Here is a 54,610-nt window from a genome sequence, read left to right as displayed (position 1 = left end):
GTAATAGGTCACTGGTGATTAGCAAAAACCAAAGATTTTTTCCCGGAGAAATGATCCATCAAAATCTGCGAGCAAACATCAAAGGCATTTTTAGCTTGTAATCTGCACGAAGTAATAAGAGACATGGTTCTGGCTACAAAGTCAGAGCCATAATCAGATCGCGTACCAAAATAATTTTTTCGCCAAATCACCGCTGGCCGTAAGCATTGCTCTGCATGATTATTGGTTGGCTCTATATTTTCGTTAAAAATAAAAGTCCATAAGGCATCAAAATGGGTCAATAGATTTGAGCAAAACCGCACGATTCTTAATTTGGGGTCTGTATAAGTCCCTTGCTCCAAAAGTTCCCCTACCTTATGTCGAATGCACTGAGTTTTTCGTATTAACTCCCAACGCGAGAAGGATCCCAGTTTGTGTTGGTGCCACAGCTCAAATAAATCAGCTTGGCAATTTAATAACTCACTGCCTATGCGAGTAATTGGTTTGTCCTGTTTCTCTGAAAGTTTAGTGAAGTCGCGTTTTAAATGAGCCCAACAGATTTGACGCTTATCACTGGGGAAATAGTTATATCCGGCATAGCGGTCGGACACAAGAATGCCATCAAAATCTCCCATTAAGGAGTCAATCACTTTCTTGCCTCGAGAGGTTTCGACAGAGAAAAAAGCGGCTGATTTCGACATCACGCCCCAAAGCCATTGATTAACCCCGTCGCGGCGATGTCCTGTTTCATCCATATGAGCGCTGTGGCTTATTTTCACTTGGTTTAACAAATCGGCTACAGGCTCTTTTAACGCATCGCTCACGAGGCGTTGTTTTTTGTAAATACATCCCATACTTAGAGGAAATGAGAGCTGTTCACTTAAAAATGATTGAAGCCCTCGACGAGACAACTTGTATTTTGAGAGCATGTGAGCCATAAAGCTTGTTAATCGGGGACCGGTTATACCCCACGTAATGCCGTTTGGTAAGGTAGCCAGACGTTTCTTGCCACAACAAACACACGTTCCTTTTTCTAACTGATATTCAGTGATGTTGAGTTTTATTGGGGGTAATTCATAGACTTGGTGTCTTAACACGTCTTGGCTTTTTATTCTCTTTTCACCGCAAATACAGCGCTTTGGTAATTTACAGGATACAACCGCATCCACTTCGTCTACTGGCAACAACTCTCGAAAATGTCCTTGATGTCCTTTAACTCCCCCTCCCTTATTCGAGTTGGCCTTCTTCTTAGTCTTTTTCTTTTTAAAGTCCTGTGAGGGCGGTTTCGATGAGTTCGATGAATTATTATCCAAACGCTCTTTAAGCGCTTTATTTTCTTGTTCTAACTTTTCAACCCGTAAAACTAATGCATCAGTGATCTCAACAAGTCGTTTTATCAACTCATGACAGTCCGCTATCGTCTCGGGTAATTGTACTTTCATTAGAGAATATTTAAGTAGCTGAATAATCCACTATTTTATGTTTTTTAAAACAGAAATCTATAAGATATTTCTCAATCTTATTTGATCTTTTGGCGGTAGCTTTGGTTAGAATATAAAGAGGATCAGTTCTCCTAATAAACTTCTTTAAAGTTTATTAGGGGTGACCTATTACCTAAAGGATAGTGAAAAACTCTATAGATATTTTTAAGAGTATTGGTTAAAGCAATTTTTTTAGTTTTCGTGTACACCTGTTTAAATCGCAGTATACACGAAAGACTATAAGTGGAGAAATGCTCCTGGAAATTTAAAAAATCTCACTACCATTATCGGCAACAACACGAGTATGTTTACCATAAATGACTAGAATTTTTTGTTTATTTTTGAGCTTTAGATCTTCTGATTGCACTACAGAGATGATTCCTCCGGAGTTTAACTTAATAACATACTCAACGCCACGCGTTTGACTATAGCCGCTATCAACAAGATTATTGTTTGTATTATTGTTATTCATATTAGCCATATTCCGTAAATGGACAGGGCGTTTAGAAATAATGGTCCCTGGAATGACTTTTTTTACTTTGCCGACTTCATTTGTATCGTATTCGCCAGGAGGCAGAGTGTTATTACAACTTGATAAAATGAGACCAAAAAGCATAACGAGAACTGATTTAGAAAATAATTTTTTTCTTTGCATAGATTAAACTCCAGTTGAAAAGTGAACTAGAATAACTTTATATTCCTTATCTAACTTAATGACCCTATCCTGATCAGTTATCAATAGTCACGACTGTTAATTATGTTTCGAACGTAGGAAGTATAACTGAGATTTAATTAGTTTTTAACAGTTCACCTAACAAACTACTAGCTCCAATACGAAACCAATTTTTATTAATTGGTTTGTCAATCATTAACTCTGCAAGTACCGCATAATAAAAGGCTTGTTGAGGTTTTTTTATGCCCCCGGAGATCTTAATACCACAAGATGTGTTTGTATCTTTAATTGCACTTAAAATGGCTAGTGCTGCAGATAAAGAAGCCCCTTGAGCGATTTTTCCCGTAGATGTTTTAATGAAATCGCATTCTAGCTCAATTAACTCTCTGCTAATCGTATAAATGGCTTGAAGGTTAGGAAATGCGCCACTTTCTAAAATTATTTTTAAAACAAGTTTATGTTGTTTGCATAATTGAGCAATTGTAAGGCACTGATGAAGTGCCTTTTGTGTTTGGCCTCCAAGATACATGGAGTAGGGAAGAACATAGTCAATTTCAGTGGCCCCTAAGAGAGCCGCTTTTTCTACTGATGCCAGTGAAACATCAAGTGCTTCTATTCCTTGCGGAAAATTAATTACTGTTGCTGTGTTAATGCTGTCTTGCGGCATAATTTCAGGTAAATGTTGCATATAAATGCAGAGGGCTGCAACCTGATTCTGTTGGGCATCCTGCTTTAATTGAGATAATGCTTCAGTAGTCGCATGCTCATCAAGTAGAGTAAGGTCTATAGAATGAATCAGTTGCTCAACCGTAATGAATTGCCTCGGAAAGTGGTCAAGTAGTTTTTCCATGACCTCATTTAAATGATTTTCTACCGTCACTTTAAACCTGCAATATACTGTTTTATAATAAAATTAAGCTTCGCTGCAGCACTTTCTGCCATTGCAACAACTGACTCATGACTATGCGCTGTTTTGGATAGACCTGTAGCATAGTTTGTAATCATCGCAATTACTGCAACATGCATTCCACAATGGTTCGCAACTAATACTTCTGGGACAGTAGACATTCCTACAGCATCAGCTCCCCAAATTTTAAATGCTCTAATTTCTGCTGCAGTTTCATAGTGTGGCCCTAAGACGGAAATATAAACGCCCTCAGTCAGTTTGATTGAGTTTTCTGCGGCAATGGCTAGCAACTTCGAGCGCATAGTTTGATCGTAGGCATTATCTAAAGGGTAGAATCTTGGGCCAAACTCATCATCATTAGGACCAATAAGAGGATTACTTGGTTGTAAATTAATATGGTCTGAAATAAGCATTAATTCACCTGGACCAACATCCTCTCTGAGTGAGCCAGAAGCATTAGTTGCAATAAAATGAGTACACCCTAAGAGCTTCATAGTGCGGACATAGGTTTTTACTGTTTCATAATTTTCTAAGCCTTCATAGGTATGTGCTCTTCCTTGCAAACAAATAACACCTACACCATTCCAGTAGCCAAGAATTAAATTACCACCATGCCCTTGTACCGTTATTTTGGGAAAACCAGGAAGATCCTCATAACTGATGCGTACTGTATCTTGCAATTCATCAGCAAATTTTCCTAATCCTGATCCTAACACTATAGCCACGGTTGGTTTAAATGAAGGGTATAAATTTTTTATATAGTTTGCTGCTAAAAGAGCATAATTCTGCTTTGTGGCAGTATTTATCATACAAATATTCCTATTAATTAAGGGTTAAAATCAAAAGCAAGGGGCAGAAGTTCGCTCATTTTTATGCTACGTAATATTGAATCTTTACTGCAAAGATGAACGATGGTGTCTGTGGTGGAAAATTCATAAATTCTTTGTCTGCATGCACCGCATGGAGGACACAATAAATTGGTCCCAGCAAGAACAACGATACTTTTAATATTTTTTTCTCCCGCAGAGATCATGGCAGAAATAGCCGAAGCCTCAGCACATGTTGATAATCCATAAGAGCTATTTTCGACATTGACACCTGTATATAAAGTATCTTTATCAGTACAAATACAACTAGCGACACTAAATTTGGAGTAGGGCGAGTAAGAATGAGTAAGTGCTTTATAAGCATTAGAAATCATTTTCGTAATTGTAGGATCCATATAAATCTCGATCAAATCTTAAGATTTTTTTATTATAAAGAAGAAGTATGGATTTGCAAATCATACTCATTTCCACTTTTTTCATGACTATTGATGGTGATTAGTTCGATTTCAGATATTTTATCTTCGGGCTTATTAAAAATACTCTTAGTAAATCTAGGCTCTAGAGAATTAGATTGCTCAAGAGAAGTGGTTGGGCCTAATGAATCGTTCATTTGCTTATAACTACCCTTAATGGATTGCGGATTTTCTGCACTTTTACTGTGTAACCAATATTCAAATGCTAGTGCTCCTAAACCTGTATAGAGAAGAAGTGAAAAAATAGTAATTGGTATCGCTAAAGGAGGAAAGACAACAATGAGGGTAGCTGAAATTGCTGCGACTAAACTTATTGCACATGATGTTATTGCATAATATAAATAATTTTTTTGTTGGGTATAAGAAATATCTTGATTATTTTGTGGTGGATTTTTTAATTTATGGTATTCACCAATAGCCCAAAGCACATTACCAATAAGAAAAAGCCAAGCTGCTGGTGGAAACAGAACAGGTACAAAAACAGCAGCTGTACTCAGTACAGTAGCTATTAATCCTATAAATGATGAAAAAAGGAATTGCTCTTTAATCTGTGCAAAACCATACCATTTATGGTGATGCTCTTTGTGATCTGGATGAAGAAGACACGCAATGGACCAAGAGCTATAAGCTAGAGAATAGATACCTAACGAAAGAAACCTAAAAATAGCTGATACTAATGGAAAAGGAAGATATTGAAGTTTTGAAAGCAGAAAACCTAAGAAAAAAAATATACCGCTTGTTTTTTCTAATTTCTGAGCTACAGTCATAATACAGAAGTTCCAGTATTTCTTTAAGCTGTCACATTGTAACTTAATTAGACAGAAAAAAACAGTTTAATTCTTGAGGTGATTTTTTATTTTTTCTAAGAAAAAATGCAGAGTTAGCCGCAGTGTTCCTGCTTTATCTTATAATTAGCTTTCTTGATTACAAGAACCAAGTATAATCCGTACTAATAAACCGCCGTCGGGATTATTTGAGGCTATAATTTCACCGTGATGGAGTTGAATTGCACGAGCAGCTATAGCTAATCCTAAACCGTAGCCACCTGTTTTTTTGGTTCTTGAAGTATCTACCCGATAAAATGGATTAAATATTCGATTAAGTTGATCTTCTGGGACTCCAGGTCCTTTATCACTAATATCAATGTATATATACTCTTGTGTTTCATTATGCTTTAAGGAAACAGTAACTTGTTCAGTTGTGGGAGAGTAATGTAGGGCATTACGAACTACATTTTCTATTGCTCTATGAATTAAACGTTCATCAATAAGTATGTGACATGATTCAATAATTCCTGCTTTGACACGAGGTAACTCGTTGCCAAATTCAAAATTTGCATCATTTATTATATTCAATAAAAGAGTAGAAAGTTCCACTTTATTAAAATCAAGATCGGTTGTTGATCTTTTCAGGCGAGCAAAATCTAATATTTCAGTAATTAAGGCATTTAATCTCGAGCACTCAAGTTCCATACGATTAAATTCGCCATCAGCCAAATGGTTTGTTTTTTTGCGTCCAAGCTCAATCGCAATTTGTAATCGCGCAAGGGGTGAGCGTAATTCATGGGAAATGTCTTGTAATAATCTTTCTTTCGATTTAACTAATGTTTCTACTTGCTCAGCCATACGATCAAATTCCGCACTAAGCTGAGCAATTTCATCTTTATTATGCCCTTTTAAATGTCCAACACGAGTATTTAGCTTACCTTTTGCTATTGATTTAGCCGCCATGCCTAGTGAGCGCAGTGGTTGTGTTAAGTAACGTGATAATAAATAACAAATAAGACCACTAATAAATATTGCTAAAATAAGACGAATGGTGAGTCCAGCCCAGGGAACACCAACAAAATGATAAATAGGTTTTTCACTGACTGCTGCAAGTCGGTAAAATTTTCCAGATGTTGATAAAATTTCATGGCTTACAATAAGTTTACCTGATTTTAAAATACCCTCACTTAATTGATCTTGAAGTAAATTTTCTGCAACCTTTTTAACATTTTCTGGAGCCACATGAGTTCCAATGATTTCACCAGTACTGGTGAGCAAATAAATAGACATGTGGCGGGAAATACCAATTTTATTAAGCCATTTTAATAGAGCAGATTGCTGGCCTGATTCATAAGTTGCAACCGCTGCATTGGCATAACTATCCATAAACAATTGTTCTTGGGCGGGTAATGATGATTTATGTACGATATGACTAATAATCCAAGCTGTGGTAAAAATGATAAGGATAGTCGCTAGCCAAAATGAAATAAAAATCTTCCAATATAAACTACGCATTAAACATATATCCAAATCCACGTACTGTTTTAACTATGGGCTCACCTTGAGGATTATCACCTAATTTATTTCTTAAGTTACTAATGTGGACATCGATACTCCGATCATATGCAGTATATTTTCTTCCGAGTGCATATTCAGTCAGCTCTTCCTTTGAAAAAGCTTGGCCTGGTGATTTGATCAACATTTCCAGAATATTAAATTCGGCATTAGTGAGCTCAAGATAATGGCCTGCCATAGTCACATGGCGTTTGGAACAGTCAACAATTATATTATGTTGTTCGATAATGGGTTTTGAGGTTGGAATTTTTTGTGTACGTCTTAAAATGGCTCTTAGGCGAGCCACTAGCTCTCGTGGATTACAAGGTTTGGGCAAGTAATCATCTGCACCAATTTCGAGGCCAACAATCCGATCAATATCGTCCCCCCGGGCCGTTAACATTAAGACAGGAGTTTCTAAATGTTCCCGAATGGATTTTAATACTTCAAAACCATTTAACTTCGGGAGCATAACGTCGAGAATAACTGCATCGAAAGGTTGATTTAAGGCTTTTTTTACACCATTTTCACCATCATGAACACAAACAGCATGATAGCCTTCTGGTTCAAGATACTGGGACAATAAATCGGTTAGCTCTGTATCATCGTCTATTATGAGAATATTACCATTCATATTCATTATGCCTTGCGTTTATCAATACATTCCATCAATTTAATACGTCTGGAATCTGCATTAATAATTTTAAATTCAAAAGAATCAATAGTAATTGTTTCACCTCGTGTAGGCAAATGGCCCAAACTATTCATTACTATCCCACCGATAGTATCATAAAATTCATCGCTAAAGTGCGCATTAAGTTGCTCATTAAATTCCTCAATAGGCATGTGTGCTTTGACAATGTAATGATTGTCTTCATGTACTTTAAGATAGGCATCTTCATCAATATCAAACTCATCCTCAATATCACCAATTATTTGTTCAATAATGTCTTCAATTGTCACAAAGCCTGAAACTTCTCCATACTCATCGACTACTATAGCCATATGATTTTTATTACGGCGAAATTCACTGAGAAGGCTGTCTAATCGCCTGCTTTCAGGAACAAAAGTGGCTTGGCGACAAATATCAAGCAAATTAAAAGAGTCCAGTTCAGATGATTGATAGGGTAATAGATCCTTGGCGTGCAATATTCCGATAATTTCATCAGAGTTTTCATCAAGGACAGGAAATCTTGAGTGACCCGTTTGTGTCACAGTTTTTATAATATCTTGAAACGGATCATCTTGCTTTATGCAAACCATCTGATTTTTTGGCAGCATAATATCTCGTACTCGCATTTTGGAGAATGAAATAGCGCCTTCTATCATTGCCAATGTTTCAGAACTAATAAGAGAACGAATATGTGCATCTCTTAATAAACTAACGAGTTCTTCTTGATTCTGTGGTTCGCCCTGTAAAAACTGTTTAAACCGAGAAAACCACGAACTACTGTCTTCCTCTTTATTCAAGTTGATTATCCTCTGCGTCATAAGGATTAGCAAAGCCAAGCTCAGTTAATAATTTAATTTCAATAGATTGCATAATGGCTGCATCATCATCCTTAATATGATCATAGCCTAATAAATGTAGTATTCCATGAATTACGATTAAAGCCCAATGTGATTCTAAAGTTTTATTAAGTTGCTTACATTCGTCAGATAATACTTGCGGGCAAATAATAACATCCCCTAAAAGGGAGTATTCTAATTGTACTTCTGGAGGTAAAGTACAGGGGAATGCTAATACATTAGTCGTTTTATTCTGTTTTCTGTAGGTATGATTTAACTGGATCATTTCTTCTGAAGTAACCAGCCGAATTGTAAGCTCTGCTTCTTTTTTGTAATCTCTTAAAGCCAGTAATGCCAAGTGAGTTAATTGATCTTCACTGATAGGAAGAGATTCAGCAGTTGCATTTTGTATATCGATATAATAATTCATTTAGTTTTTCCGGATGATACATGGTCATAGCAATCAATAATTTTAGAGACTAACGGATGTCGGACAACCTCACGGCTTGTGAAAGTATGAATACTGATTTCAGGTATTTTTTTGAATAATCCTACTGCATGAGCAAGTCCGGAATCAATACCTTTGGGTAAATCTACTTGTGTCATATCTCCGGTTATGACTGCTTTTGAACCAAAACCTATGCGAGTTAAAAACATTTTCATTTGCATGATAGTAGTATTTTGTGCTTCATCAAGAATAATAAATGATTCGTTAAGAGTACGCCCACGCATGAATGCTAAGGGTAAAACTTCAATGGTATCAGTTTGAATTAGTTTCTGGGTTTCTTTAAAACCAATCATTTCATATAAGGCGTCATAAATAGGTCTTAAATAAGGGAGCACTTTTTCTACTAAATCTCCTGGAAGAAAACCTAATTTTTCACCTGCCTCTACTGCAGGTCTTACAAAAATCAACCGTTGTACCTCACCTTTTTCAAAACATTGTATCGCTTTAGAAACAGCTAAGTAAGTTTTTCCAGTGCCTGCAGGACCAACTGCAAATGTTACTGCAAAACGATCAATTGCATCAAGAAAATTAGCTTGTTTGTCATTTCGTGCGGCAATTGATTTACGGCATAACTTAACATGATGGACATTATGAATCATTATTTTTGGGTTTTCCTCAATCAGTAACTTATATATTATCAGTATAGTATTTTTTATACCTTCTCACTTAAATGGTTAGTGCTAAATTTAGCGAAAGATTCCTTAAAATGATAGTATTGTGCCAAAATTTAGAGATCGCTCACTAGGTAGAATAATGGATATCTCATTACTTTCATTTTATTCTATTTTCGATAAGGTGAAGTATAGGCACACAAGAATAGTGCAGAACACTCATCTTCTGCAAGATTTATGATACAATCATTTTTTTGTTAGATAACATACATTCATGATCGATCTTCATTGTCATAGCAATTTTTCTGATGGAGCCTTAACTCCAAAAGCATTGATACAAAAAGCGCAAAATCGAAAGCTTCGATGTTTGTCGCTTACTGATCATGACACAGTAGCGGGTTATCAAGAGTTATTGCAGGCGGCCAAAAATACCTCAATTAAGATAATTAATGGTATAGAAATCAGCACACGTTGGAAAAAACATGAACTTCATATTTTAGGTTATCAAATTCACCATACGACAAATCTACTAGAGCTTATTCGGCGTCAAAATCAAAGCCGAGTGGATCGTGCGCAGCAAATAGGCGCAGCATTAAACTCGTTAGGTATCACCGATGCTTATTTCAAAGCTTGTGAATTAGCCGGACATACTCGTGTAGGTCGGCCTCATTTTGCTCAACTTTTAGTTAATGAAGGTAAAGCCCGAGATATCGCTTCAGCATTTAAGCAATATTTAGGAAGAGGTAAAAAGGCCTATGTACCCACATTGTGGTTGACTGTTCAAGAGGCAGTAGAGGGAATTAAAGAAGCAGGTGGGCAAGCAGTGATTGCCCATCCGCTTAAATACGGATTGACGCGATCTAAATTGCATGAGTTAATTAACGAATTTAAAGAGGCTGGTGGTGCTGGTATAGAAGTGGTATCGGGGGAAATGACACCTAATGAAGTTAATGAAATGGCTGCTACCAGTTTGCGGTTTCATTTATTAGCTTCTTCTGGATCAGACTATCATAGTGATCGCCATTCGCGTGTAAATCTCGGTGGTCAGAAACCGCTACCAGCCAATTGTACGCCTATTTGGCATGAATGGAACATTGAACAGGGGACTTTATGAGTCAGTTTTTTGCATTACATCCTGATAATCCTCAAGCACGCTTGTTGCGAAAGGCCGTAAATATAATTGAAGACGGTGGTATTATTGTTTACCCTACCGACTCTGGTTATGCATTGGGTTGTGGTTTAGGCAATAAGTCAGCACTTGAGCGTATACGAAGATTGCGACAATTGGATAAGAATCACAATATGACTCTTGTTTGTCGTGATCTTTCTCAACTTGGTCTTTATGCCCGGGTATCGAATCCTATATTTAGATTATTAAAAGCGTTTACTCCTGGCGCCTATACTTTTATTCTTAATGCTACGCATGAAGTGCCTCGGCTGATGCTTCACCCTAAAAGAAGAACGTTGGGTTTACGTGTACCAGATAATGTAATTACACTTGCATTATTGGAGTGTCTGGAAGCGCCACTGATGAGTACCACTTTGATTCTTCCGGGTGCTAAAGCACCATTAAGTGAACCCGAGGCAATTCGAGATCTTTTAGGAAATCAAATTGATTTAGTAATTGATGGTGGTCACTGCGGACAAGAACCTACAACTGTAGTTGATTTGACTGGTGATTATCCAGTGATAATAAGAGAAGGTAAAGGAGATCCTGAGCCCTTTAAATAAATTGAGGTGATTTTCAACTTTTTCGTGCCAGGATATGCGTAGTGTCCTAATCCGGGTATAGGCACTGTGTCGTACGCTTATGAAAAGCTCTAGAAAAAGTTGGGAGTTATGTTAAATAAATCATTAAAAGAGGATATTGATGTCAGTATTATTTAGTTCCAATAAACGAGTTGTTTCTGGAATGCGTGTCAGTGGAAGATTACATCTTGGACACTACCATGGGGTAATAAAAAATTGGATCAACTTACAACATCAATATGATTGCTTCTTTTTTGCTGCAGATTGGCATGGATTAACGACTCAATATGATGAACCTAGATTTATAGAGAAACATCTTTGGGATATGATTGTTGATTGGTTAGCTTGTGGTGTTAACCCTGGGTTATCACGAATTTTTATCCAATCGTGGGTTCCAGAGCATGCAGAATTACATTTGCTTTTATCGATGATCACTCCTCTGGGATGGTTAGAAAGGGTTCCAACCTTTAAAGATCAACAAGAAAAATTAAAGGAAAAGGATTTAGCAACCTACGGTTTTTTAGGTTACCCTTTATTACAAAGTGCTGATGTTTTAATTTATCATGCGGATTATGTTCCTGTTGGTGAAGATCAAGTCTCTCACATAGAGCTTACTCGAGAAATTGCTCGCCGTTTTAACTACCTTTATGGCAAAGAGCCTAATTTTGAAGAATTAGCCACTGAAGCTATAAAAAAAATGGGTAAGAAAAACAGTAAATTTTATAGTGAGTTACGACGACAATTTCAAGAGCTTGGTAATCATGACGCAATTAAAACAGCCCAAGCGCTTTTGGAGGACCAGCCAAATTTATCTATTGGTGATAAAGAGCGTTTATTGGGGTATTTAGAAGGTAGTGGTAAAATTATTCTACCTGAGCCTCATCCATTACTTACTGAAACTGCTAAAATGCCTGGTCTTGATGGACAAAAAATGTCCAAGTCCTATCATAATACTATTATGCTAAGAGAACCTCCTGAGCAGGTAGAAAAGAAAGTATTAACTATGCCAACAGATCCAGCTCGAGTAAAGCGAACGGATCCAGGAGAGCCCGAAAAATGCCCAGTTTGGCAATTTCACAAAATATACTCTAATGAGGAAGTTAAAAATTGGGTTCAAACAGGATGTCGTACTGCTGGAATTGGTTGTATTGAATGTAAAAGACCTGTTGTTGATAGTATTAATAAAGAGTTAAAGCCTATTCAAGAAGCGATTACTGAATATGAGTCTGATTTAGGCTCAGTAAAACGAATCGTTTCTGAGGGAAGTGAATCTGCACGAGAAGTAGCTTGTAAAAATTTGAGTACCGTTAGAGAAGTTATGGGACTCGATTATTAAAGAGTTAGAATGGACATTGAATTATCAATTAAGCCAGAAATTAAAGCCGTAGTTGCAGGTAAAGAACTTACTGAGCTACCTGATGATTTATACATTCCACCCGATGCGCTTGAAGTGTTACTGGATTCGTTTAGTGGTCCGCTTGACTTACTTTTATATCTCATTCGCAAGCAAAATATTGATATATTAGATATTCCTATTGTGAGTATTACAAAGCAATATTTGCATTACATTCAGTTGATGGAGTGTCGGAGATTGGAGCTTGCAGCCGACTATTTATTGATGGCTGCAATGCTTGCTGAAATTAAGTCGCGACTCTTGTTACCAGCTCCTCCAAAAGGTGATGACGAAGAGGACGAAGATCCACGTATGACTTTAGTGCGGAGATTACAAGCGTATGAGCAAATAAAATGTGCTGCAGAATTGCTTGATGCACTGCCTCGACAAGAACGCGATCACTTCTTAATTCAAGTAGTTCCAACTGAACTTGAGCGAATCATCGTACATCCTGAAGTTGAATTAGAGGATTTAGTTGAAGCAATGATTGCTTTAATGAAAAGAGAAGAGCAAATGAGCCATCATCAAATTTCTCGTGAGGCTTTATCCGTCCGAGAGCGTATGAGTAGTGTCTTACTTATGCTCCAGGAGTATCCTGTTCTAGAATTTAAACAGTTATTTACTTTGAATGAAGGAAGAATGGGGGTTATTGTTTCTTTATTAGCCATTTTAGAGTTGTCGAGGCAATCCTTAATTGTTATTACCCAAAATGAAGCATTTGCTTCCATATTATTACAGGCAGCATAATAATGGATAATAAGCTATTAAAAGGCATTATTGAAGCATTACTTCTAAGTTCTAATGAGCCTTTATCTGTAGAACGTTTATTAGAAGTTTTTGATGAGTGGCAAAGACCATCAAAAGAACATCTGAGAACTGTTATTAACGAATTAAAAGAAGATTATTCATCACGATCTTTTGAGCTTGTCGAAGTTGCAACAGGTTTTATCATCCAAACAAAAAAAGAATACAGTAGCTGGGTCGCTCGTTTGCAAATAGAAAAACCAATGAAGTATTCACGTGCTTTACTTGAAACATTAGCAATTATTGCGTACAAGCAACCAGTAACTCGAGCCGATATCGAGGAGTTGCGTGGAGTAGCAGTAAATAGCCAAATTATAAAAACCTTATTGGAAAGAGAATGGATTCGTATTTCAGGTTATAAAAATGTAGCAGGTAAGCCTGCTGTTTACACTACAACAAGAGAGTTTCTAAATTATTTTAATTTACAATATTTAAATGAGCTTCCATCCTTGCCAGAGGTTATGGATACCTTGACTTTACATAATCCTAATGAAGAAGAGTATATTACTGAATGAACAGCTATAGGTTACAAAAAATATTAAGCCAGGCAGGCCTGGGTTCTCGACGTGAAATGGAGCGCTGGATTGAAAATGGCTGGGTTCAAGTCAATGGAAAACCGGTGAAATTGGGGGATTCAGCGAGTGCTGAGGATAAAATCACCGTAAAAGGAAAATTGATTCCTAACCCACTAAAAGTTAAAAAAAATGTACGAATTTTACTTTATCATAAGCCTGTAGGAGAGATTTCAAGCCGTCATGATCCTAAGTTTGAGAAAACTGTTTTTGATCATTTGCCGCATTTAAGACAAGGTCGTTGGGTACAAGTAGGACGTTTAGATTTAAATACTTCGGGCTTACTTATTTTTACTAATTCTGGCGAACTTGCTAATCAATTAATGCATCCTAAATATGGATTAGAGAGAGAATATGCTGTTAGAGTTCATGGACAGGTTTCTCAGGAAGCTTTAAATCATTTAATTAAAGGAGTTGAGTTAGATGATGGAATGGCAAAATTTACTCGTTTAGAGTTTCGTGGTGGGGAAGGTGCAAATAGTTGGTATCATGTGACTTTAAATGAGGGCCGAAATAGAGAAGTGCGACGTCTATGGGAGTCACAAGGTGTCGAAGTAAGTCGTCTGATTCGAATTCGCTATGGGATGATTACTATGCCAAGATACTTATCTCGAGGTCAGCATTCTGAATTAACACCTAACGAGGTCTCAGAGTTTTTGGCTTCTTTACCTAAAGATTAGAGAGCATTTTGCTTCTAAGCAGTATAATTGTTTTTATCAAAAGGTTTTAATGACTCTGCAATTTGTTTATATAATTCGGGAAGCCATCTTGGTTGTGCAAATGTTGAGGTGGATGGCTTTTTTTTGCGAAGATCATTTGGTGCAATAATCACTTGAATATTATTTAATCCAACACGTCTTGCTAAAATAAATAGCTGATCAATTGCAAGATCACCAATGGCCAAACAACCTACAGATAAATTTTTACCATGGATAAAGATGTTATTTCCTAATTGCTTTCTTCCATCCTGATAACCTTTTTGTCTGTCAAAATTATTAGGATAATTAATCATCATTGATAAGTGCATGCTACTAAAGGGGTTAAAATTAACTAACCTATAAACACCTTCAGGAATTTGTTTGTCATTTTCACGTAACTTAGGTCCTAATCGTCCACTAAAACCTGTTAGTGGATAATCATGAATATGTTTCCAAGATTGTTTGGGGTTTCTTGCCCAAAGCTCCACTTTTCGTTCAGATTTAAAGGCGAGTAGAGCGACTTCACGCGGAGGATAACTGATCCCGGCTCTAGAAAAATAGGATTTTAATTGCGGCTCAACTCTTAAACCATAGCGTTTTACAGCACGATCAACAGCTTGATCCCAATTAAGTTTAGGTGCCATAGCATAGCTATTAAAGCTAAACACTATCATAATAAGAGCATATACTCGTTTCATGTAAATACTAAAATTATAAATTTTTGACATGGTATCAAATAATAATCCAAAGAACAATTTAACTTCCCGCGTTATCAAACCTAGCGCGTACATTTATTACTAAATTTCTTTCATTCTTTTTTATGTTTTAATAACATTTGCTTTTTAATCGATAATGGTAATTGCGAAGCAATAAAATCAGGACTTACTGCCAACTGTCCTACAGATGGTATTAAACCATAATAATTAGGACAGAGATACATGATAGAACTATCAAGATTAACTTTATAAAATACATACTTACTTTTGCAATAATCAGGTTTATTAGTAAGTGCAACTTGTATTATGGGCGTTCCTTCCATTTTGTTTTCAATGAAAAAGGCATTCATCCAAAGATTAGTAATACTTAAAAGTGCAATAACAACTAGGAATGCATTAACAAAGCTGTATACATATTTTAACGTACTCTCACTACTTAAATGAGAGATAACGTAAATTAAGGTAATCAACAATATAAGCAAATTAGAAGAATATATAGCGGCATTATAATAGTTAAAATAAGTACCAAAAATTTGATTACCTGAGAATTGGAGATGAATCAACATGGCTATAAGGCTTAGCCAAAGAGCTGAAATCATGTAATAGATAGCATCTTTTTTTATTCCAATAATTAGGAGTATTAAAGCAATTAATGGAAAAAAATTTTGAATTAATTTTGCAATGATATACATTCAAGAGATACTCTTAAAATTAGGGCCTGTTGACAATTGGTTTTCCTCTGCCTACGTTCCATATATAAAGTGAAGAGTGTTGAGGACAACAAACCGTATATTTATTCTTAAAAACCATATAGTTATAACAGTATTTTTAGTTGGTGTATAGTGACGTTGTCTCAGTTTAGTTGGAGTATAGATTTTTTTGTTTGATAAGAATAATGCTTGGTTGTACAGGATATCGTGTTGTTTTAATTATCGCTTCGGGAAGCATGATTTGTTTCACAGTGAAATCCCCCTCAGTTTTCATTATATAATGAAGTGGATTAATAAGTTCTTTAAAAGAGCTCATATTTTTTTGTTTAGAAAAAGATACGGATGAATGAATACTACCTATCCATAAAGGTTTATTTGATTTCAATAAAGTATAATTAGACTCCCAAATTCTTAATTCCAAAGTTAAATCAGATTGTTTCTCGGCATAGGTCATTATTAATACAGGCGGCTTATTTTCATAAAGTTGAGTAAATAATGGTAATTTAACCCTATGAGGTTCTTTATTCATGTGCCTCAATAAATTGGAAAAAAATGAATCGAAATGTAACTCCCATCCATTTTCTTCTAGACTATGTTGGAATAAATATAAATCACCAGCATATTGCAAATTAAATAGACTGATCTTTTTACCAATTCTACTTAATTGGTAAATTGGCAGTATGGGTTTTGTTTGTTGCCACCACGTCTTTTCACTTAAGGTATATTGTTGGTGATAAGGTGTGTGGTTATAGGATAATGTTTGGAAATGATAAGAGGTGGCTAAGAATGAAAATAAAATAATACTGATAAAAAAAGGTGAAAATACTAATAAAGAAAATGATACTTTTTTAAGATTAAAGTTTATTTTTCTATAAATTAGACAGTGAATTAGGCAGATTGTTGCGCCTGCAAAATAAGATGCAATAATATCCGTGAACCAATAATCTCCTAAATAAATAGAGCCTAAACCACTTAAACCTAAAATTGTAAACATTATAGACTTAAGGACATTAGTAAATAGATCGTAAGTGTTTTTTATATAAAATAAGATGAACCCATATAACGCTGTAGCAATTTCAAGATTAATTGCAGGAAAAGAGGAGCCAGGCATAACTACTAAAATTCCAGTAGGTCTTGGTACGTATACAGAGAATGCCAATATGAATACGAGAAGATAATTAAAAATAATAAGACTTAACAAATAGATTACTGTAGAAATTTTATTCTGGTAAATAAACCAGCAAGAACTAATAATGAAAAAACTGACAATGGTTATTGTGCTAGTAAGCTGGGTACAAAAAATAAAAAAGATTTTGAGCACTGTTGTATTAAAACTTTGGAGAAATAAATGAATTGGTAAATTGATATAAGACAGCAATGAGGTCTTAATTGTTAATCCTAGAAGAATAATAAAACTGATGATACAAAAAAGAGTAATAAGTACTAAAGATGCTGTAGGATAGTGGTCTTTTTCTTCTTTCGGAGTAAGTGCTTGATACACAGGAGCTAATAATGAATTATTTTTAAATTTGATCCATAAATTATGTAACGATAATTTCAAAAAAGAATTTAATTGTTTAATTAGCCACTTCACTATTAAGCTGATAAGCCAAATTCCTGCGAGAAGTATAAGGATTAATACGAATAAGTGTGTTGCGTTCTCTGTAGATAACTCATGGCTTGCTGCACCAAGAACGACGCCTGGCATTATATATAAAAGAGACCATCCTATAGCAGATAAAACATTAGCAACAAAAAAATGCCATTGCTTCATATGCAGTATTCCTGCAATCACCGGAATTATAGATCGTAGGGGGCCTACAAAACGACCTATAAGGACACTTTTCCCCCCATGGGCCTTAAAAAAGTCTTTACCATATTGTAGCCATTTGGGATATTTTTTAAATGGCCAAATATCAATTAGCTGATCGCTATAATAGTACCCTAGTACATAGCTTAAACTATCACCTGCTACTGCACCTAAAATAGCCGCCAATAAAGTAAGGTCAACGCGCATGACCCCTGAACCTGCGAGAATTCCTATAGCAGTCATGGTAACACTTCCAGGTACTATACTTCCTATGATTGCTAATGATTCTGTTAATGAAATAAGAAAGGTTATAAATAAAGACCAGTGAGGGTTTTGTTGTAACCAGTCCGTAAGTGGTTGTACATAATCTATGAACAAGCTCATGCGTCACTAAGGATAGAATTGTTGTAAAAAATACTGCACAAAATGTTGATTGACTTCATCTAATTGTACCTTAGGATAGAAATGACTTATCTGAGTCATTTCCATTTTTGCAAATCCACAAGGATTAATGCCTAAAAATGGTTTTAAATTCATATCAACATTAAGTGCAATTCCATGATAAGTACAACCATTTTTTACTCTTAAACCTATAGAGGCGATTTTTTGTTCTTTTACATAGACTCCTGGGGCTCCACATCGAATCGATCCTTCAATTTTGTATTGCCCAAGAACAGAGATTAAAATTTGTTCCAGTTTGCTTACTAAGGATCTGATACCTAAATTTTTCCTTCTTAAATCCATTAAAACATAAGCTACAAGTTGGCCAGGTCCATGATAAGTTACTTGTCCTCCGCGATCAGATTGTATTATAGGTATATTAGTAGGATTTAAGATATGTTCTGGTTTTCCTGCTTGACCTTGAGTATATACAGAAAAATGCTCGAGCAGCCAAAGTTCATCTTCAGTGGTAATTTGGCGACTTTGCGTAAAATCCTTCATTTGCAGCCAAACATCATCGTAATTTTGAATACCTAGCTGTCGTATTTTCATTATAACACCATCTTTACTTCTGGATGCTGAGTAAGTGCTTGATAAAATGCATCGAGACTTTCTTGATTTTCAACAAATACTGAAACGGTGATTGCCAAATAATTAGAGTTTTTACTCATTTTATGTGTCAATGCATCTTGAGTTGTCTCAGGAAAATGGGTCAGGGTAATTTGCTTAATTTCTTCTAGAAAAAAAGTTGAATTATTCCCTATTACTTTTATAGGAAAGTAACAGGGAAAATCAATGAATGTTTCTTTAGTCATCCTGTATAAACCTTAGGAACCAAACCATCCTTTAAAAAGCAAACGTATAGAATCTTTGGCTCGAGTAAAAAAGCCCCCAGACTCTACATCTTGTAGCGCATAAAGGGTTTGAGTAGATACAACATTATTATCAAATTGTACAACTAAATCACCTATTTTATCTCCTTTTTTAATCGGAGCTTCGAGATAAGAAGGTATTTTAGTTGTAACATTAAGACGTTGATATTGCCCAGTTGGAATTGTGATGTACTGATCTTCATTTAGTCCAACAGCTACCTTATCTATTTGTCCTTTGTAAAGAGGGAGCTCTGTAATCGATTGTCCGGATTTATAAAGTTGATGTGTTTCAAAAAATCTGAAACCATAGTTAAGTAGCTTCTCACTGTCGTCTGCACGAGATGAGTCAGTAGACTCGCCCAAAACCACTGCCAATAAGCGCATATTGTCACGTTTTGCAGAAGATACCAAACAGAAACCCGCCTCGTTTGTATGGCCTGTTTTTATACCATCTACTTGATTATCACGCCACAACAATCGATTTCTATTCGGCTGGCGAATACCATTGTAGGTAAACCATTTTTGTTTGTACCACTCATAATATTGAGGGAAGTCAACAATTAATGCTCTACCAAGAATCGCTAAATCTTTAGCTGTAGTATATAAGTTAGGATCGGGTAAGCCAGTGCTGTCAGTAAAGTGACTGTTTTTCATTCCTAAATTCTGGGCTTGTTGGTTCATGAGGTCTGTAAAGGAGTTTTCAGTTCCACCTATATGCTCCGCCATAGCAACACAGGCATCATTTCCAGAGTCAACAATAATTCCTTTAAGCAAATCTTCTACAGGTACTTGTTCTCCTTCTTTAATAAACATACGTGAACCGCCAATTTTCCATGCTTCACGGCTTACTCTAACATTATCATTGAGATGGATTTGTTCATGATGAAGAGCATTAGAGACAACGTATAAAGTCATCATTTTAGTTAAGCTAGCAGGTGGCAATCGTTCTTCACTGTTCTTTTCGGCAATGATTTTTCCACTATTTACATCGATTAGTATATAAGCTTTAGCATTAAGAATAGGTGCAGCAGGAGTTACTAACGGTTTATTCGTAATTGTAGGAGATGGCCTATCTAAGTTTGTTGTAGGCTTTGTGGGTAACGTACCTTCATCAGCCATAGAATGAGTTGACTGTACGAATAAAGTGATAATAAACAATGTAGTTAAAAGAATAGACGTTTTTCTTGTCATGTTATTGCCTAATGTAATTACAAAAATATGCATATGTTACCACACCCTTTTCCATGCAACAAAAGGGCATGTGAAAAATAATGAAATTTTTTTCTATTAAAAAAATTCTTCGAAATTAAGTCATATTTCGGTATATTAGCCAATAATAATAATAATTCGAAATGGTAAATATGCGAAAGATACTTATTGCTATGACAATTCTATTAACAGGATGTCAAACTACAAATCAGTCTCTTAATACAGCATCCTCCGGTGGAAAAAAAAATACAAGATACGCATCTCAACGTGTGAATAATTCAATTTATAACCGCTATAAAAATAAATCAAATCGATATACTCAATATCAGGATGGAGCACCAACAAAGCAAAAAAAAATCAATTTTAAAGAGCCTGTTCCTACAAAAGAACCTTTAAGTCGATATGGCAATCCCAGCGAATATTCAGTTGATGGACGTTCCTACCAAGTGATGAGAAATTCGTCAGGTTATAAAACACGAGGAGTTGCTTCATGGTATGGAACAAAGTTTCATAAACAAAGAACTTCAAGTGGTGAGCCTTATAACATGTATGTTATGTCTGCTGCACATAAAACATTGCCTTTGCCTACTTATATAAAAGTAAAAAATTTAGATAACGGGAAAGAGGCTATAGTTAAAGTGAATGACCGTGGGCCTTTTCACTCTAATCGGATTATTGATTTGTCTTATGCAGCGGCATTAAAACTTGGAGTGTTTCCTAAAGGGACTGCAAATGTTGAAATAGAAACATTAGCAGGACCAGGACAAGCTCGCTATTACATACAAGCAGGAGCGTTTACAACAGAGGCTTCTGCAAAACGCTTAAAAGAAAAGTTGGTTCGTATTACATCATTACCTGTTTCTATAGAACGTTATCGTCGAAACTATATTGTCAGGGTAGGACCATTTGGATCAAAAAATACGGCAGATGGTTTAAAGCGTAAATTAGCACTTAATGGAGTGAGAGGATCATTTTCCGTTTTGATTTGATTGAATAATGGAATATAGAGATAGCTAATTTGCGGATAAATAGATAAAATTATTGCGTCTATATTTCAAGATACTAATATTGTAAGAATAAATAGTGTACTCAGGATGAAACAAAGCAGTGCAGGCATTAATGTCTTGTTTCTTTGATTCATGATAATATTTTCTAAATTTTTTGGGCTAATTAACATTATAAGGTACTTGATCAATGCATGATGGTTCTGTGTTTTATACCATTTTTTTAATTTTCGCAGGCGCAGCATTTTTATCTACGTTGGTTCTTTATACCAAACAATCTTTATTAGTTGCCTATATTCTACTTGGGGCAATGCTTGGGCCTTGGGGATTGAAGCTTGTATCTGACATTAGTGTTGTGAAGCAAATTGGCGATGTTGGTATTGTCTTTCTTCTATTTCTGCTTGGATTGCACTTACAACCGCAAAATCTTATACATATGTTGAGAAAAGTAACCTGGATTGCTTTAATTAGCTCTGTACTTTTTGCCGTAACTGCATATTGGATTGGGCGATTTTTTGGGTTAACTGTAGCTGAGTCATGGATTTTAGGTGGTTCGATGATGTTCTCAAGTACAATTATTGGCTTGAAACTATTACCTACTACTATTTTACATCACCAACACACAGGTGAGGTCATGATCAGCGTTTTATTGATGCAAGATGTTATTGCAATAATTGTATTAATCTTGATTAATGGCGCCCAACAAAGAAGTGGCCTCTCTTTTGATGATATTATGTTAGTTGGTATTGCGTTACCTGCACTTTGTCTTTTTGCTTTTGCAGTAGAAAAATATGTTTTGATACGCTTACTTGCTCGCTTTGATAGAACACAAGAATATGTATTTTTATTGTCCATTGGTTGGTGTCTTGGTTTATCTGTTCTTGCACAAAAGATAGGTTTGTCAGAAGATATAGGTGCGTTTATTGCTGGGGTAGCATTAGCTGCTAGCCCTATTTCTCTTTTTATTGCAGAAAGTTTAAAGCCATTAAGAGACTTTTTTTTAGTGATGTTCTTCTTTTCGATTGGAGCAACTTTTAATTTTGATTTGGCGAAGCAAATTGTTGTACCTGCTTTGATTTTATCTGCCTTAATTCTCCTTATTAAGCCCATGTTGTTTTATTTTCTTCTTAATAAATCCGGTGAAAAAAAGCAGGTTGCAAAAGAAGTTGGAGTTCGATTGGGGCAAGCAAGTGAGTTTTCATTGCTTGTGGCAAGTATTGCATTGAGCACGCAGCTCATCTCTGATAAAGCATCAAATTTGATCCAAGCAACGACCATTTTAACGTTTATTGTTTCATCGTATTTTGTTGTGTTGAAATACCCAACGCCCATAGCCTTATCTGATAAAATGCGTAAGGATTAAATAATGAAATTATTAGTTATACTTTTATGTCTATTTTGTGAACGATTCCTGATTCATACAGTCGCTTATCAACGATTTTATTGGTTTACTAATTATTATCAAAAGATAAAAAGTAGAGCAGATAAGAATAGTTTTTTTGTTAATCCTTGGGCGCTCCTGGCTTTAATAGTAATACCTCTATTACTGCTGGCATTAATTCTCTATTTATTATTGCACTCTATTTTTTTTGGTTTAATGGGATTGCTTTTAAGTATTGTAATTTTTTTCTACTGTCTTGGACCTCAAAATATATTCTATCCAATCACACATTCAGAGGTTAAAAGTGATCAGGAGTTAATAGCCGATTATTTTATCTGTGCAAACAGACAGCTATTTTCTCTTGTATTTTGGTTCATTGTTGCAGGGCCAATTGGAGCGCTAGCTTACCGCTTGATTACTTTATGTCGAGAATTTAATACTGTTCATGAACAAGCCAATGAAATCACGGATCTGCTTGAATGGATACCTGCACGGCTTACAGTAATTCTTTTTTTACTGGTGGGGAATTTTCAACGAGGTATTTCTTTATTTACTCGTTTTCTTTTTGCAAAACCAGAAATCAATTCCGAAATGTTACGTGATTGCGGGTTGCAAGCGGTTAGAAGCAATGACATGGAAGAAATATCCATGCCTGCAGCCGAAAGTTTAGTGGAGCATGCAATTATTGTTATGTTAGTCTTTATTGCTTTATTTACATTATTTTCTTGGATGTAGCTTATAACGGATATTTATATGAGCTTTTTTTTGCGATTATTGTGCTGTGTTGTATTACTTAGTCTATTGGGTTGTCAAGGAATGCGACAAAACGTGCTTAAGGAACGGGTGGTAGCGCAGTGCAATATGACCTGTATGCAGCATTTTGAGTTTTGTAAGAAAAATTGTATTGATAATTGCCCAACTTGTTCTGCTGTATCTCAAACTACAGCTGCTAATGATTTTGAAAAATATGTGCATGAAAGAAAAGTTGAGGGCAAAAAAGTGATGCGTGAGTTGAATTCTTATCGCGATCCACTACAATGCCGCAAAGTAACTTGTGACTGCTTGTCAGACTTGAATGTTTGTAAGCAAAGTTGTGCTGGTGTAATTCCAAAAAAATTACAAGCTGTACCTAATTGTACTTAATAGATTTCGGGGAACACTTTCATGGCAAATGAAAATAATTTAGATTTGGATCCTGTAGAAACACGTGAATGGCTGGAGGCCCTGCAAGCTGTATTGATCAATGATGGTCCGGAAAGAGGAGCGTTTCTTTTAAAACAGCTTCTTAATAAAGCAAACACCGAAGGCGTCAACTTATCCAGCTCAATAAATACACCTTACAGAAATACCATTAAGATTCACGAAGAAAAACAAATGCCTCCAGATGAGGGGCTTGCTAAACGAATTAGTGCACTAATTCGGTGGAATGCTGTGGCTATGGTATTACGTGCCGGCAAATATGCAGCAGAACTTGGTGGACATATTGCTTCTTATGCCTCAGCATCTACCCTGTATGAAACAGGATTTAATCATTTTTTTAAAGGTTCGAGTAAAGAAAGCTGTGGCGATCTAATTTATATTCAGGGTCATTCTGCTCCAGGTATCTATGCGCGTGCATTTTTAGAAGGGCGACTCACAGAGAAACAATTAAGCAAATTCCGACAGGAAGTTGAAGTTGATGGTTTATCATCTTACCCTCATCCTTGGCTTATGGGGGAGTTTTGGCAATTTCCTACTGTCTCAATGGGGTTAGGGCCTTTACAGGCTATTTATCAAGCAAGATTTTTAAAATATCTGGAAAATAGAGGACTCATAAAAGCAGAGAATAGAAAAGTATGGGCTTTTCTTGGTGATGGTGAGATGGATGAGCCTGAGTCTGTTGGCGCTTTAAGTATTGCTGCTCGAGAAAAATTAGATAATCTTATTTTTGTTATAAATTGTAATCTGCAACGTTTAGATGGTCCTGTTCGAGGTAATGGCAAAATTATTCAAGAATTAGAAGGATTATTCCGGGGGGCAGGTTGGAATGTAATTAAGGTTATATGGGGAGGACGCTGGGATCCACTATTTGCTCGTGATAAAGATGGTTGGTTGCAAAAGCGTATGCAAGAGTGTGTCGATGGAGATTATCAAGCTTATAAGGCACATGATGGTGCTTATGTAAGGCAACATTTTTTTAATCATTATCCCGAATTAAAGAAAATGATTGAAAATTATACGGACGAGGAAATTTGGCGCTTAAATAGAGGTGGCCATGATCCGCAAAAAGTTTATGCCGCATATGCTAAAGCAGTTGAGCATAAAGGAAGTCCAACAGTTATTTTAGCAAAAACAATAAAAGGCTATGGCATGGGAGCTGCTGGTGAAGGACAAAATATTACTCACCAACAAAAAAAGATGACTGTAGAACAACTGCAAGTATTTAGAGATCGATTTAGCATTCCTATCAGTGATGATAAGATTGCTGATATTCCTTTTTACAAGCCCGCAGATGATAGTCCTGAAATTAAGTATATTAAAAAGCAAAGGGAGCTTTTAGGAGGCTATTTGCCAGCACGATCTACTCAAGTAGACTCTCTTAAAATCCCATCTTTAGAAGATTTTTCTTCAATTACTAAGGGATTGGGAGACAGAGAAATTTCTACAACTATGGCTTTTGTCCGCATTCTTTCAGTTTTGTTGAAAAATAAAGAGATTAGCTCACGAATCGTCCCCATTGTTCCAGATGAGTGTCGAACTTTTGGTATGGAAGGATTATTCAGACAAATAGGCATTTATTCACCTGTTGGTCAACTTTACACTCCTGTAGATCATGAGCAAGTCATGTTTTATCGTGAAGCACGTGATGGACAAATTTTAGAAGAAGGCATTAATGAGGCAGGTGCTTTTTGTTCGTGGATCGCAGCAGCTACATCGTATAGTTCGAATAAATTAGCGATGATTCCGTTTTATATTTACTATTCCATGTTTGGTTTTCAACGCATTGGCGATTTAGCATGGGCAGCAGGAGATATACAGGCACGAGGATTCTTACTTGGTGGTACTGCCGGACGTACAACACTTGCTGGTGAAGGTTTACAACATCAAGATGGTCATAGTCATTTGTATGCTTCTACCATTCCTAATTGTGTTTCTTATGACCCTACTTATGCATACGAGCTTGCAGTGATCATTCAGAATGGGCTGTATCGTATGTATGAAAAGCAGGAAAATATTTTCTATTACATTGCCGTAATGAACGAAAATTACACACATCCAGATATGCCTGAAGGAGTAGAAGAAGGCATTATAAAAGGAATGTATTTACTGCAAACAAGCAAGAAAAAATCCAAACATCACGTACAACTTATGGGTAGTGGAACAATATTGCGTGAAGTCCTTCAAGCAGCAAAAATGTTGAAAGAAGATTATTCTGTGACTTCTGATGTTTGGAGTGTGACGAGCTTTAATGAATTAAGAAGAGATGGCTTAGCTGTAGAGCGTTATAACGCAATGCATCCCCAAGAAAAAGAACAAAAATGTTATGTTGTGGAACAATTAAAGGGTAGACCTGGTCCAGTAATTGCCGCGACTGACTATATGAGAATTTATGCGGATCAAATTCGTCCTTTTGTTCCAAATCATTATGTAACTTTAGGAACTGATGGCTACGGAAGAAGTGATACACGTCAACAGTTGCGTCATTTTTTTGAGGTTGATGCTAAATTCATCGTTTTGGCAGCTTTGAATGCTTTAGTTGCTGAAGGAAACCTTGATAAATCTAAGGTTGTGGACGCAATGAAACGCTATAACATTGATCCTGATAAATTGAATCCGGTTAATCATTAGAATTGAATTAAATAATCGGGAGAGGGCAAACGCCGTAATCCGTGAGTTCTGATGCATTAACAATCTGTCCTAGGTAATTGCTTTATTTCTACCTAGGCTAAATTTGAGGAATGAAATGTCAAAAGAAATAGAAGTTAAAATTCCTGATATTGGCGGCGCTACTCAGGTTGATGTGATTGAAATTATGGTTCAGGTTGGAGATCAAATAGAAGTAGATACTCCTCTAATTACGTTGGAATCCGATAAAGCCAGCATGGAGATCCCTTCTCCGATTGCTGGAAAAGTTACAAAGCTGAGCGTTAATGTAGGCGACAAAATATCGGAAGGAGATGTAATTTTATTGGCTACTGTTGAAAAAGAAACTGAAACAGCTAAAGAAACTGAATCTACGGCTGTTGAAAAAAAAGGATTAGATTCTAAAGAAGAGAAGCAGCCTGAAACGAAAAAGGAACAAGAAAAGAAATCAAATGAAAAGCAAACAAGCACTGAAAAAAAAGTTAAAGTTCCTGACATCGGAGGTGCCACTCAGGTTGATGTGATTGAGGTTATGGTCGAGGTTGGGGATCAAATAGAAATAAATATGCCTCTAATTACATTAGAATCCGATAAGGCGAGCATGGAGATCCCTTCTCCGGTTGCAGGAAAAATTACTAAACTGAGTGTTAAAGTAGGCGATAAGGTATCAGAAGGGGATGAAATTTTAATAGCTACAGTAGAAAATGAAACTGAAGCAGTTAAAGACAATGAAACTAAAACTGAAGAAGACACGATCCCTACTTCTCAGCAATCTGCTGTTGCCCCAGAAATACCTAGGCATACTCAAGTTGCTCCGGAAAGCACAGAGTCAACAATTATAGCCGCAGGTCCTGCTGTAAGACGATTGGCACGAGAATTTGGCGTAAATTTAACTGAGGTACAGGGTAGCGGACGTAAGTCACGTATTACTAAAGATGATGTCCAAGCTTTTGTAAAAGCAAGATTAAGTGTACAACCGAATGCTGGAACTTTGGGTATACCACCTAGCCCGATTATTGATTTTTCCCAGTTCGGTGAAATTGAGACAAAGCCACTGAATAAAATTAAAAAACTCACTGGAGCTAATGTTCATCGTTCTTGGGTCACTATACCTCATGTGACTCAGTTTGATAGAGCAGATATCACTGATGTTGAGGCGTTTAGAAAATCTGAGACGGAAAAAGCTAAGGAGAAAGGATATAGACTGACCCTATTGGCATTTGTTTGCGCTGTAGTTAGTAAAGCTTTAAAAGAGTTTCCTCAATTTAATGCATCTTTAGATTCTTCAGGCATCAATCTTATTTACAAAAAATACTGCAACATTGGAATTGCAGTAGAAACGCCAAATGGTTTAGTAGTGCCTGTTATTAAAAATGTGGATCAATTAAGTGTTGTAGAAATTGCAATTGAAATGACTCGTTTGAGCACAAAAGCTCGAGATAAAGGTTTAATGCCAACGGATATGTCAGGAGGATGTTTTACTATTTCTAGCTTGGGAGGCATTGGTGGCACATCTTTCACCCCCATAGTAAATAGTCCGGAAGTTGCTATTCTAGGTTTATCTCGCTCAGAAATAAAACCTGTTTATGAAAATGGTGCATTCCAACCAAGATTAATGCTGCCTTTATCTCTTTCTTATGATCATCGAGTTATTGATGGTGCAGAAGCAGCACGCTTTACTCGTTTTATTGGTGATTGCTTAAGTGATATAAGACGAATTTTACTGTAATTTGTGAGGAAAAACTGCAATTAAGGGGCAGAGAACCCTCAATTACAATGTGTGAATGATTTTAATAATATCTAATTTAAGAGGCTTGTAATGGCTAATCAAATAAAAACAGATGTCATCGTGTTAGGAAGTGGTCCTGGGGGATATACCGCGGCATTTAGAGCAGCAGATTTAGGAAAAAAAGTAGTATTGGTGGAGCGTTATGATTCCCTTGGTGGGGTTTGTTTAAATGTTGGTTGTATTCCATCTAAGGCATTACTTCACATAGCTAAGGTTGTTGAAGAGGCTCATGAAATGTCTGATCAAGGCGTTAGTTTTGGCAAGCCTAAACTTGATAATAAAAAAATTGTGGCTTGGAAAAACTCTGTAGTTTCTAAATTGACAGGTGGCTTAAAAGCTTTATCAAAACAACGTAAAGTTGAAGTAATTACTGGAATTGGTAAATTTTCGGGTACCCATCAAGTAACTGTTACTACCAAAGATGGAGCAGTAGAAGTTGAGTTCGAAAATGCGATTATTGCAGTTGGTTCTGAGTCCATCAACTTACCATTTATCCCAGAAGACAAACGAATCTTTAGCTCTACTGGTGCATTAGAACTTGCAGATATTAAAGGTAGTTTATTGGTTTTAGGTGGGGGTATCATTGGTTTAGAAATGGCTACAGTTTATTCATCTTTAGGAGTCGAGGTAACTGTAGTTGAATTTATGGATCAACTTATTCCTGGGGCTGATGCTGATTTAGTAAATGTTCTACAAAAGCGAATGCAGAAAAAAGGGGTTAACTTCCTTTTAAAAACAAAAGTAACTGCAGTAGAAGCTAAAAAGGACGGTATTTATGTTTCTATGGAAGGCGAGCACGCAACAGATAAGCCACTTTGTTTCCAACAAGTTCTTGTATCGGTAGGCAGAAAACCTAATGGTGGAGCGATTGATGCAGAAAAAGCCGGAGTTAAAGTCGATGAACGAGGATTTATCAACGTAGATAATCAACAAAGAACGAATGTTTCGCATATTTTTGCTATTGGCGATGTTGTAGGTCAACCGATGTTAGCACATAAGGCCATTCCAGAAGGAAAAATTGCCGCAGAAGTTATTGCAGGAAAAAAACATTACTTTGATCCTAAATGTATTGCGAGTGTTGCTTATACAGATCCAGAGCTTGCATGGACTGGGCTCACTGAAAAAGAAGCTAAAGAAAAAAATATTCGTTATGAAAAAGCCGCTTTTCCTTGGGCTGCCAGTGGTCGTGCGCTGAGTATGGGACGCGAAGAGGGAATGACAAAGTTATTGTTTTGTCCAGATACGAAGCGAATATTAGGAGCAGGAATTGTTGGGGTTAACGCAGGAGATTTGATCGCTGAAACCTCTTTAGCCATTGAAATGTGTTGTGACGTTGAAGATATTGCTTTAACGATTCACCCTCATCCAACGCTTTCCGAAACTGTTGCTCAAGCAGCAGAGGCATTTGAGGGAACTATTACAGATCTTTATTTGCCCAAAAAGAAGAAAAGTACGGATAGCGCGTCTTAGACACTTTATCATTTTGTAGCCTGGGTTTAGAATGATTTTCCCCCCAGGCGAGCAATTACTTTCTTAGGAGTACAAGGGATGACATGTATTCGCAGCATGACTGAATCAGATATAGACGCTGTTTATGCAATTGAAAAAAATGTCCATATTGCTCCTTGGAGCCGAGATATATTGAGGGATTGTGTTCGTGTTGGCTATGATTGTCGTGTGTTTGAAATAAATGTCGCTGATAAGCCAATCATTGTTGGTTATATAATTTGTAGAATTAGTAATAATTGTTCTCATATTTTAAATTTTTGTATTGCAAAGTCCTTTCAGTCCCAAGGATACGGACGCAAGTTTTTACAAAATATACTTAATTCATTTATTCAATTGTCCCATATTGAATATGTCGTTCTTGAGGTAAGACCTAGCAATAAAAGTGCCTTGAGTCTTTATCACAGCATGGGGTTTGAACAAGCCCAAATAAAACCCGCATATTATACGGATAATAATAAAGTTGAAGATGCAATTTTATTGAAGAAAATGCTGCATTTTTAGGTAACACTCCTAAAGTTTTATTAAAGCTGGAATTTAAAAACTATAGGGTCGTTACCTAATACTAATAAAAAAATTATAAAAAAATGATGTCAAGACTATTTTTTTATATTTTCTTTATATAAAATGTCCAGCCCCCTAATTAGTTCACTTTAAGTTTATCCTGTGGATAACTTTTAGATAACCTCTTTTTTCACATATTTATTACTACTAATAAATATCCTATATAGCTTCATTTATGTTGAATTTATGGCATTTTAGAGTGATGCAATTATTTAGTGTTATCCACAAAAACTGTGGATAACACTGTGAATAGAACTATGAGTTATTGATAAATAAGTCCATTTTTAAAGTGACAAAACTTTAACCAACCCTGCGTTTATAGGTAACCACAATTTTATATTTTTATGATAATGTGGTGGATAACGAAGAGAGTTAAGAAAAGTGTAATGATGTTATGCATTATGGGTTTTGTTATGGCAAATTATCATGACAAATAGTTGGTGCCTATGATACCCTGTACTATTTTGAAAGAGCTCTATTTTGATAGCAATTATGATCAAGTACAGAGCAGTTGAATCCCGTTGTACCTGTTAAAGACATCGAGATGTTTTCTGAGATGATGCTTTTTCAAGGGACTAAAAGATTTATTAATGAGAATATTTTGATGAGAAGAGCTAAGTCCAAAACGAATCCAATTGTGCAAACTGCTCGAATTGATAATTTAAGTCATGATGGAAAGGGGATAGCACGTATTCAGGGTAAAGCAACTTTTATTCAAGGAGCATTACCTGGTGAATTAGTTGAATTCCAATATACGAGGATAAAAAAAGACTTTGATGAGGGGTTCTTACTAAAAACTCTTGAACCATCATCTCTTCGTGTTACACCTAAGTGCCCTCATTACGTAATGTGTGGTGGTTGCTCGCTACAGCATCTAAGTCAAGAAGAACAAATCCATTTCAAACAAGATCAATTGTTGGATTTATTATCACGATATGGTCGTACTAGGCCACAAACCGTTTTGTCACCTTTAGTGGCTAATTATTGGAATTATAGAAATAAAGCACGACTCAGTGTGCGTCATGTAGAAAAAAAGCAGGCTACGCTGATTGGATTTAGAGAACGCAATAATCCCCGGTATATTACTGAAATTACTCAGTGCTCTGTTTTAAATGCAAAACTTGATGTAGACATTTTGCCATTAAGACATTTGATAGACTCAATGGAAGATAAATACTGCATTGCGCAAATTGAAGTTGCAGCAGGAGATGATGAGATTGCTCTTATTTTTCGAAATTTAACTCCATTAACCTCTGAAGATGAATTTAAAATTAAAAAATTTGCTGAAGAGTATCATTATAAAATTTATCTTCAGCCTGGCGGTCCAGACAGCGTTTATTGTTTTTATCCTCCGAATTCTAATGAGTATTTAGCTTATCACTTACCTGACTTTCAAATTTCATTTGCTTTTCATCCAACTGATTTTACGCAAATTAATTCAATGTTAAATCGTTCTATGGTCACTCTTGCATTACAACTGATGGACTTAAAAAGTACCGATATAGTGCTAGACTTATTCTGTGGGTTGGGTAATTTTTCACTTCCAATGGCTAAATTTTGTTCCAAAGTGCTCGGTGTAGAAGGCAGTAAAACTATGGTTGAAAGAGCATCCATGAATGCCAAAAAAAATGATCTTTCAAATGTGGATTTTTATGCTGCTAATTTAGATGATGTCAATGAAGTAAAGAAGCTGGTACAGCAGCCATGTAACAAAATATTAATTGATCCTCCTCGATCGGGAGCGCTTGAAATTGTGAAGCAAATTGATCTACTCAATCCAGAACGTATTGTTTATGTATCATGTAATCCTATAACATTGGCACGTGATACAGATATTTTAGTGAATCAAAAAGGTTACGTATTGATAAAGGCGGGAGTAATGGATATGTTTCCTCATACCGCTCATGTTGAATCAATTGCGATGTTTGAGAAAGGGTAAAATTTATGGTTAGAGTAAAGGACACTATTCCATTATGTGCCGATGGCAGCATTGATGTGGGTTTATGGCTTCATCAGTTAAGCGCAAAAGGCTATTTGGATAATCTCGAGCTCATTCGTGCTGCATGTACATTAAGCCAATTGGCAGGGCAAGAACATGCAACAGAAACAGGCCAGTCTTGCTTGCAACAAGGGTTATCTATGGCTGATTTGCTTGCAGATCTTGAAGTGGATCAGGAGACGCTTGCTGCAGCCATTATTTTTGAAAATGTGCATTATGCTGACTTATCAGTTGATGATGTTTCTGAGCAATTAGGTCCTAACATTGCAAAGTTGGTCAAGGGTATAGAGCGTATGAGCGCTATGCACAGTTTTCAGGCTTTGAACAAATATCCACAAAATAAACAGCAAATTGATAATATTCGTAAAATGTTATTAGCGATGGTTGATGATGTTCGTGCTGTGTTGATTAAACTTGCCGAACGCTTATGCGTATTGAGAACGGCCTCGCATTTATCTGAAGAGTTACGTAAACAATTAGCTACGGAGGCAATGGAAATATATGCTCCTCTGGCCAATCGGCTTGGAATAGGGGCTATTAAATGGGAAATGGAAGATCTTGCATTTCGTTATTTACATCCGGATGATTATAAAGCAATTGCAAAAGGTCTGAAAGCAAAGCGGTTGGAACGAGATAGTTTTGTTGATGCTATTGTTGCTCAATTGAATGAGCAAATTAAAGCAAGTGGTATAGAGCATTTTGCAGTTTATGGGCGCTCGAAACATATTCATAGTATTTACAAAAAAATGACACGTAAGAATGTCTCTCTTGATGAAATTTATGATGCTACTGCAGTACGTGTACTTGTTGACACCAAACCTCAATGCTATGAAGTATTAGGTATGGTGCATACGCTTTGGAAGCAAATTTCTGCAGAGTTTGATGATTACATTACTAATCCTAAACCTAACGGCTATCAGTCATTGCATACAGCAGTTCAAGGTCCAGAAGGCAGGGTTTTTGAAGTTCAAATCAGAACGTTTCATATGCATGATTTAGCAGAAATGGGTGTCGCTGCACATTGGAAATATAAAGAAGGTGGCGGTAAGCCAAAAGAAAGTCATGAGCGTAAAATTGAATGGCTGCGTGATGTATTGGCTTGGCACCGGGAAATGGCAAGTAATAGGGGAGTTCCTGAAAGCAGCACTACTGAATTTCTTGAGGATAGGGTCTATGTTTTTACTCCTGATGGAGATGTTCTTGATTTACCTCATGGTGTTACTCCTTTGGACTTTGCTTATCATGTGCACAGTGATTTAGGCCATCGATGTCGTGGTGCACGAATAAATGGCCATATAGTACCCTTAACGTATCAATTGAAAACAGGTGATCGAGTAGAAGTTTTAACTGGAAAACAAATTAAACCTTCACGTGACTGGATTAATCCCCACTTAAATTATTTAAAAACATCTAGAGCTAAAGCCAAAGTGTTACATTGGTTTAAAATGCAAGATTACGACCGTAATGTTCAAGAAGGTCGTGAACTATTAGATAAAGAGTTAAAATCTTTAGGAATAAAATCGGATAAATTAAATGAAGTTGCTCCGATGCTGCATTTCAAAAAATTAGATGATCTGTATGCAAACTTGGGGCGTGGTGATATTAAGATAGGACAAATTATTAGCAAAATCGCGCCTCCTACGCCATCTGAGCTTAATTTGGAACGATTTGTCAAACCCCACTCAAAACCTGAAGTTACGGGAAGTGATTTACGCATTGAAGGTGTAGGCAATTTGTTGACCTTTATGGCACGATGCTGCCAACCTGTTCCAGGAGACGCAGTAGTGGGGTATATTACTATAGGACGTGGGGTATCAGTGCATAGACAGGACTGTCCTAATATTATTCATGCTAGTGAGCGACAAAAACAACGTTTTTTACAAGTAAGCTGGGGAAGTGCTACTCGTGAGAATTACGTAGTGGATATCCTTATTAAAGCGTTTGACCGTTCCGAATTACTTAAAGACATTACTTCTTTACTGGCAAATGAAAAGGCCCATGTTTATGCGTTACAAACTCAAAGCAATAAACAAGAAAATATGGCTTATATTACTTTAACTGTTGATGTAGATGGTCTAAGTAGTTTGTCTCGTTTATTAACAAAACTAGAACAAATACCTAATGTTTTGGAAGCACGAAGGCAAATGTAAGACAGCTGAACCTTCTACACATCTCAGTTTCTCGATATTTCTAAGTTGGGCCATGGCCCAACCTTTTTTTATGACGCAATAATGCTGTGCTAGGACGGCAATACACGATTTTATTTTTTAACACCTACTACTTTAAAGTTAACTGTTACTTCATCTTTGATTTCATCGGTTTTTGACCAATCTCCTTGACCAACACCAAATTGAGTTCTTTTAATGACCGTATTTCCAGTAACAACTCCTTTATTAGGGTCAGATTGATCTCCAGTAAAATTCAAAGTTACTGGTTCAGTTTTATCACGAATAGTAAGCGTACCTACTGCCTTATACGTGTTGTCACCCGTTTTTTCGATTTGGTTTGATTTAAATTCAGCTTTTGGGAAAACTTTGGGATTAAACCAATCTGGAGTAAGTAAAGTACTCTTTAGTTCAGAATAAGAAGCGCTTATTGAGTTAATATCGACAATTATGTCTATGCTGCTGTGTGTTAAGTCATTAGGATCAACTAAAATAGTCCCAGTAAATGTTTTAAATTGACCGGTTACTGGAGCACCATTTTGTGTTGCAGTGAAAGTCAATTGACTTTCATCAGGGACAATTTCCCATTGAGGTACTGCTGCATTTACTGCTATCGGTAAAAATAAAGCAAATCCTGTAGATATAAAAGACTTGGCTATAGTAGTTTTAATGCTCATGATTTGAATTCCTTTTAATCATTATATTATTTTGATATCGTAAATATATTTACACAAATGATTAACTTATAACTCTTTGTTTAAAATATAAATTGTGGTAATGAAAATATAGAACGGTTATTCTAATTAATCAAGCAACTCTATTTTAAAAATCATGCGAATAAACGGTGATCAAATAGGCATTGGTTTAAGAGAGCCTCACTATTATCAAGTTCTTAAGGAAAAGCCTAAAATTGATTGGTTAGAGGTTCATACGGAAAACTTTATGATTCATGGTGGGCCGCTGCTTGATATTCTATTCTCGATTCGTGAGCTTTATCCTCTAAGTTTTCATGGTGTTGGTTTGTCCCTGGGATCAGTACAGGGTATATGTAAGAATCATTTAAAGAGAGTTAAAAAGCTACTCAGTCAATTTGAGCCTATTTTGCTTTCAGATCATTTAGCATGGAATAATACTGGACAGTTCTATCTTCCTGATTTATTACCTATTCCTTATAATGAAGAAAATTTAATAGCTATTGCTAACAATATTGATACAGTTCAAAATTATTTACAAAGAACTTTGCTCATTGAAAATCCTTCTTCTTATTTCGAATATCGAACTTCCAGCTATTCAGAAGCTGAGTTTTTAGCAGAATTAGTCAAACGTACAGATGTGCAAATTCTATTGGATGTAAATAATCTCTACGTTTCTTGTTTTAATCATAATTGGGACCCTTATCAATACATACAAACTCTTCCACAAAAAGCAATAAAAGAAATTCATCTGGCAGGACACTCAGTACATACACAAGATAACATGAATCATTTGCTTTTAGATACACATGATAACTCTGTCTGCCCGGAAGTGTGGGAATTATATCGTTATGCTATAAGGTACATAGGTATTGTTCCATCTTTGCTGGAATGGGATAGGGACATACCTGATTTGGAGGTTTTATTGAATGAGGCAAAAAAAGCGGCCTATTATATCAACGATGAAGCAAATACAGAACGATTTTGCTAAAGCAATATTCAATAGCAATGATATTGGGTTTATGAAAAACATTCGGGAGAGCGCGATAGCTCCAGAGTTTCGATTAAACATATACCGAAATAACATTTTTCAAAATCTATATCGTGCTTTAGAAATAACCTTTCCTGCTGTTTGGAAATTAGTTGGGAAAGAATGTGCGGATAACTTAGCGGCTATTTTTTGTCGAGAGGAGAAAAATCTGCCTATCACTAACTGCCTTGATGATTGGGGAGCAAGCTTCCCTCGGTTTTTACACTGTTTTGAGCCGATTCAGCATCTTATTTATTTGTCTGATATAGCGGAGTTAGAATGGCTGAAGCATATGAGTTATCGTGCCTCAAATTTTAGTCTTATTAATCCTTTAAAATGGCCAAAAAAATTAGCATTTTCAAAAGAAATATACCTGATTTTTAATCCATCTGTTTACTTATTTTCGTCACCTTATTCATTAAAAGAGATTGTTAATTTAATTGAGATGCCGGACGAAAAACAGAATATCAATTTGCAGCCAGTGGCGTGTTATGCGGTTATCTCAAGACAATATCATCGTGTAACTGTACACTGGATCTCTCAAGACATGTTTCGATTTTTTATATCCCTTCAAAATCGTCTTTCATTAATTCACGCTTATGAAACCGTTTATGAAATAAATCCAGATTTTGATGTACATGCAGCACTGCAATTTATTCGAAAAAATCACTTGATGTGGAAAATAGAGTTTGCCTCTAACACCTATTAAAATAGGGTTATAATGCCTACTTACCAAGAACAACTAAATCTATAGAGTTATTCACTCCCGCTACCAGTCTTGATTTAAGTTCAATTATTTCTTCAGTTTTTTTATACCCTTGCTTTAAGGCTTCAAGTAATGAGAACTCCGTAGTTAATCCTTTTGAATGCTCTATTTTGTTATGTTTTTCCAATTTTGCTGCTAAGTTTGCTGTTTCTCCAATCACAGTATATTCAAGCCTGTCTATATTCCCTATAACCCCAAAAACAATTTCACCTACTGCAAGCCCTATACCGACATCAATAACAATTTCCTTATCTTTTTGTCTTTTTTCATTCCAGGAAGGCAGCACAGAGAGGATCTCATCTGCCGCTCTTAGCGCATCCGCCGCATAAGTGTGGGAAGGGGCTACTGCTCCAAAGCTTGCCATAATTCCATCACCCATAAATTTATCAATACTTCCATTATGTTTTTGGATAATGGGTACAAGAATACGTTGATATTCTCCAAGTAACCTAATTAAATCGCTGGGTGAGAGGGTATTTGATGCTTTAGTAAAACCTCGCATATCTGTAAACATTATGGCTGCTTGTCGGACTTCGCCATAACCGGCTTGCAATAAGGAGTCGGAGCAGGTTATTTTTTTGACAACGCCTGTATCAAAAAAACGTGCTAAATCTTTTGCCGCACTGGTTTGTTCTACCGCTTGGAATAATATTTTTTTGGCGCGCTCAAGCACTAAAAATAAGATAATTGTAACTAATAAAATTGATAAAAGCACATCAAAAATAGAACCTAAATAGACACTTCGCGTAGAGGCATAAGTGACATAATCCCATGTAATTACATTCATACCCGTACTTATCAAAGTTTGCCAAATAATAACACTCCAGCCTATAATTGCGGTTAAACCAGAAAGTAGTACCCATTCTGGTTCAAAACGTAGAGCACGTAGAGCAATTAAAATGTAAACATAGTTAATATGGGTATTTTTTAAATTAATTGTTGGTGAGGTTTGATATTGTAAGTAATAGGTCCAGATAATAAATAGCAATAATAGCATTTCTATGATTATTGATGCTCCAAGCGCTAAATGCGTTAATTGATTTGTGTAGGCAAACCATAATCTTGTTATTATCAGAATAGCAAATAGTGATAAACCCAATGAAGCGGAATGTACGGGAGCATTTGGGGTATAACCTACAGGAGTTAAGCAGTTAATAATCATCAACAATACTACTACACCTAGTTGTACTCCTCCTACCAGTAACTCACTTTGATATTGTTGTGCTTGTATCTCATTTTTAACACGGGCCGGTAATTGATCATATTTAAGCACTTTTACCTCCAAGGATTCGCTCACATAATCCTTTAGGCAACATGATAAACTCTTCTGGATCATTATTTTTTATTGCTTGTGATGCGCAAGAATGTTTCGAGGTTGCACAATCATTTTTACCTGCACGTACTATTTCATAGCACCTTTCAAGTTCTACATGCCCATGTTCTGCAGAAAACCAATCAGTATTTGTGTAGATAGAAAGAAGCGAAGCGCTCACAGCTGCTGTAATCACAGCAGTATTTTGTAGCTTACGCTTATTCATGTCTTTTCACTCCATTGATGAACCTATAATTTTAATTCTAAATGGCGTTATTTTGTAAATCAAATTTGATTAACTGGTACTTCAGAAAAGTACCATTCATAATCCTTCAGCCTGCGTTTTTTATAGTAAAAATGTGCCGTATAATCTCGTTTTTCAAAGCACGTGATTTTACCTTAGTCGGATGATTTCTCCCTCTGAGTTGGGTATCTCTTTGTCCTTAGTCTCTTTCAATCGTTCCTTAAATTCTACTTTCAGTTTCAATGCAGCTATCTCTTTTTGTGTTTGTAATATCAGTTCATGTTTTATTACTTTTCTTTGGAAGTCAGGGGTATCTTTGAATGCTTCAAAAATTGCTTGTTTGGGAAAAGTGCCATCGATAAATTTTTGTCGTAATCCATTTATCTCAGAAAGTTGATCTGCTTTTATTTTGTCCAAGTAATAGTCAAATAATTGGTTTTCTATCGTTTGTTTTGCGTGTGAAAGCGCAACTTTATTTTTTATTTTATATTCTATAATTGTTTTAGAAATGAATTTATCAAACGTTTGACTATTATCTGCATTAACCTTTATTGCTGCAACTTCATGATTGGGAATTTGTACTAATAGTGGGCTTGCAACACTACTAGTTGACTCAGTGCTGCTTTCTCTTGATTAATCATCTCTAATCGTATTTTTAGTGCGCTCTGGGTATATACTTACTATTTTATCGAGCATCTCAGGGGGTTATTTGTATTCCTTTGCTGAGCATGGAGAAATTTTCCCTATGAATTAATTCGCTGTTATCACCCAATGCTTTATTTTCGAGTACATTTTTTGAGTGTTCTATTACTGTTGATTGCATCAAGTTTGATATATAGCTTAACATTCTGTCGACTCGATAAGGATCATTTTGTCCTGTAGCTATGATAAGTGGTCGATTTCCATTTTTAATCCGATACAAGGATAAGTCAGTCTCACCAGACGTTGGACTAGAAAAGATAACTTCTTTGATTTTTAACATATGAATAAACCTAAATTTGAAACGTCTTTAGGTACATTGTATGATGGATAACATTAAGTTTTTCTTACGCTTGTTCATCAGATTTTAGAGTTTTATTACGAAATATTTATAGCAAGTTAATATGAGTTTGGAGTAAGAAATGAATTATTACCATCGCTCGTTCGGCTAGAGGGCGTTTATTCTGCCTCGAAGCTTTTTTAGCGTGGCAGATAAGTTTTACTACAGATAACAACAAATAAGTGAATTAAAGAATAAAAAATATTTGAGATAGCATTATACTTTGGATAAGGAAGAAACTTTAAAGGAAGAAATCAATGAAAAAATCAAAGATGGTCAATGAGTTTGATATGCCTGCACCACGTTGGATTAGAACGTATCCTGCAGGGCCTTACCGGTTTATTAATCGCGAATTTTTCATTATTACCTATGAAACCTTCCCTGAATTGCTTGAAGATATTCTGCCTCCTGGTCTAGAGCTGCTTGAACCTTTTGTTAAGTTTGAGTTTATCAGGATGCCGGATTCAACAGGTTTTGGAGATTATACGGAATCGGGTCAAGTGATTCCTGTCCGTTATAAAGGTGAGGAAGGGGGATTCACTATCTCTATGTTTCTTGATTGTCATGCTCCTATTGCGGGTGGCCGAGAAATTTGGGGGTTTCCTAAAAAATTAGCGAAACCTAAATTATTTGTTGAAGAGGATGTGCTTATTGGTTTATTAAATTATGGCAGTTTGCGGATTGCTACAGCTACTATGGGGTATAAACATCATGAAATCGATCAAAAAACCGTATTGGATTCATTGAAAAAACCCACTTTTCTTTTAAAAAATATACCAGGTGTTGATGGTACTCCTGAAGTAAATCAATTGACTCGAACCTATTTAAAAGATGTAACGGTCAAAGGTGCTTGGACTGGTCCTGGTAGTTTGGAATTGCATCCCCATGCATTAGCTCCCATTGCAGAGTTACCCGTTAAAAAAATTGTATCCGTAGTTCATTTTGTTACAGATTTAACATTACCTTATGGTACTGTGGTTGAAGATTATTTGAGTTAGGTTAAGAGGAAGTGGAGAGAGTTTGTTCAGATACATCCTTTCGATGTCCCGTGGTATGTCCGCGGATCCGATGGTGTGGGATTTCCGGATCCCGCACATAGGAATAAGGATAGTTTCCTTAAGTTGGGGAATGCCTGAGCATCGTCTCGAACTGATATATCCCCACGAAATTTAAAATGAGGATCTAGTCATTATTTAGAGCCATTCATCCCGAAAGGGCTCGAGATAATGATTCTATCACCTATCTATAACCAAGGTTAACTTAAGGACAGAGAAAGTTTCATCCTATTAATAGGGAGATTGAAATGCCTAAAAGAAAAAAAATAAATCTTGCCCTTCAAGGTGGTGGTGCTCATGGTGCTTTTACTTGGGGTTTATTAGATAAGTTTCTTGAATCAAAATTGTTTACAATCGAAGGTATTTCAGCAACAAGTGCTGGCAGCATGAATGCAGCTGTTCTTGCATATGGTTTTTTGCAGGGAAAGGAAGAGGGCGCTAGACAATTATTGCATGATTTTTGGCATGCGATGAGTGATTATGGAAAAACGTTTGGCATTACAGCAAAATCTCCTTTTGATTGCTTTATAGAGCCTTTCTTAAAAGCGCCTCTTAATTTTTATTTATTTAATTCAATAGCGAGCCTTTTTTCTCCCTATCAATTTAATCCTTTTAATTTTCATCCCATTCGAAATGTTTTAGAAAAGATAATTGATATAGAGCAAATCAAAAATAAAAGTGCTATTAAGCTTTTTATATGTGCTACTAATGTTCAAACTGGTAAAATACGCATTTTTGACAATAATGAATTATCTATAGATACTCTTTTAGCTTCCGCGTGTTTACCCCAATTATATCAATCAATTGAAATCAATGGAGAATTTTATTGGGATGGTGGTTACCTAGGTAATCCTGCCATTTTTCCCTTAATATATCAAACAAGCTGCAGAGATATTTTGATTTTTCATACAGTCCCAATCGTTCGTAACAACATTCCAAAAACTCCAGCAGAAATTGATTCTCGAGTAAGAGAAGTATCCTTTAACTCTTCTTTGATGCGTGAAATGCGTGCTGTAGCTTTTGTCAGCAGCTTGATCACGAAAGGACAATTGAAAAAAGAATATGAAAAAAACTATAAAAAGATATTTATGCATTGTATTCGTGCTGATGAAGACTTACGAGATTTTCCCTTATCAACGGTTTATACCCCTGATTGGGAGTTTTTAGTGGCTATGCGTGACTTAGGAAGACAGGAAGCAAGTCTTTGGATTGAAAAAAATTATGATCACGTTGGAAAAAAAACAACTATTGATTTTGCAGAATGGTTATAAGATCACTAATGAAGCAGTAAACCGAGTTTTACATAATTTCCAAGGCTGTATTCAAAAAATAAAACCTGCAATAACGGCCCGATGTTCGCTTAATAAAATATTGTAAGTACGACAGGCTGCGCCGATTGACATAAATTCAATTCCAATTCGTTGTTGTGCAAGTTGATTCATAATTGACAAAGACGGCAGTTTTCCGGTATTTTCATGGCCAATGATTATAATTTCCGGTTTGAATTGCGTTAATAAGTTCATGTAGACTTCATCAATTTCTTGGATATTTTCGATGGATAGCTCACTGATGATTTTTGTTTTGGAAACAATGAAACTTTTCTCGTAAATAATGGAATTAATCTGAATTTTGTTATTACTATAAGCTTGCACCGCATGTGGTTCTGATTCTTCTAAATTGATATTCATAGTTTTGGAAGGTTTATTGAGTTATAGTGGTTGTGAGTATACTACAGAGGTAGATATTATGAATCAATTTCCACGAATTAACCGCTTACCCCCCTATGTTTTTAACACATTAACGCAATTAAAAACAGAGGCGCGAGCGCGTGGAGAAGATATCATTGATTTTGGAATGGGGAACCCTGATCAACCAACACCTCCTCATATAGTAAATAAGTTGATCGAAGCGGTGCAACGACCCGATACTCACCGGTACTCCATGTCTAAAGGAATTCCGAGGTTAAGGCGAGCAATGGCTTCTTGGTATGAACGTAATTATAATGTACGTTTAAATAGTGAAACACAGATACTAGCAACCATTGGTTCAAAAGAGGGATTAGCACATTTAGCATTGGCAATTAGTGGTCCTGGTGATACGATTTTAGTACCTGATCCTGCATATCCTATTCATACTTATGGATTTATTATTGCTGGAGCCAACGTAAAACAAATTCCACTAATAAACGAAACACAATTTTTAGCCTCCGTGGAAGATACAATCAATAGAAGTTTGCCTAAGCCTAAGGCTTTAGTGATTAATTTTCCTGCTAATCCAAGTACTCATTGTGTTGATTACGCTTTTTTTGAGCAAATAGTCGATTTAGCAAAAAAACATGAAATTTGGGTGATTCATGATTTAGCTTATGCAGATATTGTATTTGACGGATACAAAGCACCTTCAATATTACAGGTCCCTGGTGCTACAGATATAGCAATTGAAACTTATTCAATGTCTAAATCTTATAATATGCCAGGTTGGCGTATTGGTTTTGCTTGTGGTAATGAAGAACTTGTTGCCGCACTTACTCGAATTAAATCTTATTTGGATTATGGGACGTTTACACCCATTCAAGTTGCAGCAATTGCTGCATTAGAAGGCTCTGATGACTGTGTACGAGAAATTAGAGATCTTTACGAGAAACGTCGTAATATTCTTTGTGATGGTTTAAATGAACTAGGCTGGGTGGTAGAACACCCCAAGGCAACTATGTTTGTTTGGGCTCCTATTCCTTCTCATTATAAGCACATGGGTTCACTTGAATTTAGTAAATACTTATTACAAGAAGCACATGTTGCAGTATCGCCTGGGATAGGATTTGGTCAACAAGGAGATGGTTATGTTCGTTTTGGCCTCATAGAAAACAAAGATCGTATGCGTCAAGCGTTAAGAAATATAAAAGCATTATTTAAAAAAGACGGACTGATTAAGGTCTCCCAAGTATGTATGTAGTGATTGACTCAGAATGTAACGTTATTCCAGATCGTGCGAAATTATTAACTTCAGAGGGAAATGCGCTACTTAATTTTTTACGTTGTCTTGATTATGATCCTTCTGATCCACCTTTTGCTGATCTGTTAAGGCAATACCATCACCTCGAAGGTGAGTGGTTTGTTTTGAGCCCCATTCATTGGATAGCAACCCATAATGACGCTATGATTACTGCTTGCGGTAAAGATCTGCAAATTCAAGAGAGTGATGCTAAATTATGGTTTGAATTATTGTCGCAATATCTTGCTAAGGAAGGTAAAATTCTTCATTATCATAATCCAGAAACATGGTTGTTTTATAATGATAAAAAGTATTTTTTACGCGCTAAACCAGTACAGCATTTATTGAATCAATCATTAATGCCTGAATTAGCACAATTAGATAATACAATGTATTGGCAAAAGTTCTTAACTGAATGCCAAATGCTTTTTGCGTCTAGACCTAATGACTCTTTAATTAATGGATTATGGGTTTGGGGAAATGCATTACTTAAGAATAAAAAAACAATTGCTATTTGTGCTGATGAACAATTTTTACCTTGGGCAAAAATTTGTGGAGCAAACGTGAGTTTGTATCACTCTTCATTGGTACTTAAGGATTATAAAATTTTCTTGCTCACCGAGTTTTCTATGCTCAGTGAACAACACCAAGAAGAATTAAAAAAAATGACAGTTCATTGGTATTGGAATAATGCTGCTTATATTCAATTTTCTAAGGGCTGGCTTGTTCATTTATGGAGAAAACTTATCCATGCTTATTAAACCGCGCGTGCAACCAAAACATTCACTCAGTATACCTAATGTGCCTGAAGTTCTTAAGCGTATTTTTGCTTCTCGGGGCATCACCGAAGTATCTCAATTGGATAAGCAACTACAGGCTTTATTACCCTTTGATACTTTAAAGGGAATTGATGCTGCGTGTTTACGATTGGAAAAAGCGTTACATGAGCAGCAACGTATTATAATTATTGGTGATTTTGATGCCGATGGAGCGACTTCAACCGCACTTGCTATTACTGCTTTACGTGCAATGGGAGCCCAGTTTATTGATTATTTAGTGCCTAATAGGTTTGAGTTTGGCTATGGTTTAACTCCTCAAATTGTCGATGTCGCTAGCAAGTGGAAGCCAGCTCTTATTATTACTGTAGATAATGGCATTGCGAGTTTTGATGGGGTTGAAAGAGCGAATCAACTAGGCATAGATGTTTTAATTACCGATCATCATTTGTCTGCAGAAACCATTCCTAATGCTTGTGCGATTGTGAATCCTAATCAGCCGGGTTGCCAATTTCCTAGCAAATCCATTGCCGGAGTTGGGGTTATTTTTTATGTAATGTTGGCTCTACGTAGACATTTGGTTAATACCAATTGGTTTCATAAAATGAATATTGCCGAGCCGAATATGGCAAGTTTTTTGGATTTAGTTGCTCTAGGAACAGTTGCTGATGTGGTTGGACTAGATCAAAATAATCGCATTATGGTAAACCAAGGGATGGCAAGAATACGCCAAGATCTAGGTCGTGTGGGAATTAAAGCCTTAATTGAAGTATCGGGGCGTGAATATGCACGATTAAGAGAGTCTGATTTAGGGTTCGCTATTGCACCAAGACTCAATGCTGCAGGAAGATTAGATGATATGGCCTTGGGAATAGAATGCTTAATTAGCACGGATGAGCAACAAGCAAGAAACTATTGTCAGCAATTAGATGAACTCAATGAAGAAAGAAAACAAATTGAAGTCGAAATGAAAGAGCAAGCTTTACTTGTTTTGGAAAAACTTGCTCTTGATGCTGATTATAACAGTACTCATTTACCTATTGCTTTATGTCTTTTTGATAAAACCTGGCATCAAGGAGTGATTGGTATTTTGGCCGGGCGGATGAAGGAGCGCTATCACCGTCCAGTTATTGCTTTTGCTGCAGTGAGTGATGATGAATTAAAAGGTTCAGCACGTTCTATTTCAGATTTAAATATTAGAGATGTACTCGCTGCAATAGATAAAGATCATCCTGACCTCATTAAGAAATTTGGTGGGCATGCTATGGCTGCTGGTTTAAGTATTCATCCCAACTCTCTTGGGGCTTTTCGTGAGGCATTTGTTTTAGAAGTGGGTCGACATATTGATTTATCTCAATGCGAAGGCGAAATACTCACTGATGGTCCATTGCAGCCCAATGAATTGACGCTTGAGATTGCTCAGTTAATACAACAGGCTGGACCATGGGGCCAGCAATTTGCTGAACCTATCTTTGATAATATTTTTGAGGTTCTTGAGCAGCGTTTAGTGGGAAAGAATCATTTAAAAATGACCTTAATTGAAACGCAAAGTAAACAACAAGTAGATGCTATTGCTTTTAATATAGATCTAAAGTCCTGGCCAAATCACCGAGTTAAGTATATTCATGCTGCATATAAATTGGATATTAATTTTTTTCAAGGACGCACACGTTTGCAATTGTTAATTCAGGTAATGAATAGTGTTAATCATCTTACAGGTGTTATCTGATATAATAATCTCGAAGATTCTTAAAATCATACGCTAAAGCGTTATACTGCAAGCTGAGGTTCCTAGCAATGAGACCTCCCGCTTTTGTGCGGAAGGTGACGTTGGAAGAGCTGGACACAATTTTTTAGCAAATAAGTTTGTTTTTTTCTAATAAATAGACGAAATCTTCAGCTTCCTTAAGCATTTGATGCATCTGTTGAAACACTTGAGCACCATGTGCGGTAAAAGTAAAAAAAGATGGTCTTTGGCTGGGGTTAGAGGGGTGGTGAATTGCAGAAAAACCATATTGTTTAGCACCATAAATATTTATTTGCGCATCATCAATTAATATTATTTGCGATCGATTGCTAAGGGCGAATTTATTTTGTAAGTGAGGAAAAAGGTACTCAAGGTAATCACTTTTATCAAGATACTTAATTTCTTGTATTTGATTTTGTCTATTATAAAATCCATCAAGATCAGGAACCAATTGGCTTGTTAATTTTTCTCCAAAAAAATGTTTAAAAACATTGTTAATAAATTTTTCGCCATCATAAGAGGCATTGGTCAAAAAAATAATAGAGATCAATGGAATATCATCATGTGATTGCTTTTTATAGCGCTCATTGATCGCAATAATTTTTTCAAAAAATGTTTTCCATTCTTGTCTTCTAAATGCAGTGGCTTTTTTCCATAACAGCCCAGGAGTTAATTCTGGTTCATTGATTATACCTGAAGAGCTTTTGCTTAAGCTTCGTTCGGCACTTTTTGACAAATTGTGTGGTTTATCTTCATCTAATTGAATGCTTGCGAGATTTTCATCAATATCTAACACAAATAGACGACGCTGTAATAATTTTGCGTTTTTCATATGCATCCTTGTTAATATGTTCACAAAATCCAAGTGGCGGCAAATCTAACTTCAGCTTGTATAAAATGATTGTTGATAAAAAATTGAAACACACTAGTGCAAGAGACATTCTGCTGTTCTGAATTTTATAAGGAAGTAAAATGTTAGCACCAGTATTATATATATACTTGGATATTAATGATTAATGCAACCCGTAAATTTCTAAGAATTTGCCGTGTTGTACTATTTGATCAGGGTAGTTTGTAGTGAGCAGGATGTCTCTTTGCTTGTAGTGGATGAATTAGTTTTTAAGCCAAAAAAGCTCATAATGCTGTAAGCTGTATCATATATATCTAGCTGTTTCTGCTGTGAGATTTTTTCTCCTTGTGTATTCAAAAGAGAAACCAGGGAGGGATATTGGAGTTTTTTTGCATAATCCAAAGCCGAAAGGCCTTCTTTAGTTTGTTTCTGTAAATTAACCTGATCCTGTTGTAGCAAGAAAGAAACAGCTTCTATATCATTACGTTTTACAGCTTGGATGAGTAATGTTTCCTCCATATTATTTTGTGCATTAATATCTGCACCTAGGGCAATAAAATAGCGAAAATAATATGTAATATCACGATTCTCTTTTTGAGAGGAGAAGACATTCATAAGAGAAAACAAAACTGTTTCTCCTTGAGCATCTAGAAGGGAGAGTGAGGCACCATGCTTCATTAATAATTCAATACCCTCATTATTTCCTGTTAAAAATAGCTGCGCTAATCCTGTTTTTCCCGAAGAAATAATGATGTCAGGGCTAAGTCCTTTCTCTAATAATTTCTGAATGCTTTGATTATCATTCTTTAGACAAGCTTGTTCCAGAGTTTTCAGTTCGTTTTCTGTAGGTATTTTCTTCAAGGCATCTAGAGTTTTGCTAGACCCATTTTCTGCGACAGAGAAGATATCATGTTGTTCTATGAATTGAGGTGCTTTATTGAGTAATAACCTTGCTATGCCTAAGTGCTCTGTTTCCAAAGCAAGCCTGAATGCACTAATTCCGTGAGAATCAGTTTGAGTAAAATCAGCGCCAAGGGACAATAAATAACGGATGCTATCTATTTTGTTGTGTCGTATAGCGAAGAGTAGTGGGGTTTCTCCCCAAGCATTTTTGCTTTCCAATTCACTTCGTTTGAATATAGTTCTTAAAGTATGAGCGAAATCCGCTAAAATCGCTTGATGCAGTGCTGACAAAGCTTCATGGCTAGGCATTTCTTTTTTCATTCTGATTGGTTTCTGAAAACGTGCAGAATAGGTTGCCCTATTAGTATCTGCTATCTCAAGATAATCACACGCTTGTTTGATACAGGCGATGCGGATATCCTCTATAGAAGAGAAATAAAAAGGATTATTCTTTGCTAGGCTTAGCCCAAAATAGGCATTGTTTAAATCATTTGCTGATTCAGTTTCTAATAGTTTTGCAAATTCTAGGTTTTTTAGTGTCATTATATAGGCAATCGAAACGAGTTCAGTGTTTGTATGGGTAAGAGTTAGTGCCCATGTGAAGTACAATTTGGCTACCAGAAGATAAGCAGGGGTGCCATGCCAAGCTGCCTCCTGTTCAAAAAAAGAAATTGCTGAACTCATCAATGAAATGCTTTCTTCATTATTAGGATCAACGTTAATGATTAGTTCCTGAGAAAATGCTTCCAAAGCGTGAAAAGAATGGAAGGATAAAGCTTGATGCATAAACTTTGTTGCTTTGTCAGGATATCTTAGCGACTGTAGGTAATTAAAATAGCCTAGGGTTATTTCCATAGGAGTAAGGCTTTCTGTGGTCTTGAATTTAAAATCCGGTAGGCCTTTGACCTTAATACCGGCCATCTTTTCCTGCCAAAAAAATAGGAACTCTTGGTGTCCTAAAAGCGTTCTAATTGTTTCATTTTGCAAGCAAAAGTCGCTAAGTACGGTAAGGGATAAACTACGGAGGGTCAAATCTAAAGTAGCACGCTTTTTTGGGGTAGGATACTCGCTGAAATTTTTTAATTGAATCTCAAGTTGTAACGAATTCATTGATTAATTTCCTTATTGTGAAATTTATTTCAGAATGAGCAAATGTATTTGATAAGAAAGCAACTCATCCAGAACTTGTTGCTCTCTCAGATTTTTTAATCTAAGGTTTAACTACTAGGGCCGTAGGTTCTATTTCGGGTTCTGCTTCGCGAATGCTGGGACGTGTAATGCTCCTGAATCTTTCTTTAAAGGATATTGCTTCTTCATTTTTCCTGCTTTCTCGTATTTGAGGAACGTCAACATTATCCCAATCCTCTTTTGGTGAATTTACTTCCCTAGGTTCTCGTATTTGAGGAACATCAATCTTGTTTTTGGGCGAGTCTACTAGTAAGTTTGAATAAATACTATTTTCTCTCATCGTTGTTACTGTTGAAATTTTTCCTAACTCATGTTGCATTTTTAAGTCATGAGATACACTGGCTGATTCCCGATACATAGTATCGGCCTCGATTTTAGCCTGCTTGTGATTTATAGCACTTTCGCCATGATCAATGCATTTATCCAAATACCGTTCAAGAAGGTCTTTACTTTTACAATTGCAGCGGACATAGCATCTCAAGACATCGTTGATCTCATTCAGATGATCTAATTTCACTGAGGCCTCAAAGGCACTGTGCAGTTTATTTTTGAGTTCTGGATTTTTATCGAGAATTATTTTTCGTAATTTCTGTTGCATATCCAATTGCAGATTCAGTTCTACTTGTTTTACCATTCCTTTGTTAGCAATTTCTGAAAATGATTTAAGATTACATAACATAGAGTCCATAATCTTATCAACTTCTTTGGGGCCAATATCATTTTGACTTATTTGAGTTTGATAATCCGTAATTTGAGCGATTAGCATATTTTGCTTTTCATCTTTATAACCGGATAAGTTTCGTTTTAAGTTGCTACAATCGAGATAGTCTGTTTCCATCTTAAATGGACTTCGCTCTGGAAATATACAATTTTCATTAATTTTATTTAGTTCTGAAATTGGAATTATTAAAGTATCTTTTTGCTTATCATTATAAACCCCGGCGCGAGATAAAATATCGTCCATTTGAATTGGCTCTAATGAAGTAAAACTGATATGTGCTTTATCATCTACGATATTAATAGAATTAATTTTATTAGTATTTCTGTAAGTCCATGGATGTCTATAGGGTCTGCCATCATCGGTGAACAACACAGGTTTATTGACTAATTTTTCAAGACTTAAACAAGCTTTTAAAATGTGAGCATGATTTAAGAACAGCTCTGAGTTCATTGCTTTACCATTCAAAGTTGGGAAGTTAGCAAATAAGGTTTCCATACGTTGATTTATAGTTTTCTTTACAGCCATGACATCATTTCTTAAAATTTCTACTTCTTTTAGCTGATTTTTTAAGCGACTTAATTCAGGTCCGTCCTTGGAAAAGAGTGAATTACTCTTTGGATTAATTTCAGTAATGGAATTTGTTATTTGAGATATTTTTTGCGTATGGCTTTCAAGGATATTATCCAGCATAGAGTCGATATTTTTTTTGCATTGTAATAAATGAGAAATGCTATCAAATTTGGTGTCAAAAGAAGAATCTTCAATAATACTACGGTTTCTGCCTTGATTATGGCGGGAATGTCGGCCAAAGCCGATGGGGACTAGGTTTAAGCGAGTGTCAAAAGACATCTTTTCTTTTGACATCACAACCTGGTCAAACATATAAAGCTGGTTTTTGTCATTTATCGCTTTGTTCTGATTGTTCATACCAATAAAATCAGTATCATTACAGAGGTATGAAAAGGCCATGGCATAACCGAAATCTTCAATCGTTTGTTCTGGATTTAATCGATTCCCAACTGGAACTATGGTTGAGTAGTGGAAGTACTCATCGCCAATCTTGGTGAGCCCTTTTAAGGAGCTGGGGAGAATCACACGCTGTGCTTCACCTTCAGCAAATTCATTCAAAAGCTGTATTTTGTCAAAAGGGATAAACAAGGCAGCTTTCCCAGTATGTTCAACCATTGTCGATTGCGTTGTGGTAAATCCTAGAATTCGTGATATGTTCAAGGCGATGGCTTCTCGTTGTACTTCTGTTGTTTTACCATGCTTAGGTAATTTAAGAATACCTTGTGTGTTTAATTTATATTCATTTCTATTTGCTAAGTAGGAGGATGCGTTGATTTCTTGATTGTTATTTAGTCTTAACAATTGAGTTATCGTATCGTCCATCTTTATTAGTGAGTGTTTTTCAGTAACACCACCGGCAGTGTCACGTAAAATACAGTATCTGGACGGGGTGCCATCTTCATTGGGAATCATGATTGTAGAGAGTCCCATCACTTTATTGAGATCTTTTAATAAATTCAAATTTGCTTCTAAGGTATCTTTCTTAGAGGGATCTTTCTCTATTTCGATTGATCTTTCTAATTCATGGATTTTCGCTTCCAAATCTACTAATTTTGACTCACCCATTCTCTCTTTGAGGATTTTTTTTAATATGTCTTCAGCTCCAGACCTTAATTGCTCAAAGTTAATGAGTATTCCTCTATATGGAATATTGATATTATTTGGTTCCAGTTTTGTGGTTCTTGAAGTGTAATTACCATCAGGTAATTTAGGGGATAAGTTGTTCTCAAAGTTTTCTAAGTTAGCTGTGAGTGTTTCCTCGTTTTCAGGATGCATGATGTGTCTCAATTTATATTTCATGGATTAATTAAATTAAACCATTGTTGGTTATTTCAATCCAATTTGAAATTTTTATATGCAATATGAAAATTACTAATACTAGTATTGTTTCAACCAATTAATAAACTCTGTGGGACATTTTAGGGCTTATTAAATTTTTATAAATCTAAAATACAAATTGAGGAAACTTAGGTAACCTATCGAACTTCTAAGATAAGACGATGCCCCATTCTAATTTTGTACCAAATTGAAAGATCAGTTATAATCACAGTTTTAATTCAATATAAAAGTGTCTCAGATTTTATTTTCTCCTTTATCTATAGCTCCGATGATTGATTGGACTTACGGGCATTTTCGTGTATTTATGCGTATATTGGCGCCTAATGCGCTTTTGTATACTGAAATGCAAACCACAGGGGCAGTATGCAATAATCCTACCCGATCATTACCATTTAACAGAAGGGAACATCCTCTCGCATTGCAACTAGGTGGTTCTGAACCAAATCTTCTGGCTCAATGCGCCAAACGAGCAGAGCAAGAAGGGTATGATGAAATCAACATTAATTTAGGTTGTCCTAGCGATAAAGTCCAAGCAGGAAATTTTGGTGCATGTTTAATGAAAGAACCAGAAAAGGTAATGGCTTGTATTCGTGCTTTACGAGAAGCAGTAAGTATACCGATTACAGCAAAGACCCGAATAGGAATAGACCATCAAGACAGCTATGAGTTCTTTAGTAATTTTGTACATCAATTAGTTGAAGCGGGTGCGCAAAAAATAATTGTGCATGCGCGTAAAGCTTGGTTGCAAGGCCTAAATCCAAAACAAAACCGGACCATTCCGCCTGTTCATTATGATTATGTTTATCGCTTAAAAAAAGAAATTCCCGATATCCCTATTGTTATTAATGGTAATATATTGAATTTAAATGAAATTAATGATCATCTACATTATGTGGATGGGGTGATGCTTGGACGTTTGGCTTGCGATAATCCTTTTCAAATTGCAACAGTGCATCATGGGCTCTACCCTAAAATACCTAAAAGATCTCGTAGTCAAGCATTTAATGATTATTTAGAGTATTTGCTGGATGAGTTTTATCAAGGGGTTTCTCTTAGTGTACTGATTAAGCCCATATTTAATTTGAGTTTTGGCTTACCTGGGGCGAGTCAGTGGAAAAAGAAACTAATGGAAATTTTGCAAACTAAGAATCTTCACTTATTTGAACAATTAAGTCAGTACTTGTTAGAAATTGAAAATAAACATTCAATATTCACTTAAATTAAAGGTATTCATAGTATTTTTTTCCAATTTTTAGTACATTAACAAATTTGTTATTTGAAATCTCCAGAGGATTATTTAGGCCATGCTGAATGCGTTGATTAAGAAAATGTTTGGAAGCCGAAATGAGCGTACATTACGGCGTATGGAAAAGGCAGTAATGGCAATTAATGCGTTTGAAGCGCAAATGCAAACCTTAACCGATACTGAGTTAGCTGCAAAAACCCAGCATTTTAAAGCACGTTTTGCCGAGGGAGAAACCCTTGATGAATTGTTGGCTGAAGCTTTTGCTACCGTAAGAGAAGTCTCGGTACGGACTTTAGGATTGCGTCATTTTGATGTGCAGTTAATTGGTGGCATGGTGTTGCATGAAGGTAATGTTGCTGAAATGCGAACAGGGGAAGGTAAGACATTAGTAGCTACACTTCCTGCATATTTAAATGCGATTACTGCAAAGGGTGTTCATATTGTTACGGTTAATGATTATCTTGCCAAACGCGATAGCCAATGGATGAAGCCTATATTTGAGTTTTTAGGTTTATCTGTAGGAGTTATTTATCCCGACATGCCTCATGATGTAAAACAAGAAGCTTATCGATGTGATATTGTTTATGGAACCAATAATGAATATGGTTTTGATTATTTGCGTGACAACATGGCATTTAGTCTTGAAGATAAAGTACAAAGAGAGCTTAATTTTGCGATCATAGACGAGGTCGATTCAATTCTTATTGATGAGGCACGCACCCCGTTGATAATTTCTGGCGCTGCTGAAGACAGTTCGGAACTGTATATAAAAATTAATACATTAATTCCTCATTTAAAAAAACAGGAAGAGGGCGGAGAGGGCGACTATACGGTTGATGAAAAGCAGAAACAAGCTCATCTTACCGATGCAGGTCATCAACGCATAGAAGAGTTACTTGTTCAAGCAAAATTGCTGGATCATGGCGAGAGCTTATATCATGCGAGCAATATTATGCTAATGCATCATGTTAATGCGGCATTAAAAGCTTATGCTATGTTTCATCGTGACATAGACTATATTGTTAAGGACAACCAGGTTATCATCGTGGATGAACACACTGGTCGAACAATGCCCGGTCGAAGATGGTCTGAAGGACTACATCAGGCTGTTGAAGCAAAAGAAAATGTTTCGATCCAAAATGAGAACCAAACACTTGCTTCTATCACATTCCAGAATTTTTTCCGAATGTACAGTAAATTATCAGGAATGACTGGAACAGCGGATACGGAAGCTTTTGAACTGCAGCAGATTTATAATCTTGATGTAGTCGTTATCCCAACAAATAAGCCAATGGTACGAAAAGATGAACCTGACTTGGTTTATTTAACCCAAAAAGATAAATTTCAAGCAGTTATTACCGATATTAGTGATTGTATTACCCGTAAGCAACCTGTTCTAGTGGGTACAGTGTCTATTGAAGCTTCTGAGTTTTTGAGCCAGGTTTTAAAAAAGCAAAATATAAAACATCAAGTCTTAAATGCTAAGTTTCATGAAAAAGAAGCGCAAATTATTGCTGAAGCAGGTCGTCCAGGTACTGTTACTATTGCAACAAATATGGCTGGTCGGGGAACTGATATTGTTTTAGGTGGAAGTCTAGTCGCAGATTTAGCTCAATTACCAGAATCTG

51 protein-coding genes are annotated in these 54,610 nt (G+C 36.0%); 25 read left to right on the top strand and 26 right to left on the bottom strand.

Features of this window, described 5'->3' with window-relative positions; genetic code table 11:
* Nucleotides 1–8: 8 nt before the first annotated feature.
* The 11 genes from tnpC to Lsan_RS17970 form a co-directional block, all read right to left on the bottom strand.
* Nucleotides 9–1,421 (bottom strand): IS66 family transposase, encoded by a 1,413-nt coding sequence (gene tnpC / locus Lsan_RS18020; RefSeq protein ID WP_058515505.1) that lies wholly within the window; start codon nucleotides 1,419–1,421, stop codon nucleotides 9–11.
* Between the two features lie 304 nt (nucleotides 1,422–1,725).
* Nucleotides 1,726–2,115 carry a hypothetical protein gene (locus Lsan_RS18015; protein WP_058515504.1) on the bottom strand — a complete coding sequence of 130 codons (390 nt, stop codon included), beginning with the start codon at nucleotides 2,113–2,115 and terminating at the stop codon, nucleotides 1,726–1,728.
* A 133-nt stretch (nucleotides 2,116–2,248) separates the two neighbouring features.
* Nucleotides 2,249–3,013, bottom strand: coding sequence for a 2-deoxyribose-5-phosphate aldolase (gene deoC, locus Lsan_RS18010; protein ID WP_058515503.1), 765 nt, complete (start codon nucleotides 3,011–3,013; stop codon nucleotides 2,249–2,251).
* Nucleotides 3,010–3,849 carry a purine-nucleoside phosphorylase gene (locus tag Lsan_RS18005; protein ID WP_058515502.1) on the bottom strand — a complete coding sequence of 280 codons (840 nt, stop codon included), beginning with the start codon at nucleotides 3,847–3,849 and terminating at the stop codon, nucleotides 3,010–3,012. The genes deoC and Lsan_RS18005 overlap by 4 nt, the downstream gene beginning before the upstream one ends.
* A gap of 17 nt (nucleotides 3,850–3,866) precedes the next feature.
* A complete protein-coding gene (cdd, locus tag Lsan_RS18000) occupies nucleotides 3,867–4,262 on the bottom strand; it encodes a cytidine deaminase (RefSeq protein ID WP_058515501.1) in 396 nt (131 codons plus the stop codon).
* 32 nt (nucleotides 4,263–4,294) lie between these two features.
* The gene (locus tag Lsan_RS17995; RefSeq protein WP_058515500.1) at nucleotides 4,295–5,107 is read right to left on the bottom strand and encodes a hypothetical protein; all 813 of its coding nucleotides are present in this window, start codon (nucleotides 5,105–5,107) and stop codon (nucleotides 4,295–4,297) included.
* Nucleotides 5,108–5,251: 144 nt separating this feature from the next.
* Nucleotides 5,252–6,622 (bottom strand): two-component system sensor histidine kinase CpxA, encoded by a 1,371-nt coding sequence (gene cpxA / locus Lsan_RS17990; RefSeq protein ID WP_058515499.1) that lies wholly within the window; start codon nucleotides 6,620–6,622, stop codon nucleotides 5,252–5,254.
* Nucleotides 6,615–7,295, bottom strand: coding sequence for a two-component system response regulator CpxR (gene cpxR / locus Lsan_RS17985; protein WP_058516077.1), 681 nt, complete (start codon nucleotides 7,293–7,295; stop codon nucleotides 6,615–6,617). Before cpxR ends, cpxA begins: the two co-directional genes overlap by 8 nt.
* 5 nt (nucleotides 7,296–7,300) lie before the next feature.
* Nucleotides 7,301–8,152: an HlyC/CorC family transporter gene (locus tag Lsan_RS17980; protein ID WP_193392753.1), complete on the bottom strand. Its 852-nt coding sequence runs from the start codon at nucleotides 8,150–8,152 to the stop codon at nucleotides 7,301–7,303.
* The gene (ybeY, locus tag Lsan_RS17975; protein ID WP_058515497.1) at nucleotides 8,124–8,600 is read right to left on the bottom strand and encodes an rRNA maturation RNase YbeY; all 477 of its coding nucleotides are present in this window, start codon (nucleotides 8,598–8,600) and stop codon (nucleotides 8,124–8,126) included. The genes Lsan_RS17980 and ybeY overlap by 29 nt, the downstream gene beginning before the upstream one ends.
* The gene (locus Lsan_RS17970) at nucleotides 8,597–9,277 is read right to left on the bottom strand and encodes a PhoH family protein (RefSeq protein ID WP_133134272.1); all 681 of its coding nucleotides are present in this window, start codon (nucleotides 9,275–9,277) and stop codon (nucleotides 8,597–8,599) included. The genes ybeY and Lsan_RS17970 overlap by 4 nt, the downstream gene beginning before the upstream one ends.
* Nucleotides 9,278–9,563: 286 nt before the next feature.
* Here Lsan_RS17970 and Lsan_RS17965 point away from each other — a divergent pair, with 286 nt between their 5' ends.
* The 6 genes from Lsan_RS17965 (at nucleotide 9,564) to rluB (ending at nucleotide 14,487) form a co-directional block, all read left to right on the top strand.
* Nucleotides 9,564–10,403, top strand: a complete 840-nt coding sequence (locus Lsan_RS17965) for a PHP domain-containing protein (protein ID WP_058515495.1) — start codon at nucleotides 9,564–9,566, stop codon at nucleotides 10,401–10,403.
* Nucleotides 10,400–11,020, top strand: a complete 621-nt coding sequence (locus Lsan_RS17960; protein ID WP_058515494.1) for an L-threonylcarbamoyladenylate synthase — start codon at nucleotides 10,400–10,402, stop codon at nucleotides 11,018–11,020. Before Lsan_RS17965 ends, Lsan_RS17960 begins: the two co-directional genes overlap by 4 nt.
* 139 nt (nucleotides 11,021–11,159) lie before the next feature.
* Complete coding sequence (locus Lsan_RS17955; RefSeq protein WP_058515493.1) at nucleotides 11,160–12,374, top strand: tryptophan--tRNA ligase; 1,215 nt, start codon at nucleotides 11,160–11,162, stop codon at nucleotides 12,372–12,374.
* Nucleotides 12,375–12,383: 9 nt separating this feature from the next.
* A complete protein-coding gene (locus Lsan_RS17950; RefSeq protein ID WP_058515492.1) occupies nucleotides 12,384–13,178 on the top strand; it encodes a segregation and condensation protein A in 795 nt (264 codons plus the stop codon).
* 2 nt (nucleotides 13,179–13,180) lie between these two features.
* Entirely contained in the window at nucleotides 13,181–13,750 is a 570-nt protein-coding gene (gene scpB, locus Lsan_RS17945) for an SMC-Scp complex subunit ScpB (RefSeq protein WP_058515491.1), read from the top strand.
* Nucleotides 13,747–14,487, top strand: a complete 741-nt coding sequence (gene rluB / locus Lsan_RS17940; protein ID WP_058515490.1) for a 23S rRNA pseudouridine(2605) synthase RluB — start codon at nucleotides 13,747–13,749, stop codon at nucleotides 14,485–14,487. The genes scpB and rluB overlap by 4 nt, the downstream gene beginning before the upstream one ends.
* 14 nt (nucleotides 14,488–14,501) lie before the next feature.
* Here the strand turns inward: rluB and Lsan_RS17935 are convergent, their stop codons facing one another.
* The 6 genes from Lsan_RS17935 to Lsan_RS17910 all read right to left on the bottom strand — a co-directional run bounded on the left by Lsan_RS17935 (nucleotide 14,502) and on the right by Lsan_RS17910 (nucleotide 20,245).
* On the bottom strand, nucleotides 14,502–15,179 hold the full coding sequence (locus Lsan_RS17935; protein ID WP_420324304.1) for a L,D-transpeptidase family protein: 678 nt from the start codon (nucleotides 15,177–15,179) through the stop codon (nucleotides 14,502–14,504).
* 134 nt (nucleotides 15,180–15,313) lie between these two features.
* Nucleotides 15,314–15,913: a hypothetical protein gene (locus tag Lsan_RS17930; protein WP_058515489.1), complete on the bottom strand. Its 600-nt coding sequence runs from the start codon at nucleotides 15,911–15,913 to the stop codon at nucleotides 15,314–15,316.
* A gap of 166 nt (nucleotides 15,914–16,079) precedes the next feature.
* Complete coding sequence (locus Lsan_RS17925; RefSeq protein WP_058515488.1) at nucleotides 16,080–18,125, bottom strand: VTT domain-containing protein; 2,046 nt, start codon at nucleotides 18,123–18,125, stop codon at nucleotides 16,080–16,082.
* Nucleotides 18,126–18,131: 6 nt separating this feature from the next.
* Nucleotides 18,132–18,734, bottom strand: coding sequence for a lipoyl(octanoyl) transferase LipB (gene lipB, locus Lsan_RS17920; RefSeq protein ID WP_058515487.1), 603 nt, complete (start codon nucleotides 18,732–18,734; stop codon nucleotides 18,132–18,134).
* A complete protein-coding gene (locus Lsan_RS17915; protein WP_058515486.1) occupies nucleotides 18,734–18,997 on the bottom strand; it encodes an HP0495 family protein in 264 nt (87 codons plus the stop codon). Before Lsan_RS17915 ends, lipB begins: the two co-directional genes overlap by 1 nt.
* A 12-nt stretch (nucleotides 18,998–19,009) precedes the next feature.
* Complete coding sequence (locus Lsan_RS17910) at nucleotides 19,010–20,245, bottom strand: D-alanyl-D-alanine carboxypeptidase family protein (RefSeq protein WP_058516075.1); 1,236 nt, start codon at nucleotides 20,243–20,245, stop codon at nucleotides 19,010–19,012.
* A 170-nt stretch (nucleotides 20,246–20,415) separates the two neighbouring features.
* Between Lsan_RS17910 and Lsan_RS17905 the strand changes: the two genes are divergently transcribed.
* From Lsan_RS17905 to relA, 10 genes are all read left to right on the top strand, one after another.
* Nucleotides 20,416–21,252, top strand: coding sequence for a septal ring lytic transglycosylase RlpA family protein (locus tag Lsan_RS17905; protein ID WP_058515485.1), 837 nt, complete (start codon nucleotides 20,416–20,418; stop codon nucleotides 21,250–21,252).
* Nucleotides 21,253–21,457: 205 nt separating this feature from the next.
* Nucleotides 21,458–22,630 carry a cation:proton antiporter gene (locus tag Lsan_RS17900; RefSeq protein ID WP_058515484.1) on the top strand — a complete coding sequence of 391 codons (1,173 nt, stop codon included), beginning with the start codon at nucleotides 21,458–21,460 and terminating at the stop codon, nucleotides 22,628–22,630.
* A 3-nt stretch (nucleotides 22,631–22,633) separates the two neighbouring features.
* Nucleotides 22,634–23,383, top strand: a complete 750-nt coding sequence (gene ampE / locus Lsan_RS17895; protein ID WP_058515483.1) for a regulatory signaling modulator protein AmpE — start codon at nucleotides 22,634–22,636, stop codon at nucleotides 23,381–23,383.
* Nucleotides 23,384–23,401: 18 nt separating this feature from the next.
* On the top strand, nucleotides 23,402–23,791 hold the full coding sequence (locus tag Lsan_RS17890) for a hypothetical protein (protein WP_058515482.1): 390 nt from the start codon (nucleotides 23,402–23,404) through the stop codon (nucleotides 23,789–23,791).
* A 21-nt stretch (nucleotides 23,792–23,812) separates the two neighbouring features.
* Nucleotides 23,813–26,476, top strand: coding sequence for a pyruvate dehydrogenase (acetyl-transferring), homodimeric type (gene aceE, locus Lsan_RS17885; RefSeq protein WP_058515481.1), 2,664 nt, complete (start codon nucleotides 23,813–23,815; stop codon nucleotides 26,474–26,476).
* A gap of 115 nt (nucleotides 26,477–26,591) precedes the next feature.
* On the top strand, nucleotides 26,592–28,220 hold the full coding sequence (aceF, locus tag Lsan_RS17880) for a dihydrolipoyllysine-residue acetyltransferase (protein WP_058515480.1): 1,629 nt from the start codon (nucleotides 26,592–26,594) through the stop codon (nucleotides 28,218–28,220).
* Between the two features lie 90 nt (nucleotides 28,221–28,310).
* Complete coding sequence (lpdA, locus tag Lsan_RS17875; RefSeq protein WP_058515479.1) at nucleotides 28,311–29,750, top strand: dihydrolipoyl dehydrogenase; 1,440 nt, start codon at nucleotides 28,311–28,313, stop codon at nucleotides 29,748–29,750.
* Between the two features lie 78 nt (nucleotides 29,751–29,828).
* Nucleotides 29,829–30,290 carry a ribosomal protein S18-alanine N-acetyltransferase gene (gene rimI / locus Lsan_RS17870; protein ID WP_058515478.1) on the top strand — a complete coding sequence of 154 codons (462 nt, stop codon included), beginning with the start codon at nucleotides 29,829–29,831 and terminating at the stop codon, nucleotides 30,288–30,290.
* 664 nt (nucleotides 30,291–30,954) lie between these two features.
* The gene (gene rlmD / locus Lsan_RS17865) at nucleotides 30,955–32,289 is read left to right on the top strand and encodes a 23S rRNA (uracil(1939)-C(5))-methyltransferase RlmD (protein WP_058516074.1); all 1,335 of its coding nucleotides are present in this window, start codon (nucleotides 30,955–30,957) and stop codon (nucleotides 32,287–32,289) included.
* A gap of 5 nt (nucleotides 32,290–32,294) precedes the next feature.
* On the top strand, nucleotides 32,295–34,499 hold the full coding sequence (gene relA, locus Lsan_RS17860) for a GTP diphosphokinase (RefSeq protein WP_058515477.1): 2,205 nt from the start codon (nucleotides 32,295–32,297) through the stop codon (nucleotides 34,497–34,499).
* A gap of 110 nt (nucleotides 34,500–34,609) precedes the next feature.
* Here the strand turns inward: relA and Lsan_RS17855 are convergent, their stop codons facing one another.
* Nucleotides 34,610–35,191, bottom strand: a complete 582-nt coding sequence (locus Lsan_RS17855) for a YceI family protein (protein ID WP_058515476.1) — start codon at nucleotides 35,189–35,191, stop codon at nucleotides 34,610–34,612.
* Nucleotides 35,192–35,345: 154 nt separating this feature from the next.
* On the opposite strand from Lsan_RS17855, the gene bufB reads away from it, so the two are divergent.
* Nucleotides 35,346–36,197 carry an MNIO family bufferin maturase gene (bufB, locus tag Lsan_RS17850; protein ID WP_058515475.1) on the top strand — a complete coding sequence of 284 codons (852 nt, stop codon included), beginning with the start codon at nucleotides 35,346–35,348 and terminating at the stop codon, nucleotides 36,195–36,197.
* Complete coding sequence (locus Lsan_RS17845; RefSeq protein ID WP_065236325.1) at nucleotides 36,136–36,945, top strand: HvfC/BufC N-terminal domain-containing protein; 810 nt, start codon at nucleotides 36,136–36,138, stop codon at nucleotides 36,943–36,945. Before bufB ends, Lsan_RS17845 begins: the two co-directional genes overlap by 62 nt.
* Nucleotides 36,946–36,961: 16 nt before the next feature.
* Here the strand turns inward: Lsan_RS17845 and Lsan_RS17840 are convergent, their stop codons facing one another.
* From Lsan_RS17840 to Lsan_RS17825, 4 genes are all read right to left on the bottom strand, one after another.
* On the bottom strand, nucleotides 36,962–38,275 hold the full coding sequence (locus Lsan_RS17840; RefSeq protein WP_058515474.1) for an adenylate/guanylate cyclase domain-containing protein: 1,314 nt from the start codon (nucleotides 38,273–38,275) through the stop codon (nucleotides 36,962–36,964).
* Entirely contained in the window at nucleotides 38,268–38,540 is a 273-nt protein-coding gene (locus Lsan_RS17835) for a BufA1 family periplasmic bufferin-type metallophore (protein ID WP_027269947.1), read from the bottom strand. Before Lsan_RS17835 ends, Lsan_RS17840 begins: the two co-directional genes overlap by 8 nt.
* 168 nt (nucleotides 38,541–38,708) lie before the next feature.
* Entirely contained in the window at nucleotides 38,709–38,975 is a 267-nt protein-coding gene (locus Lsan_RS17830) for a hypothetical protein (RefSeq protein WP_058515473.1), read from the bottom strand.
* Between the two features lie 280 nt (nucleotides 38,976–39,255).
* Nucleotides 39,256–39,540, bottom strand: a complete 285-nt coding sequence (locus Lsan_RS17825) for a hypothetical protein (protein ID WP_058515472.1) — start codon at nucleotides 39,538–39,540, stop codon at nucleotides 39,256–39,258.
* 314 nt (nucleotides 39,541–39,854) lie between these two features.
* Here Lsan_RS17825 and Lsan_RS17820 point away from each other — a divergent pair, with 314 nt between their 5' ends.
* Together Lsan_RS17820 and Lsan_RS17815 are read left to right on the top strand one after the other, a co-directional pair.
* Entirely contained in the window at nucleotides 39,855–40,595 is a 741-nt protein-coding gene (locus Lsan_RS17820; protein ID WP_058515471.1) for an acetoacetate decarboxylase, read from the top strand.
* A 305-nt stretch (nucleotides 40,596–40,900) separates the two neighbouring features.
* Nucleotides 40,901–41,923 carry a patatin-like phospholipase family protein gene (locus tag Lsan_RS17815; protein WP_058515470.1) on the top strand — a complete coding sequence of 341 codons (1,023 nt, stop codon included), beginning with the start codon at nucleotides 40,901–40,903 and terminating at the stop codon, nucleotides 41,921–41,923.
* Between the two features lie 51 nt (nucleotides 41,924–41,974).
* Here Lsan_RS17815 and Lsan_RS17810 read toward each other — a convergent pair whose 3' ends face one another.
* The gene (locus tag Lsan_RS17810; protein WP_058515469.1) at nucleotides 41,975–42,340 is read right to left on the bottom strand and encodes an Mth938-like domain-containing protein; all 366 of its coding nucleotides are present in this window, start codon (nucleotides 42,338–42,340) and stop codon (nucleotides 41,975–41,977) included.
* Nucleotides 42,341–42,398: 58 nt separating this feature from the next.
* On the opposite strand from Lsan_RS17810, the gene alaC reads away from it, so the two are divergent.
* The 3 genes from alaC to recJ are packed head-to-tail and all read left to right on the top strand — an operon-like array spanning nucleotide 42,399 to nucleotide 46,148.
* A complete protein-coding gene (gene alaC, locus Lsan_RS17805) occupies nucleotides 42,399–43,604 on the top strand; it encodes an alanine transaminase (protein WP_058515468.1) in 1,206 nt (401 codons plus the stop codon).
* On the top strand, nucleotides 43,595–44,404 hold the full coding sequence (locus Lsan_RS17800) for a hypothetical protein (protein ID WP_058515467.1): 810 nt from the start codon (nucleotides 43,595–43,597) through the stop codon (nucleotides 44,402–44,404). Before alaC ends, Lsan_RS17800 begins: the two co-directional genes overlap by 10 nt.
* Nucleotides 44,394–46,148 carry a single-stranded-DNA-specific exonuclease RecJ gene (gene recJ, locus Lsan_RS17795; protein ID WP_058515466.1) on the top strand — a complete coding sequence of 585 codons (1,755 nt, stop codon included), beginning with the start codon at nucleotides 44,394–44,396 and terminating at the stop codon, nucleotides 46,146–46,148. The genes Lsan_RS17800 and recJ overlap by 11 nt, the downstream gene beginning before the upstream one ends.
* A gap of 124 nt (nucleotides 46,149–46,272) precedes the next feature.
* On the opposite strand, the gene Lsan_RS17790 is transcribed toward recJ, so the two are convergent.
* From Lsan_RS17790 to Lsan_RS17780, 3 genes are all read right to left on the bottom strand, one after another.
* Nucleotides 46,273–46,998, bottom strand: coding sequence for a hypothetical protein (locus Lsan_RS17790; protein WP_058515465.1), 726 nt, complete (start codon nucleotides 46,996–46,998; stop codon nucleotides 46,273–46,275).
* Nucleotides 46,999–47,220: 222 nt separating this feature from the next.
* Nucleotides 47,221–49,029 (bottom strand): DUF5630 domain-containing protein, encoded by a 1,809-nt coding sequence (locus Lsan_RS17785; protein ID WP_058515464.1) that lies wholly within the window; start codon nucleotides 49,027–49,029, stop codon nucleotides 47,221–47,223.
* 100 nt (nucleotides 49,030–49,129) lie between these two features.
* Nucleotides 49,130–51,673 (bottom strand): hypothetical protein, encoded by a 2,544-nt coding sequence (locus tag Lsan_RS17780; RefSeq protein WP_058515463.1) that lies wholly within the window; start codon nucleotides 51,671–51,673, stop codon nucleotides 49,130–49,132.
* 292 nt (nucleotides 51,674–51,965) lie between these two features.
* Here Lsan_RS17780 and dusA point away from each other — a divergent pair, with 292 nt between their 5' ends.
* Nucleotides 51,966–52,955 (top strand): tRNA dihydrouridine(20/20a) synthase DusA, encoded by a 990-nt coding sequence (gene dusA / locus Lsan_RS17775; protein ID WP_083505179.1) that lies wholly within the window; start codon nucleotides 51,966–51,968, stop codon nucleotides 52,953–52,955.
* An 85-nt stretch (nucleotides 52,956–53,040) separates the two neighbouring features.
* Nucleotides 53,041–54,610: preprotein translocase subunit SecA (gene secA, locus Lsan_RS23225; protein ID WP_237762202.1), on the top strand; the 1,570-nt coding region annotated here is incomplete at its 3' end.

The organism is Legionella santicrucis (genome assembly GCF_001468135.1).
Lineage (GTDB): Bacteria > Pseudomonadota > Gammaproteobacteria > Legionellales > Legionellaceae > Legionella > Legionella santicrucis.
Note: the sequence above shows the minus strand (reverse complement) of the source record. Positions and strands in the feature narration are given on the sequence as shown.

Coding starts and splice junctions, on each gene's coding strand:
- Lsan_RS17845 (WP_065236325.1), top strand. CDS start 36,136: ATGAGGCAAAAAAAGCGGCCTATTATATCAACGATGAAGCAAATACAG.
- Lsan_RS17950 (WP_058515492.1), top strand. CDS start 12,384: ATGGACATTGAATTATCAATTAAGCCAGAAATTAAAGCCGTAGTTGCA.
- Lsan_RS17910 (WP_058516075.1), bottom strand. CDS start 20,245: ATGACAAGAAAAACGTCTATTCTTTTAACTACATTGTTTATTATCACT.
- Lsan_RS17915 (WP_058515486.1), bottom strand. CDS start 18,997: ATGACTAAAGAAACATTCATTGATTTTCCCTGTTACTTTCCTATAAAA.
- aceF (WP_058515480.1), top strand. CDS start 26,592: ATGTCAAAAGAAATAGAAGTTAAAATTCCTGATATTGGCGGCGCTACT.
- ampE (WP_058515483.1), top strand. CDS start 22,634: ATGAAATTATTAGTTATACTTTTATGTCTATTTTGTGAACGATTCCTG.
- Lsan_RS17925 (WP_058515488.1), bottom strand. CDS start 18,125: ATGAGCTTGTTCATAGATTATGTACAACCACTTACGGACTGGTTACAA.
- Lsan_RS17890 (WP_058515482.1), top strand. CDS start 23,402: ATGAGCTTTTTTTTGCGATTATTGTGCTGTGTTGTATTACTTAGTCTA.
- Lsan_RS17955 (WP_058515493.1), top strand. CDS start 11,160: ATGTCAGTATTATTTAGTTCCAATAAACGAGTTGTTTCTGGAATGCGT.
- Lsan_RS17820 (WP_058515471.1), top strand. CDS start 39,855: ATGAAAAAATCAAAGATGGTCAATGAGTTTGATATGCCTGCACCACGT.
- Lsan_RS17965 (WP_058515495.1), top strand. CDS start 9,564: ATGATCGATCTTCATTGTCATAGCAATTTTTCTGATGGAGCCTTAACT.
- Lsan_RS17780 (WP_058515463.1), bottom strand. CDS start 51,673: ATGCATCCTGAAAACGAGGAAACACTCACAGCTAACTTAGAAAACTTT.
- lpdA (WP_058515479.1), top strand. CDS start 28,311: ATGGCTAATCAAATAAAAACAGATGTCATCGTGTTAGGAAGTGGTCCT.
- rlmD (WP_058516074.1), top strand. CDS start 30,955: ATGAGAAGAGCTAAGTCCAAAACGAATCCAATTGTGCAAACTGCTCGA.
- Lsan_RS17790 (WP_058515465.1), bottom strand. CDS start 46,998: ATGAAAAACGCAAAATTATTACAGCGTCGTCTATTTGTGTTAGATATT.
- Lsan_RS17815 (WP_058515470.1), top strand. CDS start 40,901: ATGCCTAAAAGAAAAAAAATAAATCTTGCCCTTCAAGGTGGTGGTGCT.
- rluB (WP_058515490.1), top strand. CDS start 13,747: ATGAACAGCTATAGGTTACAAAAAATATTAAGCCAGGCAGGCCTGGGT.
- Lsan_RS17980 (WP_193392753.1), bottom strand. CDS start 8,152: ATGACGCAGAGGATAATCAACTTGAATAAAGAGGAAGACAGTAGTTCG.
- Lsan_RS18015 (WP_058515504.1), bottom strand. CDS start 2,115: ATGCAAAGAAAAAAATTATTTTCTAAATCAGTTCTCGTTATGCTTTTT.
- cpxA (WP_058515499.1), bottom strand. CDS start 6,622: ATGCGTAGTTTATATTGGAAGATTTTTATTTCATTTTGGCTAGCGACT.
- rimI (WP_058515478.1), top strand. CDS start 29,829: ATGACATGTATTCGCAGCATGACTGAATCAGATATAGACGCTGTTTAT.
- Lsan_RS17935 (WP_420324304.1), bottom strand. CDS start 15,179: ATGATAGTGTTTAGCTTTAATAGCTATGCTATGGCACCTAAACTTAAT.
- ybeY (WP_058515497.1), bottom strand. CDS start 8,600: ATGAATTATTATATCGATATACAAAATGCAACTGCTGAATCTCTTCCT.
- Lsan_RS17825 (WP_058515472.1), bottom strand. CDS start 39,540: ATGTTAAAAATCAAAGAAGTTATCTTTTCTAGTCCAACGTCTGGTGAG.
- bufB (WP_058515475.1), top strand. CDS start 35,346: ATGCGAATAAACGGTGATCAAATAGGCATTGGTTTAAGAGAGCCTCAC.
- Lsan_RS17835 (WP_027269947.1), bottom strand. CDS start 38,540: ATGAATAAGCGTAAGCTACAAAATACTGCTGTGATTACAGCAGCTGTG.
- Lsan_RS18005 (WP_058515502.1), bottom strand. CDS start 3,849: ATGATAAATACTGCCACAAAGCAGAATTATGCTCTTTTAGCAGCAAAC.
- recJ (WP_058515466.1), top strand. CDS start 44,394: ATGCTTATTAAACCGCGCGTGCAACCAAAACATTCACTCAGTATACCT.
- Lsan_RS17960 (WP_058515494.1), top strand. CDS start 10,400: ATGAGTCAGTTTTTTGCATTACATCCTGATAATCCTCAAGCACGCTTG.
- aceE (WP_058515481.1), top strand. CDS start 23,813: ATGGCAAATGAAAATAATTTAGATTTGGATCCTGTAGAAACACGTGAA.
- cdd (WP_058515501.1), bottom strand. CDS start 4,262: ATGGATCCTACAATTACGAAAATGATTTCTAATGCTTATAAAGCACTT.
- Lsan_RS17785 (WP_058515464.1), bottom strand. CDS start 49,029: ATGAATTCGTTACAACTTGAGATTCAATTAAAAAATTTCAGCGAGTAT.
- Lsan_RS17905 (WP_058515485.1), top strand. CDS start 20,416: ATGCGAAAGATACTTATTGCTATGACAATTCTATTAACAGGATGTCAA.
- cpxR (WP_058516077.1), bottom strand. CDS start 7,295: ATGAATGGTAATATTCTCATAATAGACGATGATACAGAGCTAACCGAT.
- Lsan_RS17970 (WP_133134272.1), bottom strand. CDS start 9,277: ATGATTCATAATGTCCATCATGTTAAGTTATGCCGTAAATCAATTGCC.
- relA (WP_058515477.1), top strand. CDS start 32,295: ATGGTTAGAGTAAAGGACACTATTCCATTATGTGCCGATGGCAGCATT.
- Lsan_RS17855 (WP_058515476.1), bottom strand. CDS start 35,191: ATGAGCATTAAAACTACTATAGCCAAGTCTTTTATATCTACAGGATTT.
- scpB (WP_058515491.1), top strand. CDS start 13,181: ATGGATAATAAGCTATTAAAAGGCATTATTGAAGCATTACTTCTAAGT.
- Lsan_RS17900 (WP_058515484.1), top strand. CDS start 21,458: ATGCATGATGGTTCTGTGTTTTATACCATTTTTTTAATTTTCGCAGGC.
- Lsan_RS17810 (WP_058515469.1), bottom strand. CDS start 42,340: ATGAATATCAATTTAGAAGAATCAGAACCACATGCGGTGCAAGCTTAT.
- alaC (WP_058515468.1), top strand. CDS start 42,399: ATGAATCAATTTCCACGAATTAACCGCTTACCCCCCTATGTTTTTAAC.
- Lsan_RS17995 (WP_058515500.1), bottom strand. CDS start 5,107: ATGACTGTAGCTCAGAAATTAGAAAAAACAAGCGGTATATTTTTTTTC.
- lipB (WP_058515487.1), bottom strand. CDS start 18,734: ATGAAAATACGACAGCTAGGTATTCAAAATTACGATGATGTTTGGCTG.
- Lsan_RS17800 (WP_058515467.1), top strand. CDS start 43,595: ATGTATGTAGTGATTGACTCAGAATGTAACGTTATTCCAGATCGTGCG.
- tnpC (WP_058515505.1), bottom strand. CDS start 1,421: ATGAAAGTACAATTACCCGAGACGATAGCGGACTGTCATGAGTTGATA.
- Lsan_RS17930 (WP_058515489.1), bottom strand. CDS start 15,913: ATGTATATCATTGCAAAATTAATTCAAAATTTTTTTCCATTAATTGCT.